This window comes from Streptomyces sp. NPDC090499, from assembly GCF_044769305.1.
Taxonomy (GTDB): domain Bacteria; phylum Actinomycetota; class Actinomycetes; order Streptomycetales; family Streptomycetaceae; genus Streptomyces.
Map to the genome: position 1 here is coordinate 56801 of NZ_JBIVXP010000017.1, position 57671 is coordinate 114471.

The following is a 57671-nucleotide window of genomic DNA, read 5'->3' on the forward strand; positions in this document are numbered from 1 at the left end:
TCTCCGCCCACGAGGTCGCCGCCGAGACCGGCCTCAGCCGCTCCACCGCCCAGCGCTACCTCCGCCACCTGGAACAGGCCGGCCGCCTCCACCTCTCCCTGAAGTACGGCGACACGGGCCGCCCGGAACACCGCTACGCCTGGGTGGCGCCGTAGCCGTTCCGGGCAGGTCTAGACGGCCCCCGCCCCCGTCAGCGACCGCACCTCGGTCTCCGCGTGCCGGGCCTCGTCCGGGACCTCGTCCGAGGTGACCGTGCCGAGCCAGCCGGCCAGGAAGCCGAGGGGGATGGAGACGATGCCCGGGTTCTGCAACGGGAAGTACTGGAAGTCCACCCCCGGGAACAGCGCCCCGGGGCTCCCGGACACCACCGGGGACAGCACGACCAGCGCCAGCGCGGGCACGAGCCCACCGTATACGGCCCACACCGCCCCGCGCGTCGTGAAGTTCCGCCAGAACAGCGAGTAGAGCAGCACCGGCAGGTTCGCCGAGGCCGCCACCGCGAAGGCGAGCCCCACCAGGAAGGCGACGTTCATGTCCCGGGCCAGCAGGCCCAGGGCGATCGCCACGACACCGATGCCGACCGCCGCCGTGCGCGCCACCGCGACCTCGCTGCGCTGCTTGGCGTGCGGCCTGCGCAGGGAGGCGTAGAGGTCATGGGCGACGGAGGCCGAGGACGCGAGGGTGATCCCCGCGACCACGGCGAGGATCGTCGCGAAGGCAACGGCGGCGACGACCGCGAACAGAACCGTTCCGCCTGTGGAACCCTCGCCGCCGCCCAGGTCGAGCGCCAGCAGCGGAACCGCGGTGTTCCCCGACGCGTTCGACGCACGCACCGCGTCCGGCCCGACCAGGGCAGCCGCCCCGAAGCCGAGCACGATCGTCATCAGGTAGAAGCTCCCGATCAGCCCGATCGACCAGACCGCCGAACGCCGCGCCGCCCGCGCGGTCGGCACCGTGTAGAAGCGGGACAGGATGTGCGGCAGACCCGCCGTGCCCAGCACCAGCGCCAGCCCCAGGCTGATGAAGTCCAGCCGCGCGCTCCAGTTCCCGCCGTACTTGAGCCCCGGTGCCAGGAACGACCTCCCGTGCCCGCTGCGGTCGGCGGCCGTGAACAGCAGCCGGTCGATGTCGCCGTGGAAACGCAGCAGCACCAGCACGGTCAGCGCCACCGTCCCGCTCAGCAGCAGCACCGCCTTCACGATCTGGATCCAGGTGGTGGCCCGCATCCCGCCCAGCGACACGTAGACCACCATCAGCGCGCCGACCCCGATGACCGTCCACGCCTGCGCTGCCTCGCTGGTCCGCCCCAGCAGCAGCGCGACCAGACTGCCCGCACCCACCATTTGCGCCACCAAATAGAGAACGGACACGGTGACCGACGACGTCCCCACCGCGATCCGCACCGGCCGCTCGCTCATCCGCGCCGCGACCACGTCGGCCAGCGTGAATCTCCCGCAGTTCCGCACCAGTTCGGCCACCAGGAACAGCACGACAAGCCACGCGACCAGGAACCCGACCACATACAGGAGCCCGTCGTAGCCGAACAGCGCGATGAGCCCGGTCACACCGAGGAAGGAGGCCGCCGACATGTAGTCACCCGCGATGGCAAAACCATTCTCCATCGGGGAGAAGAGCCGACCGCCGGCGTAGAACTCCTCCGCCGAACCATGCCGCTTCCGGCTCACCCACGTCGTGATCCCGAGCGTCACGGCGACGAAAGCACTGAACAGCAGGAGCGCCAGCGTCTGGTGCTGCCCCGTCATGACGCACCACCCTGGACGCCCCGGGTCAGCTCCTGGGTGTCCCAGCGCAGCTCCAGCGCGGCCCGGTCCCTGCGCAACCGCGCGTGCCGGGCGTAGGCCCAGGTGAGCAGGAACGTGGTGAGGAACTGCCCCAGCCCCGCCACCATCGCCACGTTCACCGCGCCGGCGACGGGCCGCGCCATCAGCCCGGGTGCCGTCGTCGCGGCCACCACGTACCCCACGTACCAGGTCAGGAAGACGGCGACCCACGGCACCACGAATCTCCGGTACCGGCTGCGCACCTCCTGGAAGGCCGCGCTGCGCTGTACCTCCAGGTAGATGTCACGGGCGCGAACAGCCGCCCCGTCCCGCTCCGTTCGCGCGCCGGGTACGGTCGGCGGCGGCTCCCCGGTGCCGTCCCGCTCACCCCAGCCGGAGGCCAGCGCGTCGTACCAGGGGTCCTCGTACCTGACTTCCCGGGAGGCGGTGCCGTACTCGCCCTGGTCCTCGTGCCGCCCGGCCGAACTCTCGGAGCCGCCCCCGCCGTCGCGGCGACGCCCGTTGCTTGACTGCATGCCCAAGGATGGACAGATCGGGAAGATCCCCGACTCTTCTTCCCCCGGCTCTTCACCCCATCAGGTGACTCAATCCGCTGGTGGCCGCACCAGTCCCTTCCCGTAGGCGTAACGCACCGCCTGGGCACGGTCCTTGAGCCCCGTCTTGGCGAACAGGTTGTTGATGTGTGTCTTCACGGTCGCGGTGGAGACGTGCAGCTTCCGGGCGATCTCCTGATTGGTGAACCCCTCCGCGATCAGCACGAGAACCTCGGTCTCCCGCGCGGTCAGCCCGTCGGGCGTCTCGGTGGCCGCGGGCGCCGGTTCAGGCTGCGACAGCCGCTCCAGCAGCCGCCGCTGGATGCTCGGCGACAGCCCTGCGTCCCCCGACAGCACGCTCTCCACGGCTCGCACGATCTCGTCCCCGCCCGCGTCCTTGGTCAGGTAACCACGGGCGCCGGCCCGCAGCGCCGGGAAGAGCGACTCGTCGTCCGCGAACGTCGTCAGCACCACCACCTGGGTCCCGGGATACTCCGACCGGATCCGCCGGGTCGCCTCCACGCCGTCGCAGCGCGGCATCCTCAGGTCCATCAGCACCACGTCCGGAGAGAGTTCCGCGACCAACCGGACCGCCTCCTCCCCGTCACCCGCCGCTCCGACGACCTCCACGCCGGGCAGCAGCCCGAGGAGCATCACGATCCCCTCCCTGACCACCGTCTGGTCGTCGGCGACCACGACCCGCGCGGGCTTCCTTCTCCCCTCCGTCTCCGTCATACGGGCACCCTCAACCTCACCTCGAACCCCTCGTCGTCACGCCCTGCCTCCAGCGACCCGCCCAGCAACTCGGCCCGCTCCCGCATACCCAGCAGACCGTACCCGCCGCCGGCGCCGCTGAGCTCGCCCGGACGACCGCCCGAGTCCCGTACGTTCAGTGCCACTTCGTGCTCGCCGTAGGCCAGTCGCACCTGCACCTTGGCTCCGTGGGCGTGCTTGCGCACGTTCGTCAACGCCTCCTGGGCCACACGCCGTACGGTCTGGGACGCTTCCGCGGGCAGGGATCTGCGTTCACCCGTCACGGTGACCTCGGCTCCGTCGGTCGAGCCGACGAGCTCGGTCAGGAAGTCCTCCAGCGGGGTGAGCTCACCGCGCAGGGCGGACAGGGCCTGACGGGTCTCGGCGAGTCCGTCGCGGGCCATTCCCCGGGCGGCCACCACCCGTTCGAGGATCTGCTCCCGGTCGGCTCCGCGCTCGATCAGCAACCGCGCGGCCTCCAGGTGCACCATCTGTGCCGAGAGGCTGTGGGCCAGCACGTCGTGGATCTCCCGTGCGATCCTGGCCCGCTCCGCCAGCGCCGCCGACTCGGCCTCGGCCGCTCTCGCGGCACGCTCCTGGGCGAGCAGCCGCTGGGCGCCGCCCCGGGCCTCGGCGTCGAGTCGCATGACATAGCCGGCGAGAGCCATTCCGACGACGGTGGCCGCGGTGGTCAGCCATACGTCGTTGTTGAACGCGGAGTACGAGGCCAGGCCCACCGCGGCGACGGGCAGAGCAATTGCGATCGGCAGCCGCTCCAGGGCGGAGATGCCGCAGCCGCACCAGATCACCAGGGCCGGTCCCTGGAACCCGGTGGTCTCCGCCACCACCGCGAGGGCGAGGAGGACGGCGACGAGCGCCAGGGAGGGCACGAGCCGGTGGGCATAGGTGGTCCGGAAGAAACCCCAGGAGACCACGGCGGTCACGACGACCCCCGCCACCGCGGCGGCCGCCCCCCAGCCCTGGACGTGGGACTGGCTGAAGGCGCTCCACAGCAGCAGGGCCAGGACGAGCAGTCTCACGCCCCAGGCGAGGGAGCGCCTGGGCCGTGAGAGCCCCTCCCGGCTGAGTGCTTCTCGCGAGGGCCAGCGTGTCCAGGCGTTCTCCGTCACACGCCTTCCTTCCTGGTGACCCGGGCCATGCCGTCACCGTACGCCCGGGTGGGGCCGCTCGCGGAGGCCGCGGCGGAGGGGAGCGACTGCGCGCGCCAGACGAGGATGCCGGCCCGAACCAGCAGGGTGACCGCCAGTCCGAGCATGAGGGCCGCGCTGTCCTGGTGGACGCCGACGACGGCTCCGAGGGCGTAGAGACCGACACGCACGGCTATGCCGCCGAACCAGACCATCGCGCTGGCCTTGGTGCTCTTGGTCCACACGACGCCGTCGGCCTCCCGCCACACCCGGGTGGTCCAGGCCCAGGCGGCGCCCATCACCAGTCCCACCAGCAGCTCCGTACCGAGCAGCGCGGCGGAGGCGGTGCGGTGGTGGGTGTCGAGTATGCCGGGTTCACGCAGTGCGACGACCGTGAGGATCACGGGCACCAGCCACCAGCGCCTGCCTGTGTCGATCGGACGTGCGCGGAACTGACGCACGATCACCACGACGACGACGGCCACGATCAGCAACGCGTTGACGAGCCCGGACATCGAAGCCTCCGTGAGCGGGAAGGGGCGGTGCCGGGAGCGGGAGCTGCCGACGCCTTCGACGCTACGGAAATGCGCAGGTCAGCAGATCGGACCGGGGGTGGATCACGGGTGGATTCCAACGAGCGGGATCCCTCCACCCCCGGGTGGAGAACCCCACGCGGGCCGCAGGGGCGGCCGACAGGTCGCAGGCGAGCGACCTGGCGGGTTGGACCGACCGGCAGGTTGCAGGTGCGTCAGGAAGGCCGACGAGAGGGTGCGGAGGACCGACGGGGAATCTCGCAGTACGTCCGGTGGGCACCGGCAGCACGCAGGACCCGGCCACAGTCGCCGCGACGCGACATCCGGTCGCCCGTCGTCGGCGCTCCGGAGCAGAGCCGACGTGCAGCACGGCGAACTCGGCAAGCACACCGCGCGCATCTCAAGCGCTCCGTGCGGCACCCGCGAGCGGTTCGCCTCGTAAGCCACCACGAGCGCTCCGCGAAGCCGCCGCTGGACACAGCCTCGGAGCAACCGGCAGGCCCGGGCCCGGCACACCACCCCGGCGGTCACGCCGCGCAGATCACCGCCCGGCGTCCGACCAAACTCCGAGCGGATCCGGGCCGGACGGCCGGCACCGGCGTCCTGCCCGGACCGGCCGACCGGGCGGCGCACACCCGCCGCCGCCCGGCCCACCGCGTTCCGGCCCACCGCGCAACCCCGGCCCACCGCGCCAGGGCCCCGCCAGTCGCCTGCTTCGGCCTCAGCCCGGCGCAGCGGCTACGCGTCGATCCGTGACCTGTCCAGCGTCGCCGCCGAGCCGGAGATGAACTCCTTGCGGGGAGCCACGTCGTTGCCCATCAGAAGGTCGAAGACCTGTTCGGCGGCCTCCAGGTCGGAGAGGTTGATGCGGCGCAGGGTGCGGTGGCGCGGGTCCATCGTCGTCTCGGCCAGCTGGTCGGCGTCCATCTCGCCGAGACCCTTGTAACGCTGGATGGAGTCCTTGTACCGGATGCCCTTGCTCTGGAGCTCCATGAGCTTGTCGCGCAGCTCGCGGTCCGAGTACGTGTACACGTACTTGTCCTGGCCCTTCCTGGGCTGGGTGATCTCGATGCGGTGCAGCGGCGGCACCGCGGCGAAGACCCGGCCGGCCTCGACCATGGGCCGCATGTAGCGCTGGAACAGCGTCAGCAGCAGGCAGCGGATGTGCGAGCCGTCGACATCGGCGTCGGTCATCATGATGATCTTGCCGTAGCGGGCCGCGTCGATGTCGAAGGTGCGGCCGGAGCCCGCCCCTATGACCTGGATGATCGCCCCGCACTCGGCGTTCTTCAGCATGTCCGTCACCGAGGACCGCTGGACGTTGAGGATCTTGCCGCGGATCGGCAGCAGGGCCTGGAACTCGGAGTTCCGGGCGAGCTTCGCCGTACCGAGCGCGGAGTCCCCCTCGACGATGAACAGCTCGCTGCGCTCGACGTCGTCGCTGCGGCAGTCGGCGAGCTTGGCGGGCAGGGACGAGGACTCCAGGGCCGTCTTGCGGCGCTGCGCGTCCTTGTGCTGGCGGGCCGCGATGCGGGTCCGCGCGGCGGCGACCACCTTCTCCATGACCACGCGGGCCTGGGCGGCGGCGTCGCGCTTGGTGGAGGTGAGGAACGCCTTCAGTTCCTTGGAGATCACGCTGTTCACGATCCGGCGGGCCGCCGAGGTGCCGAGGACCTCCTTGGTCTGGCCCTCGAACTGCGGCTCGGCGAGCCGGACGGTGACGACGGCGGTGAGGCCCTCCAGTGCGTCGTCCTTGACGATGTCGTCCTCGGCGACGCGCAGCAGCTTCTTGGCGCGCAGCGCCTCGTTGAGGGTCTCGCGGATGGCCTGCTCGAAGCCGGCCACGTGGGTGCCGCCCTTGGGCGTGGCGATGATGTTGACGAACGACCTGACGTTCTGGTCGTAACCGGTGCCCCAGCGCAGCGCCACGTCGACGCCGAGTTCACGGGTGACCTCGGTCGGGGTCATCTGGCCGTGTTCGTCCAGAACCGGGACGGTCTCCTTGAAGGTGCCCTGGCCGGAGAAGCGGAGGACGTCGCAGACCGGCTTGTCGGTGGCCAGGTACTCGCAGAACTCGCTGATTCCGCCGTCGAAGCGGAACGACTCCTCGCCCTTGCTGCCGCCCTCGCCCAGGCCGTACTCGTCACGGACGACGATGGTCAGACCAGGGACCAGGAAGGCGGTCTGGCGGGCACGCTGGTGGAGCGTGTCCAGGGAGAGCTTGGCGTCCTTGAGGAAGATCTGGCGGTCGGCCCAGTAGCGCACGCGCGTGCCGCTGCGGGTCTTGGGCACCCGCTTGGTCTTGCGCAGCCCGCTCCCGGCCTCGAACTTTCCGTCCGGGCCGGCGCCGGTGAAGGCCCCCGGCACACCGCGGCGGAAGCTGATGGCGTGCACGCTGCCGCCTCGGTCGACCTCCACGTCGAGACGCGCGGAGAGCGCGTTGACCACGGAGGCGCCGACTCCGTGCAGACCGCCGGAGGCGGCGTAGGAGCCGCCACCGAACTTGCCGCCGGCGTGCAGCTTGGTCATGACGACCTCGACGCCGGACAGGCCGGTCTTGGGCTCGACGTCCACGGGGATGCCGCGGCCGTTGTCCCGGACCTCGACGGAGCCGTCGTCGTGGAGGATCACGTCGATGTGGTCGCAGTACCCGCCCAGGGCCTCGTCCACGGCGTTGTCGATGATCTCCCACAGGCAGTGCATCAGGCCGCGGCTGTCGGTCGAGCCGATGTACATGCCGGGGCGCTTGCGCACGGCTTCGAGGCCCTCAAGGACGAGCAGGTGCCGCGCGGTGTAGTTGGAGCCGTCCCGGTCTGCTCCTGCCAGCAGCGCTGTGGACGGCACGGACGTATCGGCGGTCACGCGGTTCGCTCCTCGCTGAATTTCAATGGGGCCCCTTTGGGGTAAGGGGTCGGCTTCGGTCGCCGCTCAGAGGGTACCGAGGCCTGGTAGAGCCGTTGTAACGCCACCCTCGTCATGAACTCACACTAGTCCAGCGTCGTATGCGTGTTCGATCCCTCGATGGAGTGAAGTACATATCACGTTCCCTTCGAGGCATGAACCATTTAGGCTCCGGGCACGTCCTCACAAACAACCGGCAACCCGGCCGGGAGGATGAAACCGATGAACCGAGCGAACCCGTAAGCACCTAAGACGACGCAATACGGCACATTCGCCGCCAACCGGCAGCAGACGGCCACCTCGAAAGATTTTTTTCGGGGAGAAGCCCCGAGCGGGAACGTTTTCGGGCTGGTTGGATGTTGACCCTGGTACGACAGCTCGTCGAGCTAGAGAAGAGGCGACGTGACTACTGTTCTGACCCCCGCGAGCCACCTGACGGCCGCCGATCGCTGCGACCGCTGCGGCGCCCAGGCATACCTGCGCGTCGTGCTGCTCAGCGGCGGAGAACTGCTCTTCTGCGCCCACCACGGACGCAAGTTCGAGCCGGAACTCAAGAAGATCGCCGCTGAGATACAGGACGAGACGGAGCGGCTGACCTCCGTTCCGAACACCGCCTCCGAAGATGAGCGCTGACCTCTCGCATCCACGACGAGCCAGCTCCGGCACAGGCCGGTGAAGGGCGGCCGCTCCTCAGGGAGCGGCCGCCCTCGTCGTTTCCGCGCCAAGGCCCTCAGGAGCGCCCGTGAGGCCCGCGCGCACCGCTGAGAGCACCTCCGGGGCCAAGTGCCCGTACGACCTCCGAGACGCGCGTGTAGACGCCGGGACTGCCCGGTCGCCCGCAGCCGCTCCCCCATGACACGAGCCCGATCAGCTTCCCCTTGGCGACGAGCGGCCCGCCGCTGTCGCCCTGGCAGGCGTCAGGGCCGCCCCGGGTCTCGCCCGCGCACACCATCGAGCCGGACCGGTAGGTGCCGTCGGGGCCGCCTGGATAGGCCCGCGCACACGTATCGTCCGGCAGCACGTGGAGCCGCGCCGCATACAGCCGGCGCGAGTAGTCGCCGCCGCCCGTGATATCGCCCCAGCCGGAGACCAGGGCACTCGTGCCGGGCGCGTAGGCGGTGTCCCCCCGGGGCGCCATCGCGATGACCGCGCGGCCCGGCAGGGGCTCGGCGAGGGTGAGGACGGCGAAGTCACCGGTGTTCGTGTCCGGGTCGTAGCCGGGATTGATCCGTGCGTCGGCCACGGGGATCTCCTGGCCCTGCGTCCCGAGCAGATCCGTGCGGCCCGCGATGACCTTGAGGTCGCGGACCCGGTCGGACGGCCCGCCGATGACCTCGTCGGCCAGGCAGTGGGCCGCGGTCAGCACGGTGGTCCGGCCGATCGCGACCCCGCCGCAGAACTGACCGGCCCGCGTACCTCCGAACCGGTCACGGCTGGACAGCGCAACCGTCCACGGGGCCTGGGAGACGTCGACGGGGAAGCCGCCGACCACGACGCTGTCGGCGGTGGCGGGAGACGTGGTGGCCAGCGGTATGGCCGTGCTGACAGCCGCCAGGATCAGCGGCCGGATCAGGGCCGGGGCAACAGAACGGCGCATGCACGCTCCTCACTCTGGGTGGGGCTGGGACACCCAGAGTCATCCAGCGCACCGCGACCCGCAGCACGAAGGCCCGGCCTCCGCGGTGGGAGGCCGGGCCTTCGACGCCTTACGACCGCGATCTAGTCAAGGTAGTCGCGCAGCACCTGGGAACGCGACGGGTGGCGCAGCTTCGACATGGTCTTGGACTCGATCTGGCGGATGCGCTCACGCGTGACGCCGTACACCTTGCCGATCTCGTCGAGGGTCTTCGGCTGACCGTCGGTGAGACCGAACCGCATGGAGACGACGCCCGCCTCGCGCTCGGACAGGGTGTCCAGCACCGAGTGCAGCTGCTCCTGGAGGAGCGTGAAGCTGACGGCGTCGGCCGGGACGACGGCCTCGGAGTCCTCGATGAGGTCGCCGAACTCGCTGTCGCCGTCCTCGCCCAGCGGGGTGTGCAGGGAGATGGGCTCACGGCCGTACTTCTGGACCTCGATGACCTTCTCGGGGGTCATGTCGAGTTCCTTGGCCAGCTCCTCCGGGGTGGGCTCGCGGCCCAGGTCCTGGAGCATCTGGCGCTGCACGCGCGCGAGCTTGTTGATGACCTCGACCATGTGCACCGGGATACGGATGGTGCGGGCCTGGTCGGCCATGGCGCGGGTGATCGCCTGGCGGATCCACCAGGTGGCGTACGTGGAGAACTTGTAGCCCTTGGTGTAGTCGAACTTCTCGACCGCGCGGATCAGACCGAGGTTGCCCTCCTGGATGAGGTCCAGGAAGAGCATGCCGCGGCCGGTGTAGCGCTTGGCCAGGGAGACCACCAGACGGAGGTTGGCCTCCAGCAGGTGGTTCTTGGCACGGCGGCCGTCCTCGGCGATGATCTCCAGCTCGCGCTTGAGCTTGGGGGCCAGCTTGTCGGCGTTGGCCAGCTTGTCCTCGGCGAACAGACCGGCCTCGATGCGCTTGGCGAGCTCGACCTCCTGCTCGGCATTGAGCAGGGGGACCTTGCCGATCTGCTTGAGGTAGTCCTTGACCGGGTCGGCGGTGGCACCTGCCGCGGCGACCTGCTGCGCCGGCGCGTCGTCCTCGTCCTCGTCGGACAGGACGAAGCCCGCGCTCTCGGTGCCCTCCGGCTCCTCGGCGCCCGCCTTGGCCTCCTCGAGGACCTCGTCCTCAAGGATCTCGGCGTCGTCCTTCTTGGCGGCGGTCTTCTTGGCCACCGTCTTCTTGGCGACGGCGGTCGCGGTCTTCTTCGCGGCTGTCTTCTTGGCGGCGGGGGCGGCCTTCTTGGCAACGGCCTTCTTCACGGGCGCCGCCTCCTCGGCCGGGTCGTCGGCGACGGCGGCGGGCGCCACGGCGGGGGCGGCCGTGGCGGTGGCCTTCCTGGTGGTCACCGTCTTCGCCGCGACCGTCTTGGTGGCGGTGCGCTTGGCCGGACTCTTCGCTGCGACGCTCTTACGGGTGCGCTTGGGCTCCGCGGCACTGACCATCAGCGTCACACCCTCTTCCTCAAGGATCTGGTTGAGGCTGCGCAGTACGTTCTTCCACTGAGTGGCCGGAATCTGGTCAGCTTCGAAGGCCCGACGCACATCGTCGCCGGCGATCTGCCCCTCAGCCTTTCCCCGCTCAATGAGAGCCATGACAGAGACGGACTCGGCGATCTCCGGCGGGAGCGTACGGGATGTGCTGGCCGACACGAACAACCTCTCGGAACGTTGGAAAACGGCTTCCGGCCCCGTCCGGGACGGACTGGAGCCGACCGCCGGCTTGGGGATGGGCCGACGGCGCGGGCGAGGGCCGGGAAGAAGAACAGCGCCATGAATGGCGTCCGTATTCCCTCCGCGGCTGTCACCTCTTAGGTCATCGCGTTGTTCGCAAGAGCGTTACGCCCAATCTACGTGGCCCGAGTCACACCCCGTAAGCGCTCAAAAACGGTCAGACATGGGCAGAGGTTGTCGTTGATGATCTCTCCGGGCCGTTCGGACCACTTCCGAGCCTGCCACACGGCCGCCGCACGACCGGCCTGGTCCTACGACCGGTCCGGTCGTACGACCGCCGCGGGACCTGTCGCACCACCGTCCGCCGCGCCCGGACCGCGCCCGGCCCCGCCGTACCGCCGGGCCCCGCCGGAGCCCTGAAGGATCCGGCGGGGTCCGGCGGCGGCCGGCGGAAGCGGGTTCCCGAACCGACGGCGCCCCGAGAACGCGGGGCTGACCGAGCACACCGCTCTCGACGCGGGTCAGTGCTCGCGCGGAGCAGGCACCACGCGCTCCACCTCGGGGTGGACGGTCAGCAGCTGGCGCATGGCCGACTCGGCCGCGGTGCCGTCACCGGTGCCGAGCGCGTCGACGATCCGCGCGTGCTGGGCCAGGGACGTCTCGTTCGGCCGCTCACAGCCGGTGACCGGGCCGCCGGACACCTGGAGGGCCGCCGACACGATGCCGGAAAGGTGTTCCAGCATGCGGTTGCCGGCGACCTGGATGAGCAGCGAGTGGAACTCGGCGTCGGCACGCGAGAAGGTCAGCGCGTCGCCCTGCGCCATGGCGTGGCTCATGATCTCGACCATGTCGCACAGGCGCTGCTGGACGTCCTCGCGCCCGTGCCCGGCGGCGAGACGGGCGGCGAGCGGCTCGATCGTCCAGCGCAGCTCGCTGAGCTCGCGGCGCTGGTCGTCACGCTGCGGCCCGAAGGCCCGCCATTCGATGATGTCCGGGTCGAGGAGGTTCCAGTCACTGACGGGACGCACCCGCGTGCCGACGTTCGGGCGGGCACTGACCAGGCCCTTGGCCTCCAGGACCCGGAGGGACTCACGGACGACGGTGCGGGAGACCTCGAAACGCTGGCCGATCTCCTCGGGGACCAGGGGCCGGTCCGCGCCCAGGTCGCCGGAGACGATCATCTGACCCAGCTGTTGGACGAGTTGACCGTGCAGTCCGCGGCCGCGGCTGCCCGCGGCGCGCCGGCCCACACGGCCCAGCTCCGGATCCGCGCCCTCCCAGGCGGGCGTGCCGACCCGATCGGTGGCGGGGACCTCCGCATAGGGATAGCGGTCGAGTTCGCCCGGGCCGACCAGACCAGAGTCTGCGGAGCGGGCGGCGGTCATCATGGTGTGCGCAAGGGTACTCACGGAACCTTTGTCGGCGCTGCTTCCAACTCCCTTGAGGTCTTTGGTGAAAAGCACACGAAAGGGTGATCGCTCACCCCATCGCAATTGACGCCTTATCGGAAAGAAATGGCCGTTCTGCGGGGAGTTGTGTGCACGGCGGGATCGCAAGCGCCCGCTCTGCGGTCATCGGGGTCTGGTCCGCAGGGTGCTGAACAGATACGCGCAGACCAGCGCCGCCAGCGACAACGCCAGTGCGGCGCCCACAGGTTGGGCCAGCACACGGGCCGCGCCGACCAGATACCGCTCTCCCCCGAAGGGCCACTTCAGCAGGAACGTCTCCCGCATCCGCATCGGGAATCCGGCGGCCATCCGCACCCCCGTCCCCTGCACGGCCCTGTGTACGACGGGCACGACGAGCACGGGTACGGCGAGCACCGCGGCGAGACCGGCCGTGGTGGACCGGAAGACACCGGCCGCCAGTACGCCGGCCCAGGCGCAGCCGACGACCAGGGCGAACCAACTCGCGGTCAGCGAGATCCAGTCGGCGGGAACCTGTGCGAGCTCCCGTCCGTAGACGAGGTAGAGCACTTCGGCGTCACAGCCCAGGGTGAGGAACGAGAGCAGTACCGCGGTCGCCCCGGAGACCAGCAGCTTCGCGGTGAGCAGCCCCAGCCGACGCGGCACCGTGCCACGGTCCGAAGCCAGCGCGGGGTGACGGAACTCGTCTCCGAAGGCCAGAGCCCCGAGCAGTCCCGCGCCGAGCGCCGCAGGGGGCAGCGGCAGTTCCCGCGGCCAGGCGGCGAACAGCCGGGCATGCGGGGTGTGTCCCACCCGGGCCAGCAGTACGGCGGTGAGGGCGGACACCAGCAGTACGGCACCGCAGGTGAGGAAGCCCGTGCCGATACCGGCGGCCCGGCGGAGTTCGTAGCGCAGGGGGCGGAGGGGGCTGCGGGCCGGGCGGACGGAAATGGGGGGCGGAAGCGGGGAGAGCGGGTCCGGCTCGCCGGTGACGCCGTCGCGGTGCGCGGGGGCGACCGGCGGCGGGGCGGACTCCGCACCGGTTGCCGGAGCCTTACGGGGTTCCGGCTGCGGGTGCCCGGCGGGCCGTTGGACGGCGGGGGTTTCGGCGGCGCCCGCGTGAGTGGCGGGCCGGGTTGCGGGAGCGTCCGCGGATACGGCGCGGATCGGCGGCTCATCGCTGACAATCTCGGCGGACACGGCGTCGCCCGAGAGCCGGTCCGCAGGAGCGTCGGCGGACACCGCGCGGGTCGTCGGCCGGGCCACGGCGGCCACGGCGTGGGCCGACGGCCGGGCTGCCGGGGCCTGGACGGACACCGGACGGCTCGGCGACTCGGCGGACGTGGCGGCCGGTGGCTGGGCGGGCACGGTAGGCGCTGTCCTGGTCGCCCCGGCGTGACCGGAGGTCCCGGCGGAGCCGAGGGGGGCCGACGGCTTCGCGGGCGAGGGGGCGGTCGAGGCAACGGCCGACGGCTTGGCCGCCGCCGGGGCGGGCAACTCGCCCGGGGCGCGCACGCGGGTGGCGTGCTCCGTGTCCGGGGTCGCCGGCGCAGACGCGACGGGCGGGGGGCCGGTACGGCCCACGACGGTGGCGCAACACTGGGCTTCAGCCGCGTCGCAGGGTTCCGCTGCGGCCGTCGGCCGGCTCCGGCCCGGCTCCTGGTCGGTGGTGCGCGGCTGCTGCGCGAGGCCCGGCACGACCCCGGGCTGTGGCCCTCCCAGCTCCGTCCTCGGCTGCGGTGCGACCGCGTGCGTATCCGCGTCCGCGTGCGTACGCAGCTCCGCGGACGTGTCCGCCTCCGTGCGCAGCTCAGAGGTCGGTGCGTCCTGCCGGCCGGCCGCAGGGGGCGCTTCCTCGGCCGGTTGCCGATATGCCGGCCTGGCATCCTCCACGGCGGTCTGCTCACCCGCGCTCTCGGCACCTCGCCACTCGCCCGCTGGCCACTCCTCCTCGGCGGCAGCCGGTTCCCCGCGGTCCGGCTCCGACCGGACCGCCTCCGGTGCCTCTCCCGCCTCCGGCACGTCCTCCGTCGGGGGCTCCGCCCCGGCGCCTGCCCCCATGTCGCCTGTCTCGTCGGCGAGCTGGTGGACCAGGATGCCGTGACGGAAGGCGGTCTCGCCGACCTCGGCGGTCGAACTGCCGTACACGGAGAGACGGTTGCCACCTTCCCGTACGACCTCCACCGAGCGATGGGCGGTGCGCGCCTCCTTGCTGAGCGCGGCGGCGAGCCGATCGGCGTGGGGGCTCCGGACGGCCACACGCGGGCGGAGTCGGGTACGGGCGAACTCGCCGGCCTCCTGGTCCGCAACGAGCCTGCCGCCCTCCAGGGTGACGACCCGGTCGGCGACACCGACGGCCTCCTTGGGGTCGGCGGTGGTGAACAGAACCGTGCCGCCCTGCGCCGCGTGCGCCCGGAGCATGCGGTGCAGCCAGTGGGCTTCACGGGTGGGGAGGCCGTCCGCGGGTTCGTCCAGGACGAGGGTGTGCGGGTCGGCGAGGAGGGCGCAGGCCAGGCCGAGCCGGCGGTCCATGCCGTGCGACAGCGTGCCGAGGCGCTCCTCGCGCAGGCTGACGAGCCCGACCGCTTCGAGCACTTCGTCGGCGCGCCGGGCAGGTACCCCGGCCGCCGCGCACAGCATGCGCAGATGACCGCGGACGGAGCGGGACGGATGACCGGGGACGTCGCCGAGTACCACGCCGACCTCGCGCGAGGGGTGGGCGATGCGGTGCAGGGGGCGGCCCCTGAAGTAGGTGAGGCCGCGGCCCTGTTGGAGTTCGAGCATCAGTCTGAGCGTCGTGGTCTTGCCTGCACCCGCCCCGCCCAGGAGTGCGGTGACGCGCCCCGCGCCCGCTTCGAAGGTCACGTCGTCGACGGCGGGCGGGTGCGCCTTGCGGGGGTCGCTGGTCAGTCCGAAGGCCTGGATCACCTTAGGGAAGATAGCGCGGAATGACCGTTTTTCCGGGTATAGAAGGTTTTAACCCCGCCCAAGTTCGCGCTGTCGGACGGTCACACCTCGGGCCGAAGCATCGGCGGGTTGAGCAGAGTGGCCCCGCCGGCCCGGAAAAGCTGGGCCGGACGACCGCCCTGACGGGTGGTCGTACCGCCGGTGGGGACGAGGAAGCCGGGGGTTCCGGTCACCTTGCGGTGGAAGTTCCGCGGGTCCAGTGCCACCCCCCACACCGCCTCGTAGACCCGGCGCAGCTCGCCGACCGTGAACTCGGGCGGGCAGAACGCGGTGGCCAGGGACGAGTACTCGATCTTGGACCGGGCCCGTTCCACCCCGTCGGACAGGATCTGGGCGTGGTCGAAGGCGAGCGGCGCGACGGGCTCGCCGTCCCGGCCGTAGCCGCCCTGCGCGAGCAGTTCCTCCACCGGCGCCCAGCGAGCGTTGCTGGCGTCGCCGCCCGCGCGCGGTGCGGGGAGGTCGGGGGCGAGGGCGAGGTGGGCGACACTGACCACACGCATCCGCGGGTCGCGCTTGGGGTCGCCGTAGGTCGCCAGCTGCTCCAGGTGGGCCCCGCCCTCCTGCGCGGGGGCGTCGGGGTCGTGAGCCCGCAGCCCCGTCTCCTCCGCGAGTTCGCGCGCCGCCGCCTGCGACAGGTCCTCGTCGGCCCTCACGAAGCCGCCCGGCAGCGCCCAGCGCCCCTGGAACGGCGACTCGCCCCTGCGTACCGCCAACGCGCACAGGGCATGTCGGCGAACGGTCAGCACGACCAGGTCCACGGTGACGGCGAACGGCGGAAAGGCTGACGGGTCGTAGGGCATGCGGTGATCATAGTCGTCTGCCTGACGATAAACACTCCCTTCGGTACTCACTCCGACGGCTGATCCACTTCGCTCCGGTATCCGCCTCCGGTATGCGCCTCCAGTACGCGCCTCCGCTCCTTCCGGCATGTGTTCTCCACTCGGTCGTCCTTTCGCCGCGGCCATGACGCCGTAGGGGCTCGTTTCTCCGGGTAGGGGCTCACACCCCCAGCTGCAGGCCGTCGGCGGCCTCCTCGACCATGGCCAGACCGAGTCGGCTGACCCGCACCGAGAAGGGAACACCGGCCACTCGCAGCCCGGTCAGGCCGAGCTCGCCCAGGGGCGCGCTGTGGATCGGGCGGAGGGTGACGGTGCCTGCCGGGGCGTCGGGGCGGATACCGGCGAGGGTGGTGAGGAGCAGGACCCCGGCTGCGGCAGCAGTGGCCGCCGGGCGGCAGGCCGCGGGATGCGGAAGGGGAGCGCTTCCCTCGCAGCGCTGTTCTCCGGCGAACATCTCCGGCAGCCGGTGACCGAAGTGCTCGGCCGCCGCGAGCAGGCCCTGCAACAGCCCGCCCGACTCCTTCTCGTAGCCCGCGGCGGCCAGCCCGGCGACGGCGAGTGCCGTCTCCTGGACCCGGACGGCGCCGGAGCGGTGTCCGAACGGGCTGTGTCCTGCCTCCTTTGCGCCCAGGCCGCGCAGTCCCCACCCCGAGTCCATGGCCGGCCCGCCGAGCAGCCGGGCGAGCTGCCCGGTCTGCACCTTGTCGAGCAGGCCGACGGCGAGTTCACCGGCACCGAGCAGGCCGGTGTCGAGAAGGTGCACGGCGGTGGAGCCGAGGTGGGTCAGGGGGCGGCCGTCCGGGGTGAGGGCCGCCGCAGGACGGCCGCCGCCCCGGTCATCGACCCAGAAGTCCGTGCGGAACGCCTTCCTCAGCTCGGCAGCCCACTGCCGCAGCCCGGCGCCTCCCGGCCGCCCGCAGGCGTCGAGGAGGTCGGCACCGAGCAGGGCGGCCCGGTGGGCGTGGGCCTGGGTCTCGCCACGCGTGGGACCGCCGGGATGCGGGTCGCAGAGGTATGTCCGGTCGCCCACCGTGGTGCGCAGCCAGGTCAGGCAGCGCTCAGCGGCGGGCAGCAGTTCCCGCGTCTCCTGTTCCGGGAGCCCCCAGCGGCGGGCCTCCGACAGCAGGACGGGAAAGAGCAGGGTGGCCTCCGTCCCCGTGCAGCCCGGTGGCAGGTGCGCTCCGGCGTCGCGGAGCGGGCCGGGGATCATGCCGGTCCGCGGCCCCGGACCGCGGAGCTGGGTGCGGGCCAGGGTGCGCAGTGTGCCGGCGGCGAGGCGGGTGCCCAGGGGCAGGGTCATCCGGGCGGCGGCGAGCGCCTCGGCCGGTGCCAGACCACAGCGCCAGGGCGCCCCGGCGGCGAGATAGCTGTCGGAGGGATGCGCGGGGTCGCGGAGCAGCAGCGCCTGGAGGTCGTCGATGCTCGCCCTCAGCAAGACGGTGGCCCTCGGGTCGTCGCCCGTCGCTCTGGCCGGTGCCAGCGGGCTGGTCGCGGCACGTCCCACGGCGCGCAGGGGGCTCGCGCCATCCGGGCGCACCCGTAGCTCCACGCTCGTCGTGCCACCCGGCGGCAGCTCGAACTCCCAGCGCAGCAGTCCCGCCGAGGCCAACGCGTCGGACGGTGGCGGGTCCGCCGTGACCGAGGCGTTGCCGGTGGCGGTGGTCCAGCGGAGGCCGGAGTCGTGGACACTGGCCCGGAGCTCGGGTCCCGGGACGCCGGAGGCGATGGCGCTCAGGTCTGCCAGATCCGTGCCCAGGGCCGCCTCCAGAGGCAGGCGGAGGGGGTGGGGTGCGCAGTTGCGCAGGATGATGCGCTCCGTGCCGTCGGCGTGCCGGATCCGTTCCACGACGACGTCCGGATCCGGTCCCGCCGCCGGGGAGGCCCGGAGCGTGCCGACGAAGCGCGCGGAGTCGGCTCCCGTCATCCGGGCCTGCACGGCGAGCGGTTCACGGCCTGCGACACGGACCTGGCAGCGCGCGAGCAGCCGCCGGCCCGCGCGGTAGAACCCTTCCAGCCCCTGGCCGGTCAGCTGACCGTGTTCCGCGGAGATGGCGAGGCCGGGCAACGCGACGCAGATCAGGGCGGTGTGCGTGGGCGGCAGGCCGTCGACGCGCCCCGGGCCCCGTGGAACCGGGCGGGCGGGGGTGGGCCGGGGTGCTCGGTCGCGCGGCTGTGCGGGGCCGAGGCTGCCGTCCGCCGGCGGCGGCCAGGTCGGCCCGTCCCGCAGGCGGCGGTTGTCGGTGGCAGTGGAGGGCGGGGTCGGCTGATGCATGAGGAGGCTTCTTCCGTGCGCGGTGCGCCCGTGCTGTGCCGGGCGCCGGACGGCGGGCTCCGGAGGGACGGACGGCGGCACGGCCCGTCCAGGCGTTCCGCCACTCAGGTGAACGGAGACGGACTCCTCCTGGTCACGCCTCCGGCTACCGAAGCCGATCGGATGTGCGTACGGTGCCGCGTCGTTCACTCCGGACGGCCTGCGCCCCGAGCCGCACGCATGCTGGGTCCGGCGGGCCGATGCGGCGTCTGCCGGAGCGGGGGGGGGCCACGGTGCCGCGCCCCTGCGGCGGGGATCCGCGGGACCAGTTGCCGACATCACAGGCCCGGATCCGGCCTGCTGCCGCCCACAACCGACCCTCGTCGGTTCGGCCCCTCTCGATGTTCGTTCGTCACCCCTCGCTGTTCGTTCGGCCTCCCTCGCTGTTCATTCGTCCCTCTCGTTGCGGCCGGTCCCGGGTCGGCCACCCTCCTGTGCGGCCCGGCCGCCGGTCTCAGTCCGCTCCGCCTTCTCCGCGGCACGCGTGCGCGTGCGGCCCGGCCCGCCGTCGCCCGGACGAGTGCGCGCCGAGCGCACCTGCCGCGGCCGGGCTCCGGCCGGCCGCGACCGTCGGTGGTCGGCGGTGTCTCCGGTGCGTGGCGGGCGGCCGCGCCGGGTGCCGGATCCGGCGGTGGACGAGTCGCTGCCGTCGTGGTGATGCGGACCGGCGTCGCCGACCGATGCGGTGCCGTCCGCTGCGGTGTCGTCCGCTGCGGTGTCGTCCCACGGCACGCGGCCGACGCGGTCCGTGGGTTCCGTGCGTTCCATGTACTGCGTGGGCTCCGTGGGCTCCAGTCCCACGCGCTCTGTGGGTTTCGAGGGTTCCGTGCGCTCCGTGCGCAGGCAGCGGCGGATCGACTCCGGGTCGATGCCCTCGTTGCAGGCCTGGTGGAGCAGCTTGGCGAAGAGGTAGTCGGGGTCCGCGCCCAGGGCCATCGCGAAGGCCTCCCGTGCCTCCAGGTCGTCGCCGGTCGACCAGGCGACCCAGCCGGCCAGCGTGAGGGGAGCGGCAGCGTGTTCGCCGTACGGGCCGACGCAGCGGCGGGCCAGGGCTCGCCACAGTCGCAGGGCAGGTCCCGCCTCGTCACCCTCCATCCAGGCAGCCGCGCGGTCGCGGGTCGTACGGTCCTGCAGCCCGAGAATCAGCGTCGCGGCCTCGCTGTGGGAGAGCAGGGTGTCGTCGCGGACATCCTCCTGGTGGGTGCCGGACACGGGCGCGGCTGCGGCGTACCGGTCGATGACCCGCCCGGCGAGGGCGAGGGTCTGCTCGGCCACGTCCGCCCGGAACACGTCGTCGAGGATGCGGGGCACCAGTGCCATGCCGGCGCCGTCCAGGGCGATCTCCTGCTCGAGCACGGCGCCGGTCTCCCAGGGCAGCAGCCTGGCCCGCAGTTCGCGGAGACTGCCGCGGACCTGGATCCCGGCGTAGGTGGCGGCGGCCGCGAGCACCGAGGTGCCGGGCAGGCCCATGGGGGCGCCCTCGGGCGGACAGCATGCGTCGGTCGGGCAGCAGTACGACCAGAAGCGGCCGTCCGAGACGCAGAGTGCCTCGATCACGGGCACGTCGAGCCGACCGCACTCGACCCGCAGCAGCTGGGTCAGCGGCGCGAGCCGGCGCATCACGTCCCGGCCCGATTCGCCGGGCGCCGGTTCCTGGCAGACGTAGGCGACCATCTGCTCGGGCCGGGCACCCCGGCGCGCGCCGCCGGTCACCAGCCCCTGTGCGAGCTGGCGTGCGGCCGACTCCCAGTCGTCCTTGTGGGCGGGGATACCGAGCCGCGCGCGTCCGCCGAAGCGGCCGCGACCGGCCCGGTCGTGGAGGGCCACCAGCACCATGCTGTCCTCGGGGCGGTACCCGAGCAGGTAGGGCAGCGCGTCGGCCAGTTCGGCCGGGGTGCGCAGGGTGACCTGGGTGTCGTGGGCGGACGGCCCGAGCGGGACCGCGCCTCGGGTGATGTCACCGTTTTCGGATGGTCCGGTGGTTTCGCTGTGATTCGTCATGCGCAGACGATCTCGCGGATCCCGTGATTCCGGTTTGGCCTGTGGATAAGTCAAATCAGGGACACGACAAAGCCGTCTCCGGTATCCACAGGCCCGCCCGGCTGTCGCTCCCGTCCTGTTGTATGGGACGCATGGAGCACACGAGCAACGCGGAACTGCGGACCCGGGCGGACGCCGTCCTCGCCCGTCTCGTCGGAGACGGCACGGGCGCCGCCCGGCTGCGCGAGGACCAGTGGCGGGCGATCGAGGCGCTGGTCGCGGACCGGCGCCGGGCCCTGGTCGTCCAGCGCACGGGCTGGGGCAAGTCCGCGGTGTACTTCGTGGCGACCTCGCTGCTGAGAGCCTCCGGTGCGGGACCGACCGTGATCGTCTCCCCGCTGCTCGCGCTCATGCGCAACCAGGTGGAGGCCGCGGCCCGGGCCGGCATCCACGCCCGCACCATCAACTCCTCCAACACGGAGGAATGGGAGTCGATCCAGGCGGAGATCACGGCCGGCGAGGTCGATGTCCTCCTCGTGTCCCCGGAGCGGCTCAACAACCCCGATTTCCGCGACCAGGTCCTGCCCAGGCTCGCCGCGGCGACCGGCCTGCTCGTGGTGGACGAGGCCCACTGCATCTCCGACTGGGGCCACGACTTCCGACCCGACTACCGGCGGCTGCGCACCATGCTGGCCGATCTGCCGCCGGGCGTGCCGGTGCTGGCGACCACCGCCACGGCCAACGCGCGCGTGACCGCCGACGTGGCCGAGCAGCTCGGCACCGGCGCCACCTCGGACGCGCTCGTGCTGCGCGGCCCGCTGGACCGGGAGAGCCTCAGCCTGAACGTGCTGCGACTGCCGGACGCCGCGCACCGGATGGCCTGGCTCGCGGACCACCTGGACGAGCTGCCTGGTTCCGGCATCGTCTACACGCTCACCGTGGCTGCCGCCGAGGAGGTCACCGCGTTCCTCCGGCAGCGCGGGTATCCCGTGGCGTCGTACACGGGGAAGACGGAGAACGCCGACCGGCAGCAGGCCGAGGACGACCTGCTCGGGAACCGGGTCAAGGCACTGATCGCCACCTCCGCGCTGGGTATGGGCTTCGACAAGCCCGACCTCGGGTTCGTGGTGCACCTCGGCTCGCCCTCCTCCCCCATCGCCTACTACCAGCAGGTGGGCCGTGCGGGCCGCGGTGTCGAGCACGCCGAGGTGCTGCTGCTGCCGGGCAGGGAGGACGAGGCCATCTGGGACTACTTCGCCTCGCTCGCCTTCCCGTCGGAGGAACTGGTGCGCCGTACCCTGGACGTCCTCTCCCGGGCCGGCGGCCCCGTGTCGCTGCCCGCGCTGGAGCCCCTGGTGGAGCTGCGCCGCTCCCGGCTGGAGTCCATGCTGAAGGTCCTCGACGTGGACGGCGCGGTCAGGCGGGTCAAGGGCGGCTGGGTCGCGACCGGGCAGCCGTGGACATACGACGCCGACCGGTACGCCTGGGTGGCCAGGCAGCGCGAGGCCGAGCAGCAGGCGATGCGCGAGTACGCGGCCACGCCGGAGTGCCGGATGGAGTTTCTGCAGCGCCAACTGGACGACGAGGGCGCGAAACCCTGTGGCCGCTGCGACAACTGCGCGCGGCCCCGCTTTGCGGCCGACACCACCTCGGCCGCGCTGGACGCCGCGCGGGTCGACCTGGGCCGCGCGGGCGTCGAGGTGGAGCCCCGCCGGATGTGGCCGACCGGGCTGCCGGCGATCGGCATCGATCTCAAGGGGCGCATTCCGGCCGGTGAACAGGCATCGGCGGGACGGGCCTTGGGACGGTTGTCGGACATCGGCTGGGGCAATCGGCTACGACCGCTGCTCGCTCCCCAGGCTCCGGACGCGCCGGTGCCGGACGATGTCGCCCGTGCCGTGGTGGACGTGCTGGCCGACTGGGCGAAGGGACCGGGCGGCTGGGCCCCGGGCGCGGCCGACCCGCAGCCGCGGCCGGCGGGTGTCGTCACCGTCGCCTCGCGTTCCAGGCCCCGGCTGGTCCACTCCCTGGGTGCGCGCATCGCGGAGGTCGGCAGGCTGCCCCTGCTGGGTTCCGTGGAGTACGCGGGCGAGGCGTCTCGGGTCTCACGCAGCAACAGTGCCCAGCGTCTGAAGGCCCTCGACGGTGCACTGACCGTGCCGCCCGGCCTCGCCACCGCCCTCGCCGAGGTCCGGGGACCGGTCCTGCTGGTGGACGACTTCACCGAGACCGGCTGGACCCTGGCGGTGGCGGCGCGCCTGCTCCGCAGGTCCGGGGTGCGGGGGGTGTTGCCGCTGGTCCTCGCCGTGCAGGGCTGACCAGCCCGCTGCTGTTCGAATCCTGGGCCGAGTGCGGCGCACGAACGTGCCGTGCTCGAACGTCCCGGGGGTCGCCCGGGACCTCAACGGGTAGGGATATAAGCCACGCACCCCCAGATAACAGTCGGTGGCCCCATTTGCTCGTTGCCGCATCCAAGTTCGACAGCAAGAATTGAGGTCCGCTCCCCGCACGGCTCGTCCGTGATCCGGTTGGGCTTTGCTGCGGTGCGCGCGGCCCCGAATCCGATCTCGCCCGCAGTGTGGGCGCGTAGCCGAAGGGAGGAACGTGACCTTCGGATTCGCTCCGTCCTCGGCGGCATCGTTGTCGCCGTCCGCGTCCGCCGTGTCCGCCAGTCGCCTGCTTGAGCCCGCGGAGTGGGCCGACGCCGGAATACCGCTGCTGCGCAACCCCCGTGAGGTCGTGAGCGGCCTGCACACCCGGCATCGCCCGCGCCCGGGCACCGCGGTGGTCGCTGTTCTCGATCCGGAGGAGCGGCTGTGCGCCAGCGCCTCCTTCGGCCGTCGCTCGGCCCCGGCCGACGGCTGGATGTTCCGCAACTCGCTGCTGGCCCAGTTGCGCCGGGTCATCCCGCACGACCTGCGCCGCCGCACCCCGGTGCGGACCGCCGTACTGCTCTACTGCCGCGAGGGGGACGCGCGTTGGACGGAGGAGGACGGTGCCTGGATGTGGGGACTGCGGGACGCGTGTACTCTCCACGGGCTGCGCTGCGGGGCGTACATCACGCTGACGCACGACGGCTGGCAGGTGCTCGGCGAGGGTCGTGGCGGCCGGCGTCCCAACGCCGACTCGCCTCCCGAACCCTTCGCCCTGTCCGAGGCTCCGCCCCTGTCGCCGCGTACCGGCGGCGCCGTCTCCGAGGTGCTGCGCCGCGCGGCGGCCCGCTGAACCGCGGCCCCCGCGAGGGAGCGCAGCCCCGGCACGTCCCGCCGGGTACGACGTCCTGAAGCCGCCCTACGGAGTGCCCGGCGGTCACGCCGAACTCCGCGCCGGAGCGGACGTTCCGCCGTCCGGTCATCCGGGGGATCCGGCCCGATGCCCGCGTGCCGGATCCTCCACCCGCCCGACGGCCACCGCCGCAACGGGCAGCGACACCGCCCCTTGCCGGGGCATGCCGAAGGCATCGCTGTGCGCTTCACCGCCGCGGTCCCTTCGGTACCTCCGGAGTCACCGGAGATGCCGGAGGGAGCTCAGACGCCTGCGCCCAGCACCGAGTTGATGCGCTGCGGGTCGCCGCAGACGATCAGCAGGGCACCGGCCCGGGAGAGGGCAAGCGGCAGCACGGTGGCGGCGGCGGTGTCGGGGCCGCCGTTGACGGCGACGACGACCACGGCGCGGGTCACGGCACGGGAGGCGACGGCGGCGTCCGCGTAGAAGACGTCGTCGCCCGCGTCGTGCTGCGCCCAGTAGGAGGCTTCGCCGAAGGACAGCTCGTGGTCGGCCCACGGATGCTGCGCGCCGGTGGTGATCACCAGCACGTCGCCGGGGGCACGACCCGATTCGAGGAGCAGGTCCACTGCTTCCTCGGCCTTGTCGAGAGCGCTCTCGACCGCGGCCGGGATCAGCTGGATCTGCGGGGCCGCCGCTGCTGCGGCGGGGACGGCCGGGCCGGACTGGCCTGGCTTGGCCGCGTCACGCGGCGTGCGCTGCACCGGCGGCGCGGGCCGCAGAGGGCCGGGACGACCGGGACGCGACGGGGCCACGGGGCGGGGGCCGGGTACGGGACGAGGGGTCGGCGCGGTACGGCCAGTGGCCGGCGTGGCGCGGGGACCCTGGGCACTCTCGTGAATCTGAGGCTCCTCGGGAATGAGAGGCATGAGCTGATATTTATCAAACGTTGGTGCAGGTCACGTGAACCGGGTGGCACATCTGTGCGACCGGAACGTCAGAAATCGAAGCCGAGCTGACCCTCGATCTCCGGAACGCTTCCCTCCGCCCAGCTGCGGACCTTCTTGAGGTGCCGCCACTGGGGCAGCGCATCAAGATACGCCCACGACAACCGGTGGTACGGGGTGGGGCCCCGCTCCTCCAGTGCGGCCTTGTGCACGGGCGACGGGTACCCGGCATTGTCCGCAAATCCGAAGTCTGCATGGTCGATACCCAGTTCGGCCATCATTTTGTCGCGCTGAACTTTGGCGATCACCGAGGCGGCGGCCACGGCCACACACGATCGGTCACCCTTGATGACCGTGCGCACCCGCCACGGAGTACCGAGGTAGTCGTGCTTCCCGTCGAGGATGACCGCCTCGGGACGGACCGGCAAGGTCTCCAGGGCCCGGACCGCCGCGAGTCGCAGTGCGGCTGTCATCCCGAGGCCGTCGATCTCCTCCGGCGAGGCGTGCCCCAGGGCGTAGGCCGTGACCCACCCCCGCAGCACCTCGGCAAGTTCCGTACGCCGCTTGACGGTCAGCAGCTTGGAGTCGGTGAGGCCGTCGGGCGGCCGGCGAAGGCCGGTGACCGCGGCACAGACGGTGACGGGCCCGGCCCAGGCGCCGCGCCCCACCTCGTCGACACCGGCAATGACCTTGGCTCCGGTCGTGGCGCGAAGGGAGCGCTCGACGGTGTGAGTAGGCGGTTCGTACGGCATGGCGCCCTTAGCGTACGCCGCGCTGATCCCCGAGCGACACCCCGGCCACCCCGGCCGTGCCGGGGACCGCCGAAGCCGCGGCTCACGCTCCGTGCGACAGCAGCAGCGGAAGCATGAAACGGTCGATCATTTCCTCGACTTCCTGATCGCTCCATTCGCTTCCGGAAATCTTGTTGCGATACATCATCATCGCCGGAATGGCGTCCAGGACATAGCCGTTGGCAGCGTCGGCACGCACCTCTCCCCGCTCAATGCCACGGGTGATGACGTCGCCGATCAGCTGGATCGTCGGCCCCACCACCCCGTCGAAGATCACACCATGGAACCGCTCGACCTGGAGTGGATCGCATTCGTGAATCACAGACCGCAGCGCGAAGCCGGGGCGCGAGAACATCGCGTCCCGGGCCTGACGGCACAGGGCCAACAGATCCTCGCGCACGCTCCCGAGGTCGGGAGCCTCCTCCAGACGTGGCAGGCCGGCCTGCAGTGCGTCGGCGACCAGCTCCTCCTTGGAGGACCAGCGACGGTAGACCGCAGCCTTCCCGGTCTGGGCGCCGGCGGCGACGCCCTCCATGGTCAGGCCGTTCCAGCCCACCGTGCTGAGCTGCTCCAGGGCGGCGTCCAGGATCGCGCGTTCGAGGACCGCACCGCGCCGACGAGGGGAGGCCGCCTGGGGAGCGGCGGCAGTCCAGCGCGAGGTAACCATCTGATGTTTCTCCAGCGAGCGAGGGGAAGCGGGAATTCCGGAGCGGGGGACGCGGCGCGCGACGGCAAGGGGGGACGCGGCACACGACGCGCGATTAAGTGAACGCTTGCGTTCTCTACTGAGGACTCACTACCGTTGACGCGACAGTGAACGCTGGCGTTCACTAACACCTTCGTGGGGGATCCATAGTGACAACCTCTCAACTGATACCGGACCAGAAACCGGGTGCGGCCCGCCGGCAGGGGCGCCCCGGCATCGCGCTCACCGTGATTGCGGCCTGCCAGCTCATGGTGGTACTCGACGCGACGATTGTGAACATCGCGCTCCCGCACATTCAAGAGGCGCTCAAGTTCAGCACCACGGACCTCACGTGGGTGGTCAGCGCCTACACGCTCACCTTCGGCGGCCTGCTGCTCCTCGGCGCGCGGGCCGGCGACATCCTCGGCCGGCGCCGGGTGTTCATGACCGGCATCCTGCTGTTCACCTTCGCCTCGCTCCTCGGCGGTCTCGCCCAGGAACCCTGGCAGCTCCTGGCGGCCCGCGCCCTCCAGGGTGTCGGTGGCGCGATCGCGTCGCCGACCTCGCTGGCGCTGATCACCACGACGTTTCCCGAAGGTCCCGAACGGAACCGGGCGTTCGGTGTGTTCGCCGCCGTCTCCGCAGGCGGCGGAGCCATCGGTCTGCTGGCCGGCGGCATGCTCACCGACTGGCTCGACTGGCGCTGGGTGCTCTTCGTCAACGTACCGATCGGGCTGCTGATCGCCGTCCTCACCCCGCAGTACATCAACGAGTCCCAGCGGCACCCCGGACGCTTCGACATCGTGGGGGCGCTGACCTCCACCCTCGGCATGGCCTCCCTGGTCTACGGCTTCATCCGGGCCTCGGAGGACGGCTGGCGCGACAGTCTGACACTCGGGTCGTTCGCCGCCGCAGTGGTCCTGCTGCTGGCCTTCGTCCTCATCGAGACCCGGGCGAAGGAACCCATCACCCCGCTGCGGATGTTCGCCGACCGCAACCGCTCCGGCACCTACGTGATCATGCTCAGCCTCGCCGCCGCGATGTTCGGCATGTTCTTCTACATCGTGCTGTTCGTGCAGAACGTGCTCGGTTACAGCCCGATCAGGGCCGGTCTGGCCTTCCTGCCCGTGACGGCGGCCATCGCCGTCGGCGCCGGACTCTCGCAGCGGTTCCTGCCTGTCCTGGGCCCGAAGCCGTTCATGATGACCGGTTCGGCGCTCGTGGTCGTCGGACTCACCTGGCAGACCTTCATCAAGCCCGACAGCTCCTATCTCGGCGGAATCCTCGGGCCGATGCTGGTCTTCGGCTTCGGCATGGGGCTGAACTTCGTGACAGCGACCGTCACCGCGGTCTCCGGTGTCGCGCAGCACGAGGCCGGAGCGGCCTCCGGGCTGCTCAACGCCATGCAGCAGGTGGGCGGTTCGCTGGGGCTGTCCATCCTGACCACGGTGTTCGGCTCGGCCAGCAAGGACGAGGCGAAGAAGCAGCTGCCGAAGTTCCTCGCCGGTGGTTCGCCGGAGCAGAAGGCGGAGTTCGCGAAGACCCATCAGCTGCCGGCACCGTGGGGGAGCGAGGTGCTCGCGCACGGCATCTCGACCGCGTTCGTCCCCGCCGCCGTCATGGCCGGGATCGGGCTGCTCACCGCCTGGCTGGTGATCAAGGTCCGCAAGAGCGACCTCGAAGCGCTCGCCGGCACGGCCGGTCCGGGGATGGGCTGACCTCACCGGGTCCGCACGGAGCCGCGGACGGCCGGACCTCCGCCGGGGAACGGACGGCAGGGGCCGAGGTCCGGCCGTCCGCATCCCGGCCGTCGGCGCCGCGATCATCAACACGGCGCACACCACCGAAAGAGCCCACCCGACCCACACCACCGACACCTCCCCGCAACAGGCCTCCCGCCCGCCTCCCGGCACATGCGCCGAGTGGGGCGGCTGCCGGAAAAACGCCCGCCGGTCACGCAGAGTTCCCGTCGGGTACGGAGAGTTTTCGGTGCGGACCGCAGGACTGGACTCGGACCGCAGCCGTCGGGGCCTCGGTCGTCGGGACCGCACCCGTCGGGGCCGCAACTTCGGGGCCGCAGCTGTCGAGGCCGCGGGCCCGGCCTCGGACCGCCGAGGCTCCGCCATGACGCGCTTCGACGGTCCTCGGGCAGGGAACCCACCGGTGCCCGGCCTCGCCGCACATCTCCGACGCCTCCGGCGCGGCGCGCCCCGGCGACTCCTGACACGGGCCGGCTCCGAAGGGGCGCCGAACCGCGTCGTCACCGCGCACGGTCCGCGCCCGGCCTCAGCCGGTCACCCGTCGACGCCGCTCCCCGCCCCCGTCGGCACCCATTCCGGCAACGCCTCTGTTCGCTCCGACCATGCGGCCGGCGGCGCTCCCGCCCTGGCGCCCGCGAGTACGCCGCCCACGATGGCGCAGGTGGTGTCCACGTCGCCGCCCACCTGGGCGGTCGCCCAGAACGCCGTCTCGTAGTCGCCGAGGGCGCGAGCCGCCGACCAGAGGGCGAAGGGGACGGTGTCATGGGCGGACGTACGGCGTCCGCAGCCCAGGACGGCCGCGACGGTGCCCGCGTCGGCGTAGTCGAGCATGTCGCGGGCGCGTCGCAGGCCCTGGCCGACGGCGCTCTTGGGGACCAGGGCGCCGACCCCGTCGAGAAGTGCCTCGGGGCTCGGTGGGCCGCCGGGCGCGGCTGCCAGCGCCGCTGCGGCCGCCACGGCCATGGCGCCGGCCACGGCCTCCCGGTGCTGGTGGGTGGGGTAGGCGGAGATCTCGGCCTGGTGCGTGGCCTGCTCGGGATCGTCCGCGTACCAGGCGCCCAGAGGGGCGATCCGCATGGCCGCGCCATTGCCCCAGGATCCGCGCCCGTCGAAGAGCCCGGCGGCCAGCTCGCGCCAGTCGCCGCCCTCCCGGACGAGGCGCAGCAGGCGGTTGACGGCGGGGCCGTAGCCCCGGTCGAAGTCGTGGTGCGCGGCGAAGGAGTGGGCCAGCGCGTCCTGGTCGACGCGGTGGTGGGCAGCCAGGACGGCGACGACGGAGCAGGCCATCTCGGTGTCGTCGGTCCACTGCCAGGGAGCCGGCGGCAGCTCCCGCCGCTTCAGCAGCGGGTAGTTCACCGGCACGAAGAACTGCGAGCCCAGCGCGTCGCCGACAGCGAGTCCGCGCAGGCTGGCCAGGGCGCGCTCCAGGCGCCCCGGGATCGGGGAGTCAGAGGAGGAGGTCATTGCGGCCAGCCTAGCCGCTCATCCAGTGGGGTTCCGGGTCCCGCCAGCGGTCGAAGGGCTGGTTGAGCGTGTACTTGCCGTCGTCTCCGAGAACGAGCATCCGCATCTCGGCGTTCCCGGGGTTGGAGAGCGACTCGAACTCCGCGACCGTCCAGTGGAACCAGCGCATGCAGAACAGCCGCATCGCCAGGCCGTGGGTCACCAGGAGCACGTTGGGCGGGTGGTCGGGCGCCTCGAAGCTGCGGAACAGGCTCTCCAGGAAGCCGCCCACGCGGTCGTACACGTCGGCCCCCGACTCACCCTGCGGGAAGCGGAAGAAGAAGTGCCCGTAGGCGTCCCGGTACGTCTTCTGCAGCCGTACGTCGTCGCGGTCCTGCCAGTTTCCCCAGTCCTGCTCACGCAGCCGGGGCTCCTCGCGCACGCGTATGAGATCCGGGTCGAGGTGGAAGGCGCGGAGGGTGTCGTGCGTACGCCGGTAGGGAGAGACGTACACGCTGACGCGCTCCTGGCCGAAGATCTCCCGGACGCGCTTTCCGGTCTCTTCGGCCTGCCGCCAGCCCCGCTCGGTGAGGGCCAGTGCGTGGTCGGGTTCCCGCTCGTACACGGAGTCGTCGACATTGCCGGTTGACTCGCCGTGCCGGACAAGGACGATGCGCCGTGGTCGTGCCATGCCAAAACCCTAGATCGAGTGACGAAAAATCGAGCACTCGAATGGGCCTCATACAGCGCAGGTCACACAAATCAAGGGTTGGATAATCAAACGATCCAGCTCGGCTCGAGCTCCACGATGTCACCCGTGAGGGCCGCGATGTCGGCCTCCGTCTGGGCCCGCAGTGCCAGCCGCTCCACTCGTTCGGTGCGGTACTTGCCGTGCTCGGCGGCCGACCGCCACATCGAGAGGATCATGAACTCGTTCTCCGGCGCCTCCGCGAACATGCCGCGGATCATGCCGGGCGAACCTGCCATCGCCGGGTTCCAGACCTTCTCCTGCATCAGCGTGAAGTGCTCGACACGCTCCTCGTGCACCCGGCAGAGAGCCACCCGGACCAGGTCGCTGTCCGTGAAGCGGGGCTCGAAACCGGTCTTCACGTCGAACCGGTACTCGAACAGCTTGACCTGCTGATCCTTGTACGTACCGGACTGGGACGCGGCCAGACGGTCGTGCGAACGCGCCATGAAGGAGTCGTAGAAGGCACGGCTCTCCCAGAAGGCGAAGATGTGCGCCACTCCAGGCCGCTGACGACTCCAGCCCCCGCCCTGTCCCCGAAATCCCGGCTCCCCCGGAAGCCCCGCCCATTTCCGCTGCCCCCGCTCGAAGCCCCGGCGGTCAACCACGGTGCAGCGAATCCACTTGACCAGCACCGCGCCATCGTAAGGCCATGGAGCGTGGCGTCGGTCACGCTCCGGCTGAGATCACCCGCGCATGCGCCCCCGCGCGCGTGGCACGATGGACAAAGAGCCTTGGCAAACCATCAGTTGGGGTAGTGACCTCTAGGGGGAAGGGGACGCGTGGTGAGCGGTTTCAGCAAGGCGCTCCGCAAGGTCGAGGTAGCGGTGAAGTGGGATCCCAGCCCTTCCGGGCAGCCGCCCACCGATCTCGACGTCGTCGCCGGGACGTTCACGACGGCCGACCCGTACGGAACTCCGGCCTATCTGGTGCACTTCGACAGCCGTTCGCCCGACGGCACGATTTTCCTCAACCGGGACAGCCAGGACGGCAAGGGCTTCGGCTGGGACGAGGTGATGACGCTCGAACTGGACCGGCTGGACAGCCGGTACGCGCGCGTCGTCGTCGGAGTCGTCATCCAGCAGCGCTCCACGCACCGGACGTTCGTGAACGTCCTGAATCCGGCCGTCCGTGTCCGGGAGGGCTACAACGTGCTGGCCGAGGACGACTTCGGCTCGGTCCTCGGAGCGACGGCGGCCACCGTCGCGGAGTTCGTGCGGGACGGATCCGGCGACTGGGGTTTCCGGCCCGGGCTGCACGGGTTCGAGGACGACCCGGTGGTCTTCAGCCGGGAGATGGGCGGACTCGGCCGTCCCTGACACGGGGACGACCGCCCGCCCGTGACGGGCGAACGGTAAGGGGCGCCGGCCATGGCCGGCGCCCCTTACCTCACGTCACTGGCGACTCGTCAGCTGCAGCCGCTGGTCGAGCCGCAGCCCTCGCAGATGTAGCAGGAACCGGCCCGCTGCATCTTCGTACCGCAGGAGAAGCAGAGCGGGGCGTCGGCCTGGATGCCCAGCTGCATCTCCACCAGTTCGGCACTGGTGTGCGCCTGCTTCGGGGCGGGCTTGGCCACCTCGATCTTCGGCGCGGCGACGGCCTTCAGCTCCTGGGCGCGCGGCGCCGACTGGGCCAGGCCCTCGACATCGACGTCGTCATCGTCCATGGACGGCTCGTACGAACCGGTCTCCAGGTGCCGCTGGCGCTCCTCGGCGGAGTGGATGCCGAGCGCGGAGCGCGTCTCGAACGGCAGGAAGTCCAGCGCCAGGCGGCGGAAGATGTAGTCGACGATCGACTGCGCCATCCGCACGTCCGGGTCGTCCGTCATGCCGGCCGGCTCGAAGCGCATGTTGGTGAACTTCGAGACGTACGTCTCCAGCGGCACGCCGTACTGGAGACCGACGGAGACCGCGATGGAGAAGGCGTCCATCATGCCCGCGAGGGTCGAGCCCTGCTTGGACATCTTCAGGAAGACCTCGCCCAGGCCGTCGTCCGGGTACGAGTTGGCCGTCATGTAGCCCTCGGCGCCACCGACGGTGAAGGACGTGGTGATGCCGGGACGACCCTTCGGGAGGCGCTTGCGGACCGGGCGGTACTCGATGACCTTCTCGACCGTCTCGCGGATGGTCGCCTCGGTCTTCGCGGCGACCTCCTCCTTCTCCTTCTCCTTGGTCTTGGCGGAGAGCGGCTGGCCGACCTTGCAGTTGTCGCGGTAGATCGCGAGCGCCTTGACGCCGAGCTTCCAGGCCTCGAAGTAGATCTCCTCGACCTCCTCGACAGTCGCCGTCTCCGGCATGTTGACCGTCTTGGAGATGGCGCCGGAGATCCACGGCTGGATCGCGGCCATCATGCGGACGTGGCCCATCGGGGAGATGGCACGCTCGCCCATGGCGCAGTCGAAGACCTCGTAGTGCTCCTGCTTGAGGCCGGGAGCGTCGATCACGTTGCCGTTCTCGGCGATGTGGGCGACGATCGCCTCGATCTGCTCCTCCTGGTAGCCCAGGCGGCGCAGGGCCTGCGGGACCGTGCCGTTGACGATCTGCATCGAGCCGCCGCCGACCAGCTTCTTGAACTTCACCAGGGCGAGGTCGGGCTCGACGCCGGTGGTGTCGCAGGACATGGCCAGTCCGATGGTGCCGGTCGGGGCGAGGACGGACGCCTGGGAGTTACGGAAACCGTTCTTCTCACCGAGGCGGACCACGTCCTGCCAGGCCTCCGTGGCGGCGGCCCAGACCGGGGTGTCCAGGTCGTCCATGCGGACGGCGACGGTGTTGGCGTCGGCGTGCTGCTTCATGACGCGGTTGTGGGCGTCGGCGTTGCGGGCGTAACCGTCGTACGGGCCGACGACCGCGGCGAGTTCGGCGGAGCGCCGGTAGGCGGTGCCGGTCATCAGGGAGGTGATGGCACCGGCGAGGGCACGGCCGCCGTCGGAGTCGTAGGCGTGGCCGGTCGCCATCAGCAGGGCGCCGAGGTTGGCGTAGCCGATGCCGAGCTGGCGGAAGGCGCGGGTGTTCTCGCCGATCTTCTGGGTCGGGAAGTCCGCGAAGCAGATGGAGATGTCCATCGCGGTGATGACGAGCTCGACGACCTTCGCGAAGCGCTCGACGTCGAAGGACTGGCTGCCCTTGCCGTCGTCCTTCAGGAACTTCATCAGGTTCAGCGAGGCGAGGTTGCAGGACGTGTTGTCCAGGTGCATGTACTCGCTGCAGGGGTTCGAGCCGTTGATCCGGCCGGACTCCGGGCAGGTGTGCCAGTGGTTGATCGTGTCGTCGTACTGGATGCCCGGGTCGGCGCAGGCCCAGGCGGCCTCGGCCATCTTGCGGAAGAGGGACTTGGCCCCGACCTCCTCGATGACCTCACCGGTCATCCGGGCGCGCAGCCCGAACTGGCCGCCCTGCTCGACCGCCTTCATGAACTCGTCGTTCACGCGGACCGAGTTGTTGGCGTTCTGGTACTGGACGGACGTGATGTCGTCGCCGCCCAGGTCCATGTCGAAGCCCGCGTCACGGAGGGCGCGGATCTTCTCCTCCTCCTTGACCTTGGTCTCGATGAAGTCCTCGATGTCGGGGTGGTCGACGTCGAGGATGACCATCTTGGCGGCGCGGCGGGTGGCACCGCCGGACTTGATGGTGCCCGCGGAGGCGTCGGCACCGCGCATGAAGGAAACCGGACCCGAGGCGTTGCCGCCGGAGGAGAGCAGCTCCTTGGAGGAGCGGATGCGGGACAGGTTCAGGCCGGCGCCGGAACCGCCCTTGAAGATCATGCCCTCTTCCTTGTACCAGTCGAGGATCGACTCCATGGAGTCGTCGACGGACAGGATGAAGCAGGCGGAGACCTGCTGGGGCTGCGGGGTGCCCACGTTGAACCACACGGGGCTGTTGAAGCTGAAGATCTGGTGCAGGAGGGCGTACGCCAGCTCGTGCTCGAAGATCTCGGCGTCGGCGGGCGAGGCGAAGTACTTGTGGTCCTCACCGGCCTTCCGGTACGTCTTCACGATGCGGTCGATCAGCTGCCTGAGACCGGTCTCGCGCTGCGGGGTGCCGACGGCACCACGGAAGTACTTGCTGGTGACGATGTTGACCGCGTTCACCGACCAGAAGTCGGGGAACTCGACGCCACGCTGCTCGAAGTTGACCGAGCCGTCGCGCCAGTTGGTCATGACGACGTCACGGCGCTCCCAGCTCACCTCGTCGTACGGGTGTACGCCGGGGGTGGTGTGGATGCGCTCGATACGCAGTCCCTTGGTGGCCTTGGTGCCCTTCGCGCGGGAACTCCGTGCCGGACCGCTCGCCGTCTCTGTCATGCCGCCTCCCTGTACGGGCTAAAACGCCCTGAAATGCCACGATGTTCCCGTGACACACTGTTCTGTTTTCGTGTCGCGAGTGCCCTCAGCCGCCACTCGCGACAAGTCCTGGATCGCCGTCCGACAACCGGATCCGGGCCCTCCGCCCGGTTCCGGTCCGCCCGTCAGCCGGCGACGGCAACGGGTGCGGGCACCTGTGCGCCCCCGCCCGGCCCGTGATCGTCCTCCTGGCCCCCCGCTCCCGCGTCTTCGTCGTCCGCGACGGGGTCCTGGGCCGCCCGCCTGAGCTCCACGATCGCGGCCTCGAAGTCCTCGAGCGAGTCGAACGCCCGGTAGACGGAGGCGAATCGCAGGTAGGCGACCAGATCGAGCTCCTGCAACGGGCCGAGTATGGCCAGCCCCACGTCGTGGGTGGTCAGCTCGGCGCTTCCGGTGGCCCGCACCGCCTCCTCGACCCGCTGGCCGAGCTGGGCGAGTGCGTCCTCGGTGACAGGCCGCCCCTGGCATGCCTTGCGCACGCCGTTGATGACCTTGGTACGACTGAACGGCTCGGTGACTCCGGACCGCTTGACCACCATGAGCGAGCACGTCTCCACGGTCGTGAAACGACGGGAGCAGTCCGGACACTGGCGGCGCCTGCGGATCGACGTGCCGTCGTCGGTCGTACGACTGTCGACCACACGGCTGTCGGGGTGCCTGCAGAAGGGGCAGTGCATGATCTCCAACCCTCCTCACAGCAGACTCAATAGCCCCGCTGGGCCACATGGGCCCCTCGAAGCAGCCCCAAGCATAGGCGATCTCAGAGAGACCGGAGACCCGGGGGACCACAACTTGTGGGTAGCTGTAGCAATCCAACCACTAGATGTGGTGATTGGCAGATACATCGCCAGGTTGCGCGTGTCGCACACGTACCGCTACGGCGGATACGGAGATACCGTGGGCGCCGCACGGAGGTCACGTGCGACTCCGGCGCAGATGGGGACGGACATCCCGGTCGGCGGCGGTCCGGATGGCAGACTGGGCACACCCACAAGGCCGTCCCCCGGCGGTGAAGAGTACAACAATGGGCCCTTTTGCCTGCCGGGTATCGCGTGAGCCATACACCCAGACATGCGATCACGTACGGTGAACCGCGTTTTTTCACTCGAACGTGTGTTTGGCGCAACCTTTCGAAAGCAACTACCGTTGTCCAGCAGGGAGACCATCGAGAGGGGCCGACGTGACCACGACCGCAGACAGTGCCACCATCACCGCCCAGGACCGCTCCCAGGGCCGACTCGACCCGGTGCATGCCATGAACGAAGCCGTGAATCCCGAGGGACACAAGCGTTCCCTGCCGGGCCGACCTCCAGGCATCCGGGCGGACAGCTCGGGCCTCACCGACCGGCAGCGCCGGGTGATCGAGGTGATCCGGGACTCGGTGCAGCGACGGGGCTACCCGCCGTCGATGCGGGAGATCGGCCAGGCCGTCGGCCTGTCCAGCACGTCCTCGGTGGCGCACCAGCTGATGGCACTGGAGCGCAAGGGCTTCCTGCGCCGCGACCCGCACCGCCCGCGCGCGTACGAGGTGCGCGGCTCCGACCAGGCCGTGACCGTGCAGCCCACGGACACCGCCGGCAAGCCCGCCGCGTCGTACGTCCCGCTGGTCGGCCGGATCGCCGCAGGCGGGCCGATCCTCGCCGAGGAGTCGGTCGAGGACGTCTTCCCCCTCCCCCGGCAGCTGGTCGGCGACGGCGAGCTGTTCGTGCTCAAGGTCGTCGGTGACTCCATGATCGAAGCCGCGATCTGCGACGGCGACTGGGTCACCGTCCGCCGCCAGCCGGTCGCCGAGAACGGCGACATCGTCGCCGCCATGCTCGACGGCGAGGCCACCGTGAAGCGCTTCAAGCGCGAGGACGGCCACGTCTGGCTCCTCCCCCACAACGCGGCCTACGAGCCGATCCCCGGCGACGACGCGACCATCCTGGGCAAGGTCGTGGCGGTCCTGCGGCGCGTGTGACGCCTGCGGCGGGCGGTCATGCCGCCCGCCCTCCGACCGGGCCCCGGGACCCCTGCGCCGGTTCCGGGGCCCTGCACTGCCCGGATCCCGGCGACCGCCTGCCTGCCATCGTGGGGTGGGGGGGGCGGGCCCGGGGGGGGGCCCCCCCCCCCCCCCCCCCCCCCCCCCCCCCCCCCCCCCCCCCCGCCCCCCCCCCCCCCCCCCCCCCCCCGTACGTNNNNGGGGGCGGGGGGGGGGCGCGGCGCGGGGGGGCGCGGGGGCCCGGGCGGGCGGCGGGGGGGGGGGGGCCGGCCCGGGCGCGGGCCCGCCCACCCCACGATCACTCCGCCTCCGCCTGCCGCGCCACCGCGTCGATCGCCGCCAGCGACCTGCGGACCTGGTTACGGTCCGTGGTGTACCAGAAGTCGGGCAGCGAGGACTTGAGGTACCCGCCGTACCGCGCGGTGGCCAGCCGCTGGTCGAGTACGGCGACCACGCCGCGGTCGCCCGAGGCGCGTACGAGCCGGCCGGCGCCCTGGGCCATGAGGAGCGCGGCGTGCGTGGCGGCGACCGCCATGAAGCCGTTCCCGCCGGCGTCCTCGACGGCCTTCTGCCGGGCGCTCATCAGCGGGTCGTCCGGGCGTGGGAACGGGATCTTGTCCATGACGACCAGCTGGCAGCTGGGCCCGGGGACGTCGACGCCCTGCCAGAGCGACAACGTGCCGAAGAGGCAGGTCCTGGGGTCCGCGGCGAAGTTCTTGATCAGCTCACCGAGGGTCTCCTCGCCCTGGAGCAGCACCGGGAACTCGGGGATCCGGACGCGCAGTTCCTCGGCGGCCTGCTGGGCGGCGCGCATCGAGGAGAAGAGGCCGAGGGTACGGCCGCCGGCGGCCTGGATCAGCTCGGTCAGTTCGTCGAGCATGTCGGCACGGTCGCCGTCCCGTGCGGGGCGCGACAGATGCTTGGCGACGTAGAGGATGCCCTGTTTCGGATAGTCGAAGGGCGAGCCGACGTCGAGGCCCTTCCACTGCGGGAGGTCCTCGCCCTCGGTGCCCTCCGGGGCGAGGCCCAGGGAGGCGCCGACACCATTGAAGTCGCCGCCGAGCTTGAGGGTCGCCGAGGTGAGGACGACCGAGCGGTCCGCGAAGAGCTTCTCCCGGAGCAGGCCGGACACCGACATCGGGGCGACGCGGAGGGAGGCGCCGAAGCGGTCGTGGCGTTCGTACCAGACGACATCCCACTCGGAGCCGTTCACGATCCGCTCCGCCACGTCGTGCACGGTCTCCACGGAGGCCAGCGCCTGCTTGCGGACCGCGTCCTCGTCCTGGACCGACTTGTCGCGGGTGGTGCCGAGCGCGGAGATCACGGTGCGGGCGGCGTCCCGGAGCGCGGCCAGGGCGTACCCGAGATCCTCCGGGATCTCCTCCAGACGGCCCGGCAGCGCCAGCTCCATCAGCCGCTCGAAGCCCTCGGCGGCGGACTGGAGCTGGTCGGCGGCCTTCTCGTCGACCAGTTTGGCGGCACGCCGGACCGCACGGTTGACCTGCCCCGGAGTGAGTTCACCGGTGGCGACGCCGGTGACACGGGAGACCAGCTCGTGCCCCTCGTCCACGATCAGCACCTCGTGCTGCGGGAGCACCGGGGCGCCCTCGATGGCGTCGATCGCGAGCAGGGCGTGGTTGGTGACGACCACCTCGGCGAGCTTCGCGCGCTCACGGGCCATCTCGGCGAAGCACTCGGCGCCGTAGGCGCACTTGGACGCGCCGAGGCACTCCCGGGAGGAGACCGAGACCTGCGCCCAGGCCTTGTCGGAGACACCCGGTGTGAGGTCGTCGCGGTCGCCGTTCTCGGTCTCGTCGGCCCAGTCACGCAGGCGCAGCAGGTCCTGCCCGAGCTTGCTGGTGGGCGCGGCCGCCTCGAACTGGTCGAAGAGGCCCTCCTCCTCGTCCTGCGGCATGCCCTCGTGCAGCCGGTGCAGGCACACATAGTTCGACCTGCCCTTGAGCATGGCGAACTCCGGGCGCCTGCGCAGCAGCGGGTGCAGGGCGTCGACGGTGCGCGGCAGATCCCGCTCGACGAGCTGTCTCTGCAGCGCGAGGGTCGCCGTCGCGACGACCACCCGCTCTCCGTGCGCGAGCGCGGGCACCAGATAGCCGAGCGACTTTCCGGTGCCGGTGCCGGCCTGGACCAGCAGATGGGATCCGTCGTCGATCGCTTCGGCGACCGATTCGGCCATGGTCACCTGGCCGGGGCGCTCCGTGCCGCCGACAGCTGTGACAGCGGCATGCAGGAGTTCGGGGAGTGAGGGCTTCGTCATAGCGCGACCACCCTACGACCCGGCACTGACAACCGGGCGATCAAGGCGGGGACGGGGGGTGGGATCAGGCCCGGGGCTCCTGAACCGGCAGGCCAAGGCGCAGGGGCGGGCCGGCGGCCGAGGTGCTCGGAATTCTTCGGAATTCTCTCGGCCGGCCGGGAACTCGATCGGTCGCCGCTTCGTACTACATGTGTACACGCAATCACTCAGCGCTACATCAGATGACGTAGGGACCGGTCCCGGATCATGAGGGCGGCCCGTTTGGCAGGCAGGTCGACCTCGGAGGCGTAGCGGAAGCCCGCGTTGAGGAAGGCGGCCACGGAGGGGGTGTTATGAAGGTCGGGTTCAGCCACGACGCGAGCACAGGCGGGGCGATGGTCGAGTACGAGGTCGGCCACGGCTCTGAGCAGGGCAGACCCCAGTCCCCGACCCCGGTCGGCGACCTCGCCGACGAGGAGATGGACGCCGGTGTCGTGCGGACGGGCCGGATAGTGGCGGGCGAGTGGGTCCAGGTCGGCCCGGTAGATCTCCCAGTAGCTCATCGGGGTGCCGTCGAGCATGCCCAGGCATGGCACGCTGCGCCCGTCCCCCGCCAGCTGGGCCCGCAGATGGTCCTCCGTCTGCGCCCGTGAGCCGGCCAGCTGCCAGAACGCGGCCACACCGGGGTCGTTCATCCAGCCGCTGATGATCGGCAGGTCGCGTTCGACGTGGACCGGCAGCAGGTGGAAGAGACCGACGGGGGTCTTGGTGGGACCCCAGGTGCCGACCTGGTCGAGCAGGTCGCGCACGTCGAGCGGGCCCGGGGGGCGGTACGAGCCGGGCGAGTCGGGTGTCGTCCCGGCGATGAGGGTGAGGAATTCGTCGGGCAGGCGGAGGTCCAGGGTGTCCTCGCAGCCCCCGATGTCGTCGACGGGTCCGGGACCGCCGAGGTGGTGGGAGGGCCCGGAGTGTCCGGGGTGGACCGGGACGGCACCTGTGTCGGCGCTCGCGTCGGTGGGAGGCATGGTGCGCTCCTCTCAGGAGACGAGGTGGGTCATGTACCTCGGTTGCTGGATGAAAGACGGTGAATGAAGGGCGGTGAATGAAGGGCGGTGGATGGAATCCGGTGACGGTGACGGTGTCAATGTCAGCGGGGTCAGGAAGGTGTGGATGAGGAGTGGAGTGGGTTGGTGATGGCGACGTAGACGGACTGGGCGTCGACCGGGCCGACGAGTTCGTCGAGGCCGTGCAGCCGGGTCAGCAGGTTGGCCTTGCAGCGCAGGACGGGTGAGTCGAGCAGGCGGCCGGGCAGGGGGCTGCGCAGCCGGGCGGGTCCGGTGGCCGCGTCGGCGAGGAACCGGCGGAACGCCGCGAGCAGCAGCCGCTCGTCGGCGAGCCGCTGGGAGCCGAACGCACCGATCAGGCCGAGCACGTTGTTGATGCCGAGGTAGTAGGCGAAGCGTTCGTCGGTGACCTCGTCGGAGACGAAGGTGTCGCTGTGTTCGCCGATTCCGGGAAGCCTGCTGTCGAGGTCGGCGCGTCGGGACTCGCGGAAGTAGTAGCCCTGGTTGTCGCGGTAGCGCCCGCCGGCCGGCCAGCCGTCGGCGTCCAGCAGCAGGAGGGTGTTCTGCTGGTGCGCCTCCAGGGCGATGCCGGCCGCCCCGTCGAGCCAGAGCACCGGGCGGACGACCTGCTCCAGGTAGCGCAGGAACCACTCGGCGCTGACCGCACCCACGGGCCGGCCGGTGCGTTCGGCGAGCCGGGAGACCACCCGGGCCAGCCGGGAGCGGTACGGGCGGGGCCTGCCGTTCGCCGCCGGGGCGTCCAGGGGCCGGGGCGTGACCAGCCCGGCGACGCAGGACACGTCGTCGGTGGGGGTGAACGGGTTGTGCCGGATCACCACGTCGAGTCCGGGTACGGGCCGGCCGTCCAGGCCGTCGACGGCAAGCCAGGCCGGGTCGCGCACGATGTCGAAGCCTGGGTGGGCGGCCTGCCACTGCTTGGCGAGGCCGGTGCGCAGCAGGCGGTGCACCTCGACGCCCCGGTGCAGTTCCTTGCGGAGGTTCTCCCGGCGGGAGTTGGTGATCCTCAGGCCGAGCGACAGTTTGAGCATGGCGGGGGCACCGGTGCGGTGGACGGTTCGTACGGAGGAGGTGGGATGCCAGGGGGTGCCGAGCGGGCCCAGGTCGCGCAGGAGCCCGGCGTCGAGGAGGGCGGCGGTCTCCTCGCGGTGGCCGATCTCGCGAGCCTGCCAGGGGTGCAGGGGCAGAGCGGCGGTGCAGCCGTGGGGCAGGGGCAGGGCCGTTCCGGCCAGGCGCTCCATGAGGTGCGGGGCGGGGACGGGACGGCCTCGCTCGGTCCAGGCGGAGTCGGTGGCGAGCAGGGAGGAGGCGACTGCGATCCAGTGCAGGGGGAAGGAGCCGCGCAACTCCGGTGAGTAGAGCCGGGCTTCGGACTCAGTCAGGCCTTCGCGGCTCTTCGGGGTCGGGTGCAGCGGGTGCCCGAAAAGGAGCGCCTGCTCGGCGGCGAGAAAGCGGTCGGGGCCGTCGGCGGGGTGGGCGCGCCGGTCCGCGATGAAGGTGACGGTGCGGCGCAGGGAGTCGGCGACCCGGGCCACGAGGTCACCGTCGTCGGGGGTGGCCCGAGCGACAGGGCCGCCGGGGGCACCGGAGGCCGAGCCGTCAGCCGCATGGCCGAACGGGCCTCCGGTGCGAACGGCGTGGTCCCCGGTGCGGCCGGTGCGGCCTTCGGCATGGCCGGTGTTGCCTTCGGCATGGCCGGTGTTGCCTTCGGCGTGGCCGGTCCCGCCTTCGGCATGGCTTGCGCCGCCCCCGGCTCGATCGGCCGTGCCGGCTGGTCCCGTGGCCGTCTCGCGGGTGAGCAGGGCGGCGAGGGTGACCGCGTCGACGGTCGGGGCGGTGTCCGGAGCGCCGGCCAGGCGGGGTGGTCCGAAGCGGTGCCAGCCGGTCGGGGACCAGTGGCGGACCGGGGTGATCACCGCCGTACCGCTGGCGGGGAGCGGGATGCGGAGGGTGCCGGTGTCGGGCGCGGGCAGGTTGGTCTCGCGTACCCAGCAGCGGAGCATGTTCTCCACGGCGGCGGCCTGGGCGGCGACGTGCGGGTCGGGGTGTTCGAGGAGGTCTCCCGAATCGTCGCGCGGCCGCTCGGGCTGGGAGGTACGGCCTCGTTGCTGAGGGACCGACTCGGCGAGCGGAACGGGGCGTCCCTGTGGGCCTTGGTCTCCGTTGTCGTCGGGCGCGGGGGTGGCGTTCAAGGAGGGTTCCTCGGGGGCTCGGGCGGTGCGGTGTTCGGCGTCGTGCCGGTGAACCGGGCTGGTCGGATGGCTGGTCGAGTGCGGAGTGTCCTGATGAGAGGGGTGCGGATGATGTGGGGTTTTTCGCTTCCTGGGGCGGTCGGTTCGCTTCGGGGCCATCGGCCGGACGGTTCGTCCCCGGTGCGGCGGCCGGTCGGGCTGCTGTCGGCGGTTCGGCGGGCGGTAGCTCCCGTGCGGGTGTTCCGGGTGCTCCGGGTACAGGTGCTCCAGGTGCTCCAGGTGTTCCGGGTGTTCCGGGTGCTCCACGTGCTCCAGGTGTTCCGGAGCATCCGCACGGCCCGCCTGGTCCGATCGGCCTGGACGGTCCGAGCGGTCCGGACGGCCCCAGCGGTCGAGCGGTCCCGGCGGTGCGGGCGGTCCCGGCGCCGGGCCGCCTCCGGACGGTTCGGTCGGCGGGTTCGTGTCGGGTGTGCCGGCCGTCCGGAGTCTTTCCGGTCCGCCGGGGTCTTCCCGGTGCTCCGTTCAGTCGTCCGGTTCCCTGCGGCCGTCGGGCCGTCGGCGCCTGGCACCGTGACCGTGGGCGGCCGGGTCGCGGGCCACGGCCGTCACCGCGTCGGCGAGGCGGTCCAGCACGGCGTCCGCCTGTTCGTCGGTGATGGTCAGTGGCGGCAGCAGTCGTACGACACCGGCGTGACGGCCACCGAGTTCGACGATCAGGCCGCGCTCCAGGCAGGCGCGCTGCACGGCCGAGGCCAGTCCGGGAGCGGCGGGGCTCGGCCGGGACCGGGCTGCACCGTCCCACCCGCTCACCGCACCGCTCGCCGCACCGTTCTCCGCGCTGCTCACCGCACCGGTCTCCGCGCTGCTCACCGCACCGCTCGCCGCACCGTGGTCCACGCTGCTCGCCGCACCGCTCACGGCACCGTGCTCCGCGCTGGTGCACGCCGCCGGGACCGCATCACGGTCGCCGTGCGCCCCCGTCTCCCTCGCGTGGGCCGCCGTCTCCCCCGTTGGCTCCTCGCCCTCCGGGTCCACCAGCTCCAGCCCGATCATCAGTCCCCGCCCCCGTACGTCTCCCACGCACGCGAAATCGTCCTGGAGCCGCCGCAGTCGGGCGAGCATGCGGGCGCCGAGCAGGCCCGCTCGTTCGGCGAGGGCGTTCTCGCGGACGTGGGCGAGGGTGGCGGTGCCGGCGGCCATGGCGAGTTGGTTGCCGCGGAAGGTGCCGGCGTGGGCGCCGGGCTCCCAGACGTCGAGGTCGTCGCGGTAGACGACGACGGCGAGGGGGAGGCTGCCGCCGATGGCCTTGGACAGGACCATCACGTCGGGGGTGACGCCGCTGTGCTCGACGGCCCAGAAGGCGCCGGTCCTGCCCACCCCGGTCTGGATCTCGTCGGCGATCAGGGGGACGGAGCGGTCGGCGGTGAGCCGGCGCATCCGGCGGAGCCAGTCGTCCGGCGCCGGGATCACCCCGCCTTCGCCCTGCACGGGTTCGAGGATCATCCCGGCGGGCAGGGGGACGCCGGACTTGGGGTCGTCGAGGACGGTCTCGGTCCAGCGGGCGGCGAGTTCGGCGCCGCGGGGGCCGCCGACGCCGAACGGGCAGCGGTAGTCCTGGGGGTAGGGCAGCCGGGCCACGCGGACGTCACCGGCTCCGCCGGAGGCGGCCAGGGCGCCGGTGGTCATCCCGTGGTAGGCGCCGGTGAAGGCGACGATCCCGGTGCGGCCGGTCGCGGCCCGGACGAGTTTGAAGGCGGCCTCGACGGCGTCGGTGCCGGCGGGCCCGCAGAACTGGACGCGGGCGCGGTCGGCGAGGCCGGGCGGCAGGGTCCGGAACAGTTCGGTGATGAAGGCGTCCTTGACGGGGGTCGCGAGGTCGAGGACGGAGAGCGGGGCGCCGGAGTCGAGGACCTTGCGGATCGCTTCCAGCACCACGGGGTGGTTGTGGCCGAGGGCGAGGGTGCCGGCGCCGGAGAGGCAGTCCAGGTAGCGGCGACCGTCGGCGCCCTCGATGGTCAGGCCGCGGGCCCGCACCGGCACGATGGGCAGGGCGCGCGCGTAGGTGCGTGCCCGCGACTCACGCGCCGACTGACGCCTCAGAATCCCCTCCTGTGCCGCGCGCGCTCCCCCGAACGTCTCCCCGGTCACCGGCTCCGTCACGGCCACGGCTCGCTGTCCTCCCCGCTGTCCAGAGGCGACTTGATCGGCGGGCACCGGGCACAGGCAGCCGGACCCCCACCGCTACCAACCCCGGACCGTCCAGCGGGTTACGGGTCGCATCAAGATCCTTGCCGTGGCCTTGCCATGACCTTGCCGTGGACGGCACGGCCGACGTTCGAGGCGCCGGGCAGGAATGCGCCCTCCGGCCCCAGCCGAAACCCGGACCACTCCCGCGGCACGCATGCCACCGGTTGCCTGCGACGCGTGGATCCCGCTCAAGAACTGTGGTTGCCCTGCGGTGAGGCCCGTAGCAGAACCGTTGCCCAGCCATCGGGAGCGCCGCACAGGGAGCGCCTAGTGTGGCGCTGAAGTTCCTTACCGACAGGGGGAGTCACCACCATGCGATCCATCCGGCCGTCGTTCGCCCGTCGAGGTGGAGGGGGCGCGCCCCGTGCGCTGGCGGCCTTCGCCCTCGCCTCGGCGCTGGCGCTGACCGCCACCGCCTGCGGCGGCTCCGGCGACGACAACGCCGGTGGCCCGGCGTCCGCGTCCGCCACGGCCGACACCGGTGACGGCAAGATCAAGATCCCGGACGACATCAGGAACAAGCTCAAAGAGCACGGGATCGACATCGACAAGTGGAAGAACGGCGCCTGGAAGAACTGGGACAAGGACGACTGGCTGCGCGAGGCCAACGACTTCATCAACCCCATCATCAAGGGCCTGTGGGACCCGAACCGGATGCGGGACGCCAACGACCCCGACAAGAACAAGGGCGTCGACGACAACGACCTCTCCGGTGACCAGGGGGTGACCGACCCGACGCCGGAGGCGGTCCGGGCGAAGGCGGTGCGACCTGCGTACCACGCGAGCGCGGCCACCGCCGGGAAGGTCTTCTTCGACTCCCCCGAGGGCACGATGGTCTGCTCGGCGACGGTCGTCGAGGACCCGGCGCACCCGGGCAAGTCCAACCTGGTGTGGACGGCGGGGCACTGTGTGCACGCCGGCAAGAACGGCGGCTGGTACCGGAACATCGCGTTCGTGCCGTCGTACAACGACAAGGGGCTGACCGGTTCGGCGCTGGCGGCGGCGACCCGTTCGGAGGTCGCGCCGTACGGCGTCTGGTGGGGCGACGGGGCGCAGACCTCGCAGCAGTGGATCGACCAGGGCGGCGAGACGGGCGGTGACGGGGCGTCGTACGACTACGCCGTGATCCATGTGACGCCGGAGCAGGGCAGTGGCGGCAAGTCGCTGGAGGAGACGGTCGGTTCGGCGTTGCCGGTGAACTTCGGCGCGCCGGCGGTGCCGAAGGTGTCGAGCATCACCGCCACGGGGTATCCGGCGGCGAAGCCGTACGACGGGTCGCTGCTGTATCAGTGCGCCGACAAGCCCGGACGGCTGTCGGTGGATGCGTCGGCGCCGACGATGTACCGGATCGGGTGCACGATGACCGGCGGGGCGTCGGGTGGTGGCTGGGTGGAGACGGGCGCCGACGGCAAGCCGGCGCTGGTGTCCAACACGTCGATCGGGCCGGTGAGTTCGGGGTGGCTGGCGGGGCCGCGGTTCGGGGATGTGGCCAAGGGTGTGTACGAAGGGGTCAGCAAGGAGTTCGCTGATCAGTGAGGGGGGTGGGGGTCGCCTGCGCGCCGTGGTGTGCCCGGTGTGCCGGCGGCTGACTCGCCGTCGTGGTTGATCGCGCAGTTCCCGGCGCCCCCCGAAGGGACGCGTAAAGGCCCGCCCCCTCAGGAAGTGGGGGCGGGCCTTCGCTCGGGAACCGTCAGGCAGCCGGAGCCGGGACGTACGGTGCCAGCTCCGCCGCCAGTTCCTCGTGGACGCGGACCTTGAGGAGGGTGCCCTCGGCGGTGTGTTCCTCCGAGAGGACCTCGCCCTCGTTGTGGGCGCGCGCCACCAGCTTGCCGTGGGTGTACGGGACCAGGGCCTCGATCTCCACCGACGGGCGGGGCAGCTCGTTGTCGATGAGGGCGAGGAGCTCCTGGATGCCCTGGCCGGTGCGGGCCGAGACCGCGAGGGACCGCTTCTCGTTGCGCAGCAGGCGCTGGAGGACCAGCGGGTCGGCCGCGTCGGCCTTGTTGATCACGACGATCTCGGGTACGTCGGTGGCGCCGACCTCCCTGATCACCTCGCGCACGGCGGCCAGCTGCTCCTCCGGTACCGGGTGCGAGCCGTCGACCACGTGGAGGATCAGGTCGGCGCCGCCGACCTCCTCCATGGTGGAGCGGAACGCCTCGACCAGGTGGTGGGGCAGGTGGCGGACGAAGCCGACGGTGTCCGTCAGGGTGTGCAGGCGGCCACTGGGCGTCTCCGCGCGGCGGACGGTCGGGTCCAGGGTCGCGAACAGGGCGTTCTCGACCAGGACGCCGGCGCCCGTGAGTCGGTTGAGCAGGGAGGACTTGCCGGCGTTGGTGTAGCCCGCGATGGCGACGGACGGCACCTTGTTCCGACGGCGCTCCTGGCGCTTGATCTCGCGGCCGGTCTTCATCTCCGCGATCTCCCGGCGCATCTTCGCCATCTTCTCGCGGATCCGCCGCCGGTCCGTCTCGATCTTGGTCTCACCGGGACCACGGGTGGCGAGGCCGCCGCCCTTGCCGCCGCCCATCTGGCGGGACAGCGACTGACCCCAGCCGCGCAGCCTCGGCAGCATGTACTGCATCTGCGCGAGCGAGACCTGCGCCTTGCCCTCGCGGGACTTGGCGTGCTGGGCGAAGATGTCCAGGATCAGGGCGGTCCGGTCGATGACCTTGACCTTGACGACGTCCTCCAGCTGGATCAGCTGGCCCGGGCTGAGCTCACCGTCGCAGATGACGGTGTCGGCGCCGGTCTCGACGACGATGTCGCGCAGCTCCAGGGCCTTGCCGGAGCCGATGTAGGTGGCCGGGTCGGGCTTGTCGCGGCGCTGGATGACGCCGTCGAGCACGAGTGCGCCCGCGGTCTCGGCGAGGGCGGCCAGCTCCGCGAGGGAGTTGTCCGCGTCCTGCACGGTGCCCGAGGTCCATACCCCGACCAGCACGACCCGCTCCAGGCGGAGCTGTCGGTACTCGACCTCGGTGACGTCCTCGAGCTCGGTGGAGAGGCCCACGACACGGCGCAGGGCCGCACGCTCGGAACGGTCGAACTGGTCGCCGTCCCGCTCTCCGTCGATCTCGTGGCTCCAGGCGACGTCCTCTTCCATCAGGGCATCGGCCCGAAGACCGTCGGGGTAGTCCTGCGCGAGGCGCCTGGTGTCCTGGGAAGAGGAAGAAGAGGAGGTCATTGGGTCCTTACGTCGATGGGAGTGCCGAAGTCGGCCAGTACCTTGTCAACGTACGAGTACCCCGGGAGATTCCCCGCGACCCGTACCGTGCCGACCTGAGCCGACCTGAGCCGACCTGAGCCGACCTGAGCCGACCTGAGCCGACCTGAGCCGACCTGAGCCGACCTGCGGCCGGCCGTGCCGGCTTGTGCCGACCCCACGATGGTCGCACGGTGCGCCCCGTCCTGGCACCGTGTTATTCCCGGGGCCGTCCCGCCGTCACTTCTTGGTCTGCTTCTTCGGGGCCGGGACCTGCTTCCAGTCCGGGTGGCCGGGCATCGGCGGGGTCTTCGCGCCGTACAGCCAGGCGTCGAAGAAGCCGGTGAGGTCCCGGCCCGCGACCGCGGAGGCGAGGCGGACGAAGTCGGCGGTGGTGGCGGTGGCGTCCTTGTGCCGCTGGACCCAGATCCGCTCCAGGCGCTCGAAGGCGGGCTTGCCGATCTCCTGGCGCAGGGCGTAGAGGGCGAGGGCGGCGCCGTCGTAGATGTTGGGGCGGAAGATACTGATCTTCTGGCCGGGGTCGGGGGCCTTGGGCAGGGCGGGCGGCCCGCCGGCGGCGCGCCAGCGGTCGGAGGCGCCGTACGCGGCCTTCATGCGGTTGATCATGGGCTGCTTGCCCTTCTCCTCCGCGTACAGCTCCTCGTACCAGGTGGCGTGGCCCTCGTTCAGCCAGACGTCGGACCAGACGCGCGGGCTGACGCTGTCGCCGAACCACTGGTGGGACAGTTCGTGCACCATGACCGACTCGATGTACCACTTGGGGTACGCGGGCTCGGTGAACAGGTTCTTCTCGAAGAGGGAGAGGGTCTGGGTCTCCAGCTCGAAGCCGGTGGACGCCTGCGCCATGAGCACCCCGTACGTCTCGAACGGGTAGGTGCCGACCTTGCTCTCCAGCCAGGCGATCTGGTCCGGGGTCTTGGCCAGCCAGGGTTCGAGCTTCTTGGCGTCGGCGCTCGGGACCACGTCCCGGACGGGCAGGCCGTGCGGTCCGGCGCGGTGCAGCACGGCGGAGCGGCCGATGGAGACCTGGGCCAGCTCGGTGGCCATGGGGTGCTGGGTGCGGTAGGTCCAGGTGGTCCGGCCGCCGGTGCGGACGGAGCCGGTGGGCAGGCCGTTGGCGACGACGGTGTAGGCGTTCGGGGCGGTCACGTGGAACGTGAACATCGCCTTGTCGGACGGGTGGTCGTTGCACGGGAAGACCAGGTGGGCGGCGTCGGCCTGGTTGGCCATGGCAAGCCCGTCGGTGGTGCGCACCCAGCCGCCGTCCTGGCCCTTGGCGGAGACCGGGTCGCTGGTGTGCTTCACCGTGATCCGCGTCCAGTCGCCCCGGCGCAGCGGACTGTCCGGCGTGACGACCAGGTCCTCGCCGGCGCCGGTGAAGGCGGCGGGCCGGCCGTCGACCTCGACGGACTCGACCTTGCCGTGCGCGAAGTCGAGGTTGAGGCGCTCCAGGTCGGTGGTGGTCCACGCGTCGATGGTGGTCACGGCCTGCAGCGGCTTGTCGTTGCTGCCCGGATAGGTGAAGGAGAGGTCGTACGACGCCACGTCGTACCCCGGGTTGCCGAGGTACGGGAAGAGCCGGTCGCCGACGCCGAGCGGGGCCGGCGGGGCGCTCGCGCCGAGGAGGGCGACGGAGACGGCGGAGGCGAGGAGGGCGGCGGCCCGCCGGTGCCGGAACGGTCGGGTGGCACGCTGTGCAGCGCGGCGGGTGCGGAGGGTGAGCGGCATGGACCACCGCTACCAGCGCACCCCCCGCTCATGGTGCCGACTCGCGACCAATCCACCCGAACGAGTAAGTCACTGGTGTTGCGCTCGGCCGACGTCGTACACACCGGGCACGTTGCGCATCGCGCGCATCAGGGCGGGCAGGTGGGCCGCGTCGGGGAGCTCCACGGTGTACGTGTGCCGGACGCGCTGCTGGCTGGGAGGTTCCACGGTCGCCGAGACGATCTCGGCGCCCTCCTGGGCCATCGCCTCGGTGAGGTCGGCGAGCAGATGGGCCCGGCCGAACGATTCGGCGACCAGGGTGACCCGGCAGCCGCTGCTGTCGCCCCAGCTCACGGGTGTCTCGGGGCGCCCGGTGCTCTTCATGTGGGCCACCGAGGCGCACTCCACGCGGTGCACGGTGACCACTCCCCCGCGCACGGCGAAACCGGTGACCTCGTCGGGCGGTACGGGGGTGCAGCAGCCGGCCAGCCGTACGGTCGCGTCCGGGCGGTCGGCGACCACGGCGGTGGCGGTCCGGGGGGCGGTGCCGGAGGCGGGGAAGTCGGGTACGGGACGGCTCGGCGCGGGGGCCGGCGGCTCCTCGGTGCTGTCCGGGTGGGCGGCGAGCCAGCGCTGGATGGCGATCCGGGCCGCCGGGGTGTGGGCGTGCTCCAGCCACTCCCGGGAGGGCTCGGAGGCCGGGTCCTGGCCCATCAGGAGCTGGACGGTGTCCCCGTCCTTGAGGACGGTGCTGAGGGTCGCGAGGCGGCCGTTGACGCGGGCGCCGATACAGGCGTGGGCGTCCTCGCCGTACTGGGCGTAGGCGGCGTCGACGCAGGTGGCTCCCTCGGGGAGGCCGAGAGTGCCGCCGTCGGGGCGGAAGACGGTGATCTCGCGGTCCTGGGCGAGGTCCTCGCGCAGGGTGGACCAGAAGGTGTCGGTGTCCGGGGCGGCCTTCTGCCAGTCGAGGAGGCGGGAGAGCCAGCCGGGGCGGGTGGGGTCGGCGCGCTCGCCGTCGGCCGCGTCGGCCTGGGCGCCGGAGGTCTCCGGTGCGGAGGCGTCGGCCGCGGGGGCGTAGGGGTTGCCGAGGGCGACCACGCCGGCCTCGGCGACCTTGTGCATCTGGTGGGTGCGGATGAGGACTTCGGCGACCTGTCCGTCGGCGCGGGCGACCGCCGTGTGCAGCGACTGGTACAGGTTGAACTTCGGTACCGCGATGAAGTCCTTGAACTCCGAGACCACCGGGGTCATACAGGTGTGCAGTTCGCCGAGGACGGCGTAGCAGTCCGCGTCCTCGCCCACCAGCACCAGGAGCCGGCCGAAGTCGGCGCCGCGCAGCTCGCCGCGTTTGCGGCTGACGCGGTGGACGGAGACGAAGTGGCGGGGCCGGATGAGGACTTCGGCGGGGATGTCGGCCTCGCGCAGGACCCCGCGCACCTCCTCGGCGATGCCCGCGAGGGGGTCGTCGGTGCGGGCCGCGTTCTCGGCGATCAGCTCCCGTGTGTGCTCGTACTCCTCGGGGTGCAGGATGGCGAAGACCAGGTCCTCCAGCTCGGTCTTGAGCGCCTGCACGCCGAGCCGTTCGGCGAGCGGGATGAGCACGTCACGGGTGACCTTGGCGATGCGTTCCTGTTTCTCGCGGCGCATCACGCCGAGGGTGCGCATGTTGTGCAGGCGGTCGGCGAGCTTGATGGACATCACCCGGACGTCGCTGCCGGTGGCGACGAGCATCTTCCGGAACGTCTCGGGTTCGGCGGCGGCCCCGTAGTCGACCTTCTCGAGTTTCGTCACCCCGTCGACCAGGTAGCGGACCTCCTCGCCGAACTGTTCCCGCACCTGGTCGAGCGTCACGTCGGTGTCCTCGACGGTGTCGTGGAGCAGAGAGGCCGTCAGAGTCGTGGTCTCGGCGCCGAGTTCGGCGAGGATGAGGGTGACCGCGAGGGGGTGGGTGATGTACGGCTCGCCGCTCTTGCGCATCTGGCCGCGGTGCGAGGACTCGGCCAGCACGTAGGCGCGGCGCAGGGGTTCGAGGTCGGCGTCGGGATAGTGGGCGCGGTGCGCCTCGGCGACGTGGCCGATGGCGTCGGGGAGTCTGCCGCGGGCGGCGTTGCCGAGCAGCGCGGCCAGGCCGAGCCGGCGCAGGTCGATCCGGGCGCGGGCCTTCCTGCGGGCCACAGTGGGCACTACAGGACCGGGCGTCGCAGGGTTCGTGGCCTCCGCACTCATGGGCACCTCCGGCTCGTGGACCGGTGGACGGGGCCCCAGGGCGTACGAGGCTCAGGGATTGGCGACGTTCCCCCGTCCGTGCCGGTGCTTGATGCTATCGAGCCCATCGCGCCCGATTGACCGGCTCCGGCCGAGCGTGAAACGGATCACCCAATCGAGCGACGATTTCGAGGTTTACGATTTTGCGCCACCTGTTCGGGGGGTGGCCGACGTTTCTCGCCAGGGGTGACGACGCGGGCCGTGGATCGAGGTGCTGGAGGACGGCCCTGACCTCGGTTCCGGGCGCGCGGTCACCTCAACGCACGGCGTTTTCCAGCCACTCGGCGTCGATCTCGCCCGTGGCGACAATCACTGCGGGGCCGGTCATCTCGATCTCGCCGTCGGGCCGCTCGGTGATGACGAGCCGTCCGCCGGGCACGTCCACGGTGTACGTCACCGGGGTACCGGTGACCGAGGGGTCGGCGCCGTCGCGGCGGGCGGCGGCCACGGCGACGGCGCAGGCGCCGGTGCCGCAGGAGCGGGTCTCGCCGGAGCCGCGCTCGTGCACGCGCATGGCGACGTGGCGGGGGCCGCGGTCGGCGACGAACTCGACGTTGACCCCTTCGGGGTAGGCCGACGGGGGGCTGAAGGGGGGCGGGGTGTAGAGGTCGCCGGCGTCGGCGAGGTCCGCGACGAAGGCGACGGCGTGCGGGTTGCCCATGTTCACGTTCCGCGCGGGCCAGGTGCGGTCGCCGACGCTGACGGTCACGTCGCCCTCGGGGAGGCGGGCGCTGCCCATGCCGACGGTGACGTCACCGTCCTTGGCGATGTGCACGGTCTTGACACCGCCGCGGGTGGCGACGGTGAGGTCGCCCTCCGTGACGTGGCCGGCGTGCTGGAGGTAGCGGGCGAAGACACGGACGCCGTTGCCGCACATCTCGGCGATCGAGCCGTCGCCGTTGCGGTAGTCCATGAACCACTCGGCGTCGGCGGCCATCCCCTTGGCCTCGGGGTGCGCGGCGGACCGTACGACGTGCAGCACGCCGTCGGCTCCGATGCCGGCGCGGCGGTCGCAGAGGGCGGCTACGGCGGCCGGGGTGAGGTCCAGGGCGTTGCCGGGGTCCGGGACGATCACGAAGTCGTTCTCGGTGCCGTGGCCCTTGAGGAAGGGGATGCTCATTCTTCGAGGGTAAGGGAGGGTGGTGGGGTACTTCGGGTGCGGGCCGGTGGGGGCTGGTCGCGCAGTTCCCCGCGCCCCCGACGGGGCGCTCTTCAGCGCAGGCGCGCCACGCGCCATACCGCCAGGACGACCACGATCGCCACCAGGACCACGTACCCGATCACCACGCGCCAGTCGGGCCTGCGGGCCGAGCCCCGTGCCGGGAGGCCGGGCCAGGTGTAGCCGACCTTCCGCGCGGCCATCATTCCCCAGCCGGCCGCGCAGGAGCAGATCAGCAGGCCCAGCATGGCGATCACCGCGCCGCTGTCGCCGAAGTCGAAGGCCAGCGGGAAGGCGAACATCAGGGAGCCGACGGCGGCCAGGCCGACGATGGGGGCGAGCTGCCACAGGCGCAGGCGGCGCTGCGGGCGGAGCTCGACCTCGACCTCGGGGCCGCTCGCGAACATCTCCTCCGGCTCGGGGCCGTCGGCGGTGACGCCGCCGCCCACCGTGTCGTCGGGACCGTCCGGCGAGAGTCGCCCCTCGCCCTCGTCGTCGGCACCCGGTTCAAGGGCCTCGACGGCGACGTGCTCGGTGTCGTGTGCGGTGTCGCGAGGGCCGGCCTCCATCGCCACGCGCCCTCCCAACCTAGGACTCCACTTGCGATCGAAGCTCGATGATGGCACGGCGCCGGAGGCCTCGATGACCGGTGGCGCATCCCGATGCCATGACGTGATCAGGCTGTGACCGGTCGTTCGACCAACGCCAGGGCCTGCCGCGGAAGTTCCTCGCGGTCCGCCGCGGCCCCACTCAACCAGTGCACCCGGGGGTCGCGCCTGAACCACGAATCCTGGCGGCGCGCGAAGCGCTTGGTGGCACGGACGGTCTCCGCGCGGGCTTCCGCTTCCGTGCACTCGCCGGCGAGCGCCGCCAGGACCTGCTGGTAGCCGAGGGCGCGCGAGGCCGTGCGTCCCTCGCGCAGCCCGTGCGCCTCCAGTGCGCGCACCTCGGCCACGAGTCCGGCCTCCCACATCCGGTCGACGCGCAGCGCGATCCGCTCGTCGAGTTCGGGGCGGGCCACGTCGACGCCGATCTGGACGGTGTCATAGACCGAGTCGTGGCCGGGCAGGTTGGCGGTGAAGGGGCGCCCGGTGATCTCGATCACCTCCAGTGCGCGGACGATGCGGCGGCCGTTGCTGGGCAGGATCACGCGGCCCGCCTCCGGGTCGGCGGCGGACAGCCGGGCGTGCAGGGCGCCGGAGCCGCGCAGGGCGAGCTCGTCCTCCAGACGGGCCCGGACCTCGGGGTCGGTGCCGGGGAACTCCAGGTTGTCGACGGCGCCGCGGACGTACAGCCCACTGCCGCCGACCAGGACCGGCCAGCGGCCCTCGGCGAGCAGGGCGTCGATGCGGGCGCGGGCGAGCCGCTGGTACTCGGCGACGGAGGCGGTGACGGTCACGTCCCAGATGTCGAGCAGGTGGTGCGGGACCCCGGCACGCTCCCCGGGCGTCAGCTTGGCGGTGCCGATGTCCATCCCCCGGTACAGCTGCATGGAGTCGGCGTTGACGACCTCGCCGCCGAGCCGCTGGGCCAGGAAGACGCCGAGGTCGGACTTTCCGGCCGCGGTGGGGCCGACGACGGCGATGACACGGGGGGCGAGGGGTGCGCTGCTCACGGCACCAGTCTCGCAAACCTCGGAGGCGGCTCTCGAACGAGTTACGTGACGGAGCGTGTCCGGCTTCGTTGCCCGTTGCGAGGTTCCCGCCACCGCCGCCGAGAGGCCGCGACCGGTCCGGCGCAATCGGACGCACCGGGGTCACGCGGGATTTCGCTCGCACGAGTAACGTATGGAGTGGATATGGGCGTTTTTGCACGGTTCTTCGGGAAGAAGCAGAAGGTGTCGGAAGAGCCGAGGACGCCGGAGGAGCCGGAGGTCAAGGCGTCGGCCGGGGCCGAGCCCGAGGAGGCCGGACCGGAGAACGCCGCGGAGGAGGCGGCCGAGGCCGAGGCCGCGCCGAAGGGCTCCGGCGAGGAGGACGGCCGGGGCACGGACGCGCGGACGGAGCCGGAGCACGCCGCGGCCGCCGCCGACAACACCGAGATCCCCAAGCAGCAGTCCGCCAAGGAGGCCGCCGACAACGAGGCCGGCGAGGGCGCCCGGACATAACGGCCCGCGAGGGGACGCCATAGGGAAGGTAACCATGGGTCTTTTGGACAATTTGAAGGCCAAGCTCGCCCCGGCCAAGGACAAGGCCTCGCACTTCGCGCAGCAGCACGAGGACACGGTCGACAAGCTCCAGCACGGCATCGACAAGGCCGCACGGGTCGTCGACGAGAAGACCAAGGGCAAGTACAGCGACAAGATCCAGACGGGTACGGGCAGGGCCAAGGGAGCCATGGACCGGTTCGTACACCCGGACGCCTTGGGCGGTACGACGCCCGACCCCACCGCCCCGACCCGGCCGGAGGGGCCGCCGCCGGCTTCCTGAGCCGGGCGGGTCCCGGAGCAGATCGGCGGACGGCCGAGAGTCACCCGACTCCCGGCCGTCCGCCGTTCCGGCAGCCGTCCACCGCGTTCAGGACCAGGTCGCCACCAGGTAGCAGACACCGTACGGCGCGTCGTCGTAGAGGAGCGCCCCGGCGAGGCCCGCGTCCTCGGCCGCGCCGGCGAGGACCTGCCAGGGGGCGCGGCCTGCGGCCTTGAGCTGGTGGGCCAGGTCGGCGTCCAGGGCCTTGATCGCCTCGATGTCGGCCGCGCCGAGCGCCCGGGCGACCTCGGCGTCGAAGGGGGCCGCGCGTTCGTCGAGGTAGCCCGGCGCCTTGAGGGTGCGGCAGGCGCTGGCGTCGCCCATCACCAGCATCGCGACGCGTGCGGCCCGGCCGGCGATCTCCCGGCCGGCCTGGACACACCGCTCGGTCTCCAGCGGTTCGCCGACGCCCAGCCCCTCGATGGGCGCGTCGGCCCAGCCGGTGCGCTCCAGCAGCCAGGCGCCGACGGCCAGCGAGGGCGGCAGCTCGCGCCCGCCCGCCGCGTCCGGGCCGTTGCCCAGCCGTACCTCGGCCTCGGCCCCGAAGCCCCGGAACGTGCCCCTGCTGCCCGGCGGGAACACCCCCCGCCCCGACCGGTCGGCGGGCCCCACCACCACCAGCAGGTCGGGCCGGGCGGCGGCGAGCACGCCGAGCGCGTCGGCGCAGGCGGCACGCGCCGCGTCCAGCTCCGGTGCGGCTCCCGCGGCGACCTCGGGGACGAGGACGGGCGGGCAGGGACAGACTGCGGCTGCGACGAGCATGATCGGCAGCCTACTGCTGGTACACGGGCGCAGGACCGCTGCTCCACGCCAGTTCCGCCAGCTGGTAGAACACCCGGTGCGTGGACATCCAGCCGTCGATGTGCACGTAGTACGCGTCGCCGTCACCCACCCGGAACACCTCACGGCGCTGCTGGCGCAGGCCCGCGCGTGGCCGGTGGGTGCAGGCGACCTCGTACAGGGTGGCCCGGGCCTGCTCCGGGGTGCTCTCGAAGCGGGTGACCTCCTCGACCCTGTAGTGCTCCCCGTTCCCGAACTGCACGACAACCACCCAGCGCGCCATGCCCCGCCCCCCGGATCCTGATCGACGCGAGGAGTATGGCGGGTTTCAGTGCGCCGTGCAGCCCTCGGTCGCCACCGGCAGCGGCTCCGGCACCCCGATCCTCGGCAGCCCCAGCAGCACGCCCGCCGGCTTGGCCGCCTCGGCCGCGTTCCGCTTCTCCCAGGCGTCGCCCGCACGGGTGCGCCGGACGGCGAGCGTCGGCCCCTCGGCGAGGAGGTGGTGCGGGGCGGCGTAGGTGATCTCGACCGTGACGACGTCGCCGGGGCGGACCTCCTGGTGGGGCTTGGTGAAGTGGACCAGGCGGTTGTCGGGGGCGCGGCCGGAGAGGCGGTGGGTGGCGCCGTCCTTGCGGCCCTCGCCCTCGGCGACCATCAGGTCGAGCGTGCGGCCGACCTGCTTCTTGTTCTCGTCCCAGGAGATCTCCTCCTGGAGGGCGACGAGACGCTCGTAGCGCGCCTGGACGACCTCCTTGGGGATCTGGTTGTCCATGGTCGCGGCGGGGGTGCCGGGCCGCTTGGAGTACTGGAAGGTGAAGGCCTGCGTGAAGCGGGCCTCGCGCACGGCGTGCATGGTCTGCTCGAAGTCCGCCTCGGTCTCGCCGGGGAAGCCCACGATGATGTCGGTGGTGATCGCCGCGTGCGGGATCGCGGCCCGCACCTTCTCGATGATCCCGAGGTAGCGCTCCTGCCGGTACGAGCGGCGCATCGCCTTCAGGACGGTGTCCGAGCCGGACTGGAGCGGCATGTGCAGCTGCGGCATCACGTTCGGGGTCTCGGCCATGGCCGCGATCACGTCGTCGGTGAAGTCACGGGGGTGCGGGGAGGTGAACCGGACCCGCTCCAGGCCCTCGATGCTCCCGCAGGCCCGCAGCAGCTTGCTGAAGGCCTCGCGGTCGCCGATGTCGGAGCCGTACGCGTTGACGTTCTGGCCGAGCAGCGTGATCTCGGAGACGCCCTCGGCGACCAGGGCCTCGATCTCGGCGAGGATGTCGCCGGTGCGGCGGTCCTTCTCCTTGCCGCGCAGGGCCGGGACGATGCAGAAGGTGCAGGTGTTGTTGCAGCCGACGGAGATCGACACCCAGGCCGCGTAGGCGCTCTCGCGGCGGGTCGGCAGGGTGGAGGGGAACGCCTCCAGCGACTCCGCGATCTCCACCTGGGCCTCTTCCTGGACCCGGGCACGCTCCAGCAGGACCGGCAGCTTGCCGATGTTGTGCGTACCGAAGACGACGTCGACCCAGGGCGCCTTCTGCACGATGGTGTCGCGGTCCTTCTGCGCCAGGCAGCCGCCGACCGCGATCTGCATGCCGGGGCGGGACGCCTTCCTCGGCGCGAGCCGGCCGAGGTTGCCGTAGAGCCGGTTGTCGGCGTTCTCCCGGACCGCGCAGGTGTTGAACACGACCACGTCGGCGTCGCCGTCCGCGCCCTCGGGGGCCCGCACGTACCCGGCGTCCTCCAGCAGCCCGGACAATCGCTCGGAGTCGTGGACGTTCATCTGGCACCCGTAAGTGCGCACTTCGTAGGTCCTGGGTGCCTGAACGTCCACTACCGGGCTCCGGTCGCTGCTGCTGGTCATGGGTCAAGGGTAGGCGGTCCCCGGAGACCGCCGCCCCGGCCCTTGCG

The 57671-nt window shown here is 71.6% G+C and carries 44 protein-coding genes (1 of these 44 cut by a window edge); 10 read left to right on the plus strand and 34 right to left on the minus strand.

Features of this window, described 5'->3' with window-relative positions:
• On the plus strand, window positions 1–155 hold the final stretch of the coding sequence (locus ACIQVL_RS40150; RefSeq protein ID WP_403477895.1) for a response regulator. 538 nt of this gene lie to the left of the window's left edge; the window shows 155 of its 693 coding nt (coding positions 539–693); its start codon lies off the left edge, out of view; it ends in the stop codon at window positions 153–155.
• A gap of 15 nt (window positions 156–170) precedes the next feature.
• On the opposite strand, the gene ACIQVL_RS40155 is transcribed toward ACIQVL_RS40150, so the two are convergent.
• The 6 genes from ACIQVL_RS40155 to ACIQVL_RS40180 form a co-directional block, all read right to left on the minus strand.
• Window positions 171–1763 carry a cation acetate symporter gene (locus ACIQVL_RS40155; protein WP_403439257.1) on the minus strand — a complete coding sequence of 531 codons (1593 nt, stop codon included), beginning with the start codon at window positions 1761–1763 and terminating at the stop codon, window positions 171–173.
• Window positions 1760–2317: a DUF485 domain-containing protein gene (locus tag ACIQVL_RS40160; RefSeq protein ID WP_403477896.1), complete on the minus strand. Its 558-nt coding sequence runs from the start codon at window positions 2315–2317 to the stop codon at window positions 1760–1762. The genes ACIQVL_RS40155 and ACIQVL_RS40160 overlap by 4 nt, the downstream gene beginning before the upstream one ends.
• Before the next feature lie 69 nt (window positions 2318–2386).
• On the minus strand, window positions 2387–3070 hold the full coding sequence (locus ACIQVL_RS40165; protein WP_403439261.1) for a response regulator: 684 nt from the start codon (window positions 3068–3070) through the stop codon (window positions 2387–2389).
• The gene (locus ACIQVL_RS40170; RefSeq protein ID WP_403439263.1) at window positions 3067–4218 is read right to left on the minus strand and encodes a sensor histidine kinase; all 1152 of its coding nucleotides are present in this window, start codon (window positions 4216–4218) and stop codon (window positions 3067–3069) included. Before ACIQVL_RS40170 ends, ACIQVL_RS40165 begins: the two co-directional genes overlap by 4 nt.
• Complete coding sequence (locus ACIQVL_RS40175; RefSeq protein ID WP_403477897.1) at window positions 4215–4751, minus strand: DUF1453 domain-containing protein; 537 nt, start codon at window positions 4749–4751, stop codon at window positions 4215–4217. The genes ACIQVL_RS40170 and ACIQVL_RS40175 overlap by 4 nt, the downstream gene beginning before the upstream one ends.
• A 756-nt stretch (window positions 4752–5507) precedes the next feature.
• Window positions 5508–7631 carry a type IIA DNA topoisomerase subunit B gene (locus ACIQVL_RS40180; protein WP_403439267.1) on the minus strand — a complete coding sequence of 708 codons (2124 nt, stop codon included), beginning with the start codon at window positions 7629–7631 and terminating at the stop codon, window positions 5508–5510.
• A gap of 441 nt (window positions 7632–8072) precedes the next feature.
• Between ACIQVL_RS40180 and ACIQVL_RS40185 the strand changes: the two genes are divergently transcribed.
• Entirely contained in the window at window positions 8073–8303 is a 231-nt protein-coding gene (locus tag ACIQVL_RS40185) for a hypothetical protein (protein ID WP_351326738.1), read from the plus strand.
• Window positions 8304–8400: 97 nt separating this feature from the next.
• Here ACIQVL_RS40185 and ACIQVL_RS40190 read toward each other — a convergent pair whose 3' ends face one another.
• The 7 genes from ACIQVL_RS40190 to ACIQVL_RS40220 all read right to left on the minus strand — a co-directional run bounded on the left by ACIQVL_RS40190 (window position 8401) and on the right by ACIQVL_RS40220 (window position 20491).
• Entirely contained in the window at window positions 8401–9267 is an 867-nt protein-coding gene (locus tag ACIQVL_RS40190; protein ID WP_403439269.1) for a serine protease, read from the minus strand.
• A gap of 122 nt (window positions 9268–9389) precedes the next feature.
• The gene (locus ACIQVL_RS40195) at window positions 9390–10946 is read right to left on the minus strand and encodes an RNA polymerase sigma factor (RefSeq protein WP_403439271.1); all 1557 of its coding nucleotides are present in this window, start codon (window positions 10944–10946) and stop codon (window positions 9390–9392) included.
• A gap of 542 nt (window positions 10947–11488) precedes the next feature.
• Window positions 11489–12376: a FadR/GntR family transcriptional regulator gene (locus tag ACIQVL_RS40200; RefSeq protein ID WP_403439273.1), complete on the minus strand. Its 888-nt coding sequence runs from the start codon at window positions 12374–12376 to the stop codon at window positions 11489–11491.
• A gap of 162 nt (window positions 12377–12538) precedes the next feature.
• Window positions 12539–15301, minus strand: coding sequence for an ATP-binding cassette domain-containing protein (locus ACIQVL_RS40205; protein WP_403477898.1), 2763 nt, complete (start codon window positions 15299–15301; stop codon window positions 12539–12541).
• 80 nt (window positions 15302–15381) lie between these two features.
• The gene (locus ACIQVL_RS40210; protein WP_093498678.1) at window positions 15382–16140 is read right to left on the minus strand and encodes an NUDIX domain-containing protein; all 759 of its coding nucleotides are present in this window, start codon (window positions 16138–16140) and stop codon (window positions 15382–15384) included.
• A gap of 199 nt (window positions 16141–16339) precedes the next feature.
• The gene (locus ACIQVL_RS40215) at window positions 16340–18451 is read right to left on the minus strand and encodes a glycogen debranching N-terminal domain-containing protein (RefSeq protein ID WP_403477899.1); all 2112 of its coding nucleotides are present in this window, start codon (window positions 18449–18451) and stop codon (window positions 16340–16342) included.
• Window positions 18452–18877: 426 nt separating this feature from the next.
• Entirely contained in the window at window positions 18878–20491 is a 1614-nt protein-coding gene (locus ACIQVL_RS40220; protein WP_403477900.1) for a DUF4192 domain-containing protein, read from the minus strand.
• A gap of 131 nt (window positions 20492–20622) precedes the next feature.
• Between ACIQVL_RS40220 and ACIQVL_RS40225 the strand changes: the two genes are divergently transcribed.
• Window positions 20623–22788, plus strand: a complete 2166-nt coding sequence (locus ACIQVL_RS40225; protein WP_403477901.1) for a RecQ family ATP-dependent DNA helicase — start codon at window positions 20623–20625, stop codon at window positions 22786–22788.
• Between the two features lie 286 nt (window positions 22789–23074).
• Window positions 23075–23695, plus strand: coding sequence for a hypothetical protein (locus tag ACIQVL_RS40230; RefSeq protein WP_403439283.1), 621 nt, complete (start codon window positions 23075–23077; stop codon window positions 23693–23695).
• 302 nt (window positions 23696–23997) lie between these two features.
• On the opposite strand, the gene ACIQVL_RS40235 is transcribed toward ACIQVL_RS40230, so the two are convergent.
• The 3 genes from ACIQVL_RS40235 to ACIQVL_RS40245 all read right to left on the minus strand — a co-directional run bounded on the left by ACIQVL_RS40235 (window position 23998) and on the right by ACIQVL_RS40245 (window position 26100).
• Window positions 23998–24624 (minus strand): hypothetical protein, encoded by a 627-nt coding sequence (locus ACIQVL_RS40235; protein ID WP_403477902.1) that lies wholly within the window; start codon window positions 24622–24624, stop codon window positions 23998–24000.
• 68 nt (window positions 24625–24692) lie between these two features.
• The gene (locus ACIQVL_RS40240; RefSeq protein WP_403439287.1) at window positions 24693–25394 is read right to left on the minus strand and encodes a ribonuclease HII; all 702 of its coding nucleotides are present in this window, start codon (window positions 25392–25394) and stop codon (window positions 24693–24695) included.
• Between the two features lie 82 nt (window positions 25395–25476).
• A complete protein-coding gene (locus tag ACIQVL_RS40245; protein ID WP_403439289.1) occupies window positions 25477–26100 on the minus strand; it encodes a TetR/AcrR family transcriptional regulator in 624 nt (207 codons plus the stop codon).
• A 188-nt stretch (window positions 26101–26288) separates the two neighbouring features.
• Between ACIQVL_RS40245 and ACIQVL_RS40250 the strand changes: the two genes are divergently transcribed.
• Window positions 26289–27836: an MFS transporter gene (locus ACIQVL_RS40250; RefSeq protein ID WP_403439291.1), complete on the plus strand. Its 1548-nt coding sequence runs from the start codon at window positions 26289–26291 to the stop codon at window positions 27834–27836.
• A gap of 576 nt (window positions 27837–28412) precedes the next feature.
• Here ACIQVL_RS40250 and ACIQVL_RS40255 read toward each other — a convergent pair.
• The 3 genes from ACIQVL_RS40255 to ACIQVL_RS40265 form a co-directional block, all read right to left on the minus strand.
• Window positions 28413–29342, minus strand: a complete 930-nt coding sequence (locus tag ACIQVL_RS40255) for an ADP-ribosylglycohydrolase family protein (protein WP_403477903.1) — start codon at window positions 29340–29342, stop codon at window positions 28413–28415.
• 10 nt (window positions 29343–29352) lie between these two features.
• Entirely contained in the window at window positions 29353–30012 is a 660-nt protein-coding gene (locus tag ACIQVL_RS40260) for a histidine phosphatase family protein (protein ID WP_362588407.1), read from the minus strand.
• A gap of 86 nt (window positions 30013–30098) precedes the next feature.
• On the minus strand, window positions 30099–30704 hold the full coding sequence (locus ACIQVL_RS40265; RefSeq protein ID WP_351713886.1) for a YdbC family protein: 606 nt from the start codon (window positions 30702–30704) through the stop codon (window positions 30099–30101).
• Between the two features lie 150 nt (window positions 30705–30854).
• Here ACIQVL_RS40265 and ACIQVL_RS40270 point away from each other — a divergent pair, with 150 nt between their 5' ends.
• A complete protein-coding gene (locus ACIQVL_RS40270; RefSeq protein ID WP_403439298.1) occupies window positions 30855–31388 on the plus strand; it encodes a TerD family protein in 534 nt (177 codons plus the stop codon).
• Between the two features lie 89 nt (window positions 31389–31477).
• Here ACIQVL_RS40270 and ACIQVL_RS40275 read toward each other — a convergent pair whose 3' ends face one another.
• Both ACIQVL_RS40275 and nrdR read right to left on the minus strand, forming a co-directional pair.
• A complete protein-coding gene (locus ACIQVL_RS40275; protein ID WP_403439300.1) occupies window positions 31478–34372 on the minus strand; it encodes a vitamin B12-dependent ribonucleotide reductase in 2895 nt (964 codons plus the stop codon).
• A 164-nt stretch (window positions 34373–34536) separates the two neighbouring features.
• Window positions 34537–35088, minus strand: a complete 552-nt coding sequence (gene nrdR / locus ACIQVL_RS40280) for a transcriptional regulator NrdR (RefSeq protein ID WP_403477904.1) — start codon at window positions 35086–35088, stop codon at window positions 34537–34539.
• Between the two features lie 503 nt (window positions 35089–35591).
• Between nrdR and lexA the strand changes: the two genes are divergently transcribed.
• Entirely contained in the window at window positions 35592–36371 is a 780-nt protein-coding gene (gene lexA / locus ACIQVL_RS40285) for a transcriptional repressor LexA (RefSeq protein ID WP_133028126.1), read from the plus strand.
• A gap of 319 nt (window positions 36372–36690) precedes the next feature.
• Here lexA and ACIQVL_RS40290 read toward each other — a convergent pair whose 3' ends face one another.
• The 4 genes from ACIQVL_RS40290 to ACIQVL_RS40305 all read right to left on the minus strand — a co-directional run bounded on the left by ACIQVL_RS40290 (window position 36691) and on the right by ACIQVL_RS40305 (window position 44086).
• The gene (locus ACIQVL_RS40290) at window positions 36691–38667 is read right to left on the minus strand and encodes an ATP-dependent DNA helicase (RefSeq protein WP_403477905.1); all 1977 of its coding nucleotides are present in this window, start codon (window positions 38665–38667) and stop codon (window positions 36691–36693) included.
• 212 nt (window positions 38668–38879) lie between these two features.
• Window positions 38880–39671 (minus strand): GNAT family N-acetyltransferase, encoded by a 792-nt coding sequence (locus ACIQVL_RS40295; RefSeq protein WP_403477906.1) that lies wholly within the window; start codon window positions 39669–39671, stop codon window positions 38880–38882.
• A 131-nt stretch (window positions 39672–39802) separates the two neighbouring features.
• A complete protein-coding gene (locus tag ACIQVL_RS40300; protein WP_403477907.1) occupies window positions 39803–41920 on the minus strand; it encodes an IucA/IucC family protein in 2118 nt (705 codons plus the stop codon).
• 522 nt (window positions 41921–42442) lie between these two features.
• Window positions 42443–44086, minus strand: a complete 1644-nt coding sequence (locus tag ACIQVL_RS40305) for a diaminobutyrate--2-oxoglutarate transaminase family protein (protein ID WP_403477908.1) — start codon at window positions 44084–44086, stop codon at window positions 42443–42445.
• A 393-nt stretch (window positions 44087–44479) separates the two neighbouring features.
• On the opposite strand from ACIQVL_RS40305, the gene ACIQVL_RS40310 reads away from it, so the two are divergent.
• Entirely contained in the window at window positions 44480–45703 is a 1224-nt protein-coding gene (locus ACIQVL_RS40310) for a trypsin-like serine peptidase (protein ID WP_403439312.1), read from the plus strand.
• Window positions 45704–45857: 154 nt separating this feature from the next.
• On the opposite strand, the gene hflX is transcribed toward ACIQVL_RS40310, so the two are convergent.
• From hflX to miaA, 6 genes are all read right to left on the minus strand, one after another.
• Entirely contained in the window at window positions 45858–47351 is a 1494-nt protein-coding gene (hflX, locus tag ACIQVL_RS40315) for a GTPase HflX (protein ID WP_403477909.1), read from the minus strand.
• Between the two features lie 258 nt (window positions 47352–47609).
• Window positions 47610–49118, minus strand: coding sequence for a M1 family metallopeptidase (locus tag ACIQVL_RS40320; RefSeq protein ID WP_403439316.1), 1509 nt, complete (start codon window positions 49116–49118; stop codon window positions 47610–47612).
• Window positions 49119–49187: 69 nt separating this feature from the next.
• Window positions 49188–51323, minus strand: coding sequence for a RelA/SpoT family protein (locus ACIQVL_RS40325; RefSeq protein WP_403439318.1), 2136 nt, complete (start codon window positions 51321–51323; stop codon window positions 49188–49190).
• A 295-nt stretch (window positions 51324–51618) separates the two neighbouring features.
• Window positions 51619–52482: a diaminopimelate epimerase gene (dapF, locus tag ACIQVL_RS40330; RefSeq protein ID WP_403477910.1), complete on the minus strand. Its 864-nt coding sequence runs from the start codon at window positions 52480–52482 to the stop codon at window positions 51619–51621.
• A gap of 92 nt (window positions 52483–52574) precedes the next feature.
• Window positions 52575–53090 carry a hypothetical protein gene (locus tag ACIQVL_RS40335; RefSeq protein ID WP_403477948.1) on the minus strand — a complete coding sequence of 172 codons (516 nt, stop codon included), beginning with the start codon at window positions 53088–53090 and terminating at the stop codon, window positions 52575–52577.
• A 107-nt stretch (window positions 53091–53197) separates the two neighbouring features.
• A complete protein-coding gene (gene miaA / locus ACIQVL_RS40340) occupies window positions 53198–54136 on the minus strand; it encodes a tRNA (adenosine(37)-N6)-dimethylallyltransferase MiaA (RefSeq protein ID WP_403477911.1) in 939 nt (312 codons plus the stop codon).
• 183 nt (window positions 54137–54319) lie between these two features.
• Here miaA and ACIQVL_RS40345 point away from each other — a divergent pair, with 183 nt between their 5' ends.
• The gene (locus ACIQVL_RS40345; protein ID WP_403439324.1) at window positions 54320–54628 is read left to right on the plus strand and encodes a hypothetical protein; all 309 of its coding nucleotides are present in this window, start codon (window positions 54320–54322) and stop codon (window positions 54626–54628) included.
• 34 nt (window positions 54629–54662) lie between these two features.
• Window positions 54663–54950, plus strand: a complete 288-nt coding sequence (locus ACIQVL_RS40350; RefSeq protein ID WP_403439326.1) for an antitoxin — start codon at window positions 54663–54665, stop codon at window positions 54948–54950.
• Between the two features lie 87 nt (window positions 54951–55037).
• Here ACIQVL_RS40350 and ACIQVL_RS40355 read toward each other — a convergent pair whose 3' ends face one another.
• The 3 genes from ACIQVL_RS40355 to miaB are packed head-to-tail and all read right to left on the minus strand — an operon-like array spanning window position 55038 to window position 57624.
• Window positions 55038–55751: a class III extradiol dioxygenase subunit B-like domain-containing protein gene (locus ACIQVL_RS40355; protein ID WP_403439328.1), complete on the minus strand. Its 714-nt coding sequence runs from the start codon at window positions 55749–55751 to the stop codon at window positions 55038–55040.
• A gap of 10 nt (window positions 55752–55761) precedes the next feature.
• Window positions 55762–56052: a hypothetical protein gene (locus ACIQVL_RS40360; RefSeq protein WP_403439330.1), complete on the minus strand. Its 291-nt coding sequence runs from the start codon at window positions 56050–56052 to the stop codon at window positions 55762–55764.
• Between the two features lie 45 nt (window positions 56053–56097).
• Window positions 56098–57624 carry a tRNA (N6-isopentenyl adenosine(37)-C2)-methylthiotransferase MiaB gene (gene miaB, locus ACIQVL_RS40365; RefSeq protein WP_403477912.1) on the minus strand — a complete coding sequence of 509 codons (1527 nt, stop codon included), beginning with the start codon at window positions 57622–57624 and terminating at the stop codon, window positions 56098–56100.
• Window positions 57625–57671: the final 47 nt, after the last annotated feature.

What these genes read in the sequence shown, in the direction of transcription:
- ACIQVL_RS40175 (WP_403477897.1), bottom strand. Translation starts at nt 4,751, where the DNA reads ATGTCCGGGCTCGTCAACGCGTTGCTGATCGTGGCCGTCGTCGTCGTG.
- ACIQVL_RS40355 (WP_403439328.1), bottom strand. Translation starts at nt 55,751, where the DNA reads ATGCTCGTCGCAGCCGCAGTCTGTCCCTGCCCGCCCGTCCTCGTCCCC.
- ACIQVL_RS40245 (WP_403439289.1), bottom strand. Translation starts at nt 26,100, where the DNA reads ATGGTTACCTCGCGCTGGACTGCCGCCGCTCCCCAGGCGGCCTCCCCT.
- ACIQVL_RS40215 (WP_403477899.1), bottom strand. Translation starts at nt 18,451, where the DNA reads ATGCATCAGCCGACCCCGCCCTCCACTGCCACCGACAACCGCCGCCTG.
- miaB (WP_403477912.1), bottom strand. Translation starts at nt 57,624, where the DNA reads ATGACCAGCAGCAGCGACCGGAGCCCGGTAGTGGACGTTCAGGCACCC.
- ACIQVL_RS40350 (WP_403439326.1), top strand. Translation starts at nt 54,663, where the DNA reads ATGGGTCTTTTGGACAATTTGAAGGCCAAGCTCGCCCCGGCCAAGGAC.
- dapF (WP_403477910.1), bottom strand. Translation starts at nt 52,482, where the DNA reads ATGAGCATCCCCTTCCTCAAGGGCCACGGCACCGAGAACGACTTCGTG.
- ACIQVL_RS40155 (WP_403439257.1), bottom strand. Translation starts at nt 1,763, where the DNA reads ATGACGGGGCAGCACCAGACGCTGGCGCTCCTGCTGTTCAGTGCTTTC.
- ACIQVL_RS40255 (WP_403477903.1), bottom strand. Translation starts at nt 29,342, where the DNA reads ATGACCTCCTCCTCTGACTCCCCGATCCCGGGGCGCCTGGAGCGCGCC.
- ACIQVL_RS40325 (WP_403439318.1), bottom strand. Translation starts at nt 51,323, where the DNA reads ATGAGTGCGGAGGCCACGAACCCTGCGACGCCCGGTCCTGTAGTGCCC.
- ACIQVL_RS40260 (WP_362588407.1), bottom strand. Translation starts at nt 30,012, where the DNA reads ATGGCACGACCACGGCGCATCGTCCTTGTCCGGCACGGCGAGTCAACC.
- ACIQVL_RS40360 (WP_403439330.1), bottom strand. Translation starts at nt 56,052, where the DNA reads ATGGCGCGCTGGGTGGTTGTCGTGCAGTTCGGGAACGGGGAGCACTAC.
- ACIQVL_RS40310 (WP_403439312.1), top strand. Translation starts at nt 44,480, where the DNA reads ATGCGATCCATCCGGCCGTCGTTCGCCCGTCGAGGTGGAGGGGGCGCG.
- ACIQVL_RS40210 (WP_093498678.1), bottom strand. Translation starts at nt 16,140, where the DNA reads ATGCCCTACGACCCGTCAGCCTTTCCGCCGTTCGCCGTCACCGTGGAC.
- ACIQVL_RS40220 (WP_403477900.1), bottom strand. Translation starts at nt 20,491, where the DNA reads ATGACGAATCACAGCGAAACCACCGGACCATCCGAAAACGGTGACATC.
- ACIQVL_RS40165 (WP_403439261.1), bottom strand. Translation starts at nt 3,070, where the DNA reads ATGACGGAGACGGAGGGGAGAAGGAAGCCCGCGCGGGTCGTGGTCGCC.
- ACIQVL_RS40190 (WP_403439269.1), bottom strand. Translation starts at nt 9,267, where the DNA reads ATGCGCCGTTCTGTTGCCCCGGCCCTGATCCGGCCGCTGATCCTGGCG.
- ACIQVL_RS40290 (WP_403477905.1), bottom strand. Translation starts at nt 38,667, where the DNA reads ATGACGAAGCCCTCACTCCCCGAACTCCTGCATGCCGCTGTCACAGCT.
- ACIQVL_RS40240 (WP_403439287.1), bottom strand. Translation starts at nt 25,394, where the DNA reads ATGCCGTACGAACCGCCTACTCACACCGTCGAGCGCTCCCTTCGCGCC.
- ACIQVL_RS40320 (WP_403439316.1), bottom strand. Translation starts at nt 49,118, where the DNA reads ATGCCGCTCACCCTCCGCACCCGCCGCGCTGCACAGCGTGCCACCCGA.
- nrdR (WP_403477904.1), bottom strand. Translation starts at nt 35,088, where the DNA reads ATGCACTGCCCCTTCTGCAGGCACCCCGACAGCCGTGTGGTCGACAGT.
- ACIQVL_RS40160 (WP_403477896.1), bottom strand. Translation starts at nt 2,317, where the DNA reads ATGCAGTCAAGCAACGGGCGTCGCCGCGACGGCGGGGGCGGCTCCGAG.
- hflX (WP_403477909.1), bottom strand. Translation starts at nt 47,351, where the DNA reads ATGACCTCCTCTTCTTCCTCTTCCCAGGACACCAGGCGCCTCGCGCAG.
- ACIQVL_RS40275 (WP_403439300.1), bottom strand. Translation starts at nt 34,372, where the DNA reads ATGACAGAGACGGCGAGCGGTCCGGCACGGAGTTCCCGCGCGAAGGGC.
- ACIQVL_RS40295 (WP_403477906.1), bottom strand. Translation starts at nt 39,671, where the DNA reads ATGCCTCCCACCGACGCGAGCGCCGACACAGGTGCCGTCCCGGTCCAC.
- ACIQVL_RS40335 (WP_403477948.1), bottom strand. Translation starts at nt 53,090, where the DNA reads ATGGAGGCCGGCCCTCGCGACACCGCACACGACACCGAGCACGTCGCC.
- ACIQVL_RS40345 (WP_403439324.1), top strand. Translation starts at nt 54,320, where the DNA reads ATGGGCGTTTTTGCACGGTTCTTCGGGAAGAAGCAGAAGGTGTCGGAA.
- ACIQVL_RS40235 (WP_403477902.1), bottom strand. Translation starts at nt 24,624, where the DNA reads ATGCCTCTCATTCCCGAGGAGCCTCAGATTCACGAGAGTGCCCAGGGT.
- ACIQVL_RS40225 (WP_403477901.1), top strand. Translation starts at nt 20,623, where the DNA reads ATGGAGCACACGAGCAACGCGGAACTGCGGACCCGGGCGGACGCCGTC.